45 protein-coding genes, 2 tRNA genes and 1 pseudogene (2 of these 48 cut by a window edge) are annotated in these 57,671 nt (G+C 46.9%); 35 read left to right on the forward strand and 13 right to left on the reverse strand.

Annotation, left to right across the window (positions count from 1 at the left end):
- Window positions 1-1,390 carry the 5' portion of a DUF4301 family protein gene (locus tag EII14_RS01170; protein WP_124930741.1) on the reverse strand. Its footprint begins 137 nt before the window's first position, so only the first 1,390 of its 1,527 coding nucleotides appear in the window; it begins with the start codon at window positions 1,388-1,390; its stop codon lies off the left edge, out of view.
- 77 nt (window positions 1,391-1,467) lie between these two features.
- The gene (locus EII14_RS01175; protein ID WP_124930742.1) at window positions 1,468-1,929 is read right to left on the reverse strand and encodes a YhcH/YjgK/YiaL family protein; all 462 of its coding nucleotides are present in this window, start codon (window positions 1,927-1,929) and stop codon (window positions 1,468-1,470) included.
- 242 nt (window positions 1,930-2,171) lie between these two features.
- Between EII14_RS01175 and EII14_RS01180 the strand changes: the two genes are divergently transcribed.
- The 20 genes from EII14_RS01180 to EII14_RS01275 all read left to right on the forward strand — a co-directional run bounded on the left by EII14_RS01180 (window position 2,172) and on the right by EII14_RS01275 (window position 28,900).
- On the forward strand, window positions 2,172-2,861 hold the full coding sequence (locus tag EII14_RS01180; RefSeq protein ID WP_124930743.1) for a DUF4827 domain-containing protein: 690 nt from the start codon (window positions 2,172-2,174) through the stop codon (window positions 2,859-2,861).
- Window positions 2,862-3,201: 340 nt separating this feature from the next.
- Window positions 3,202-3,810, forward strand: a complete 609-nt coding sequence (locus EII14_RS01185; RefSeq protein ID WP_124930744.1) for a thiamine phosphate synthase — start codon at window positions 3,202-3,204, stop codon at window positions 3,808-3,810.
- A gap of 68 nt (window positions 3,811-3,878) precedes the next feature.
- A complete protein-coding gene (locus tag EII14_RS01190; protein ID WP_124930745.1) occupies window positions 3,879-4,811 on the forward strand; it encodes a ribose-phosphate pyrophosphokinase in 933 nt (310 codons plus the stop codon).
- Between the two features lie 109 nt (window positions 4,812-4,920).
- Window positions 4,921-7,272 carry a transglycosylase domain-containing protein gene (locus EII14_RS01195; RefSeq protein WP_124930746.1) on the forward strand — a complete coding sequence of 784 codons (2,352 nt, stop codon included), beginning with the start codon at window positions 4,921-4,923 and terminating at the stop codon, window positions 7,270-7,272.
- 27 nt (window positions 7,273-7,299) lie between these two features.
- On the forward strand, window positions 7,300-8,052 hold the full coding sequence (gene kdsB, locus EII14_RS01200) for a 3-deoxy-manno-octulosonate cytidylyltransferase (RefSeq protein WP_124930747.1): 753 nt from the start codon (window positions 7,300-7,302) through the stop codon (window positions 8,050-8,052).
- A 111-nt stretch (window positions 8,053-8,163) separates the two neighbouring features.
- Window positions 8,164-9,288, forward strand: a complete 1,125-nt coding sequence (locus tag EII14_RS01205) for a phosphatidylinositol-4-phosphate 5-kinase (protein WP_124930748.1) — start codon at window positions 8,164-8,166, stop codon at window positions 9,286-9,288.
- A gap of 69 nt (window positions 9,289-9,357) precedes the next feature.
- Window positions 9,358-11,421 carry an alpha amylase C-terminal domain-containing protein gene (locus EII14_RS01210; protein ID WP_124930800.1) on the forward strand — a complete coding sequence of 688 codons (2,064 nt, stop codon included), beginning with the start codon at window positions 9,358-9,360 and terminating at the stop codon, window positions 11,419-11,421.
- Between the two features lie 671 nt (window positions 11,422-12,092).
- The gene (locus tag EII14_RS01215) at window positions 12,093-13,064 is read left to right on the forward strand and encodes a DUF6057 family protein (RefSeq protein ID WP_124930749.1); all 972 of its coding nucleotides are present in this window, start codon (window positions 12,093-12,095) and stop codon (window positions 13,062-13,064) included.
- An 81-nt stretch (window positions 13,065-13,145) separates the two neighbouring features.
- Window positions 13,146-13,661: a DUF5063 domain-containing protein gene (locus EII14_RS01220; RefSeq protein ID WP_124930750.1), complete on the forward strand. Its 516-nt coding sequence runs from the start codon at window positions 13,146-13,148 to the stop codon at window positions 13,659-13,661.
- A 14-nt stretch (window positions 13,662-13,675) separates the two neighbouring features.
- Window positions 13,676-14,431 carry a 3'-5' exonuclease gene (locus EII14_RS01225; protein ID WP_124930751.1) on the forward strand — a complete coding sequence of 252 codons (756 nt, stop codon included), beginning with the start codon at window positions 13,676-13,678 and terminating at the stop codon, window positions 14,429-14,431.
- A gap of 17 nt (window positions 14,432-14,448) precedes the next feature.
- Window positions 14,449-15,627 carry a class I SAM-dependent rRNA methyltransferase gene (locus EII14_RS01230; RefSeq protein WP_124930752.1) on the forward strand — a complete coding sequence of 393 codons (1,179 nt, stop codon included), beginning with the start codon at window positions 14,449-14,451 and terminating at the stop codon, window positions 15,625-15,627.
- Window positions 15,628-15,853: 226 nt separating this feature from the next.
- Window positions 15,854-18,436 (forward strand): DNA gyrase subunit A, encoded by a 2,583-nt coding sequence (gene gyrA / locus EII14_RS01235; protein ID WP_124930801.1) that lies wholly within the window; start codon window positions 15,854-15,856, stop codon window positions 18,434-18,436.
- A 27-nt stretch (window positions 18,437-18,463) separates the two neighbouring features.
- Entirely contained in the window at window positions 18,464-19,744 is a 1,281-nt protein-coding gene (locus EII14_RS01240) for a tetratricopeptide repeat protein (protein ID WP_124930753.1), read from the forward strand.
- A 680-nt stretch (window positions 19,745-20,424) separates the two neighbouring features.
- Window positions 20,425-21,615 (forward strand): M48 family metallopeptidase, encoded by a 1,191-nt coding sequence (locus tag EII14_RS01245; protein ID WP_124930754.1) that lies wholly within the window; start codon window positions 20,425-20,427, stop codon window positions 21,613-21,615.
- A gap of 7 nt (window positions 21,616-21,622) precedes the next feature.
- The gene (locus tag EII14_RS01250; RefSeq protein ID WP_124930755.1) at window positions 21,623-23,680 is read left to right on the forward strand and encodes a M3 family metallopeptidase; all 2,058 of its coding nucleotides are present in this window, start codon (window positions 21,623-21,625) and stop codon (window positions 23,678-23,680) included.
- Window positions 23,681-23,684: 4 nt separating this feature from the next.
- A complete protein-coding gene (locus tag EII14_RS01255; protein ID WP_199733843.1) occupies window positions 23,685-24,104 on the forward strand; it encodes a dCMP deaminase family protein in 420 nt (139 codons plus the stop codon).
- A gap of 7 nt (window positions 24,105-24,111) precedes the next feature.
- Window positions 24,112-25,776, forward strand: a complete 1,665-nt coding sequence (locus EII14_RS01260; RefSeq protein WP_124930757.1) for a S41 family peptidase — start codon at window positions 24,112-24,114, stop codon at window positions 25,774-25,776.
- Between the two features lie 2 nt (window positions 25,777-25,778).
- Complete coding sequence (locus tag EII14_RS01265; protein ID WP_124930758.1) at window positions 25,779-26,318, forward strand: 5-formyltetrahydrofolate cyclo-ligase; 540 nt, start codon at window positions 25,779-25,781, stop codon at window positions 26,316-26,318.
- 76 nt (window positions 26,319-26,394) lie between these two features.
- The gene (locus EII14_RS09575) at window positions 26,395-27,660 is read left to right on the forward strand and encodes a transglycosylase SLT domain-containing protein (protein ID WP_158608291.1); all 1,266 of its coding nucleotides are present in this window, start codon (window positions 26,395-26,397) and stop codon (window positions 27,658-27,660) included.
- 124 nt (window positions 27,661-27,784) lie between these two features.
- A complete protein-coding gene (locus EII14_RS01275; RefSeq protein WP_124930760.1) occupies window positions 27,785-28,900 on the forward strand; it encodes a glycosyltransferase family 1 protein in 1,116 nt (371 codons plus the stop codon).
- Between the two features lie 79 nt (window positions 28,901-28,979).
- Here EII14_RS01275 and EII14_RS01280 read toward each other — a convergent pair.
- The 4 genes from EII14_RS01280 to EII14_RS01295 all read right to left on the reverse strand — a co-directional run bounded on the left by EII14_RS01280 (window position 28,980) and on the right by EII14_RS01295 (window position 30,930).
- Window positions 28,980-29,053: transfer RNA gene (locus EII14_RS01280), tRNA-Asp, on the reverse strand.
- A gap of 41 nt (window positions 29,054-29,094) precedes the next feature.
- A tRNA-Asp gene (locus EII14_RS01285) sits at window positions 29,095-29,172 on the reverse strand.
- 53 nt (window positions 29,173-29,225) lie between these two features.
- A complete protein-coding gene (locus tag EII14_RS01290) occupies window positions 29,226-29,732 on the reverse strand; it encodes a GNAT family N-acetyltransferase (RefSeq protein WP_158608292.1) in 507 nt (168 codons plus the stop codon).
- 16 nt (window positions 29,733-29,748) lie between these two features.
- Window positions 29,749-30,930 (reverse strand): glycosyltransferase family 2 protein, encoded by a 1,182-nt coding sequence (locus tag EII14_RS01295; RefSeq protein ID WP_124930762.1) that lies wholly within the window; start codon window positions 30,928-30,930, stop codon window positions 29,749-29,751.
- A 65-nt stretch (window positions 30,931-30,995) separates the two neighbouring features.
- On the opposite strand from EII14_RS01295, the gene recR reads away from it, so the two are divergent.
- The 4 genes from recR to EII14_RS01315 are packed head-to-tail and all read left to right on the forward strand — an operon-like array spanning window position 30,996 to window position 33,839.
- Window positions 30,996-31,625 (forward strand): recombination mediator RecR, encoded by a 630-nt coding sequence (gene recR / locus EII14_RS01300; RefSeq protein ID WP_199733845.1) that lies wholly within the window; start codon window positions 30,996-30,998, stop codon window positions 31,623-31,625.
- An 18-nt stretch (window positions 31,626-31,643) separates the two neighbouring features.
- Window positions 31,644-32,069, forward strand: coding sequence for a hypothetical protein (locus tag EII14_RS01305; RefSeq protein WP_124930763.1), 426 nt, complete (start codon window positions 31,644-31,646; stop codon window positions 32,067-32,069).
- On the forward strand, window positions 32,066-32,671 hold the full coding sequence (yihA, locus tag EII14_RS01310; RefSeq protein WP_124930764.1) for a ribosome biogenesis GTP-binding protein YihA/YsxC: 606 nt from the start codon (window positions 32,066-32,068) through the stop codon (window positions 32,669-32,671). The genes EII14_RS01305 and yihA overlap by 4 nt, the downstream gene beginning before the upstream one ends.
- On the forward strand, window positions 32,655-33,839 hold the full coding sequence (locus tag EII14_RS01315) for a HAMP domain-containing sensor histidine kinase (protein WP_124930765.1): 1,185 nt from the start codon (window positions 32,655-32,657) through the stop codon (window positions 33,837-33,839). The genes yihA and EII14_RS01315 overlap by 17 nt, the downstream gene beginning before the upstream one ends.
- Here EII14_RS01315 and EII14_RS01320 read toward each other — a convergent pair.
- The 3 genes from EII14_RS01320 to EII14_RS01330 all read right to left on the reverse strand — a co-directional run bounded on the left by EII14_RS01320 (window position 33,830) and on the right by EII14_RS01330 (window position 39,016).
- A complete protein-coding gene (locus EII14_RS01320) occupies window positions 33,830-34,735 on the reverse strand; it encodes a glycosyltransferase family 2 protein (protein WP_124930766.1) in 906 nt (301 codons plus the stop codon). The two genes, EII14_RS01315 and EII14_RS01320, sit on opposite strands and share 10 nt — an antisense overlap.
- A 459-nt stretch (window positions 34,736-35,194) precedes the next feature.
- Entirely contained in the window at window positions 35,195-37,882 is a 2,688-nt protein-coding gene (locus EII14_RS01325; protein WP_124930767.1) for a valine--tRNA ligase, read from the reverse strand.
- A 144-nt stretch (window positions 37,883-38,026) separates the two neighbouring features.
- A complete protein-coding gene (locus tag EII14_RS01330; RefSeq protein WP_124930768.1) occupies window positions 38,027-39,016 on the reverse strand; it encodes a Gfo/Idh/MocA family protein in 990 nt (329 codons plus the stop codon).
- A gap of 58 nt (window positions 39,017-39,074) precedes the next feature.
- Here EII14_RS01330 and EII14_RS01335 point away from each other — a divergent pair, with 58 nt between their 5' ends.
- The 8 genes from EII14_RS01335 to EII14_RS01370 all read left to right on the forward strand — a co-directional run bounded on the left by EII14_RS01335 (window position 39,075) and on the right by EII14_RS01370 (window position 49,006).
- Window positions 39,075-39,683 (forward strand): hypothetical protein, encoded by a 609-nt coding sequence (locus EII14_RS01335; RefSeq protein WP_124930769.1) that lies wholly within the window; start codon window positions 39,075-39,077, stop codon window positions 39,681-39,683.
- Window positions 39,680-41,320 (forward strand): M6 family metalloprotease domain-containing protein, encoded by a 1,641-nt coding sequence (locus EII14_RS01340; protein ID WP_124930770.1) that lies wholly within the window; start codon window positions 39,680-39,682, stop codon window positions 41,318-41,320. Before EII14_RS01335 ends, EII14_RS01340 begins: the two co-directional genes overlap by 4 nt.
- A 302-nt stretch (window positions 41,321-41,622) precedes the next feature.
- Window positions 41,623-42,438: a polysaccharide biosynthesis/export family protein gene (locus tag EII14_RS01345; protein ID WP_124930771.1), complete on the forward strand. Its 816-nt coding sequence runs from the start codon at window positions 41,623-41,625 to the stop codon at window positions 42,436-42,438.
- 20 nt (window positions 42,439-42,458) lie between these two features.
- Complete coding sequence (locus EII14_RS01350; protein ID WP_124930772.1) at window positions 42,459-44,882, forward strand: GumC family protein; 2,424 nt, start codon at window positions 42,459-42,461, stop codon at window positions 44,880-44,882.
- 143 nt (window positions 44,883-45,025) lie between these two features.
- A complete protein-coding gene (ruvX, locus tag EII14_RS01355) occupies window positions 45,026-45,442 on the forward strand; it encodes a Holliday junction resolvase RuvX (RefSeq protein WP_124930803.1) in 417 nt (138 codons plus the stop codon).
- A gap of 26 nt (window positions 45,443-45,468) precedes the next feature.
- The gene (gene def, locus EII14_RS01360) at window positions 45,469-46,023 is read left to right on the forward strand and encodes a peptide deformylase (protein ID WP_124930773.1); all 555 of its coding nucleotides are present in this window, start codon (window positions 45,469-45,471) and stop codon (window positions 46,021-46,023) included.
- A gap of 180 nt (window positions 46,024-46,203) precedes the next feature.
- Window positions 46,204-48,033 carry a U32 family peptidase gene (locus EII14_RS01365; RefSeq protein WP_124930774.1) on the forward strand — a complete coding sequence of 610 codons (1,830 nt, stop codon included), beginning with the start codon at window positions 46,204-46,206 and terminating at the stop codon, window positions 48,031-48,033.
- A gap of 94 nt (window positions 48,034-48,127) precedes the next feature.
- Window positions 48,128-49,006: a zinc ribbon domain-containing protein gene (locus tag EII14_RS01370; protein ID WP_124930775.1), complete on the forward strand. Its 879-nt coding sequence runs from the start codon at window positions 48,128-48,130 to the stop codon at window positions 49,004-49,006.
- 1,051 nt (window positions 49,007-50,057) lie between these two features.
- On the opposite strand, the gene EII14_RS01375 is transcribed toward EII14_RS01370, so the two are convergent.
- From EII14_RS01375 to EII14_RS01390, 4 genes and pseudogenes are all read right to left on the reverse strand, one after another.
- Window positions 50,058-51,716, reverse strand: a complete 1,659-nt coding sequence (locus tag EII14_RS01375) for a Gfo/Idh/MocA family protein (protein WP_124930776.1) — start codon at window positions 51,714-51,716, stop codon at window positions 50,058-50,060.
- A 47-nt stretch (window positions 51,717-51,763) separates the two neighbouring features.
- Window positions 51,764-52,639 carry a hypothetical protein gene (locus EII14_RS01380; protein ID WP_124930777.1) on the reverse strand — a complete coding sequence of 292 codons (876 nt, stop codon included), beginning with the start codon at window positions 52,637-52,639 and terminating at the stop codon, window positions 51,764-51,766.
- 73 nt (window positions 52,640-52,712) lie between these two features.
- Window positions 52,713-53,741, reverse strand: a pseudogene (locus tag EII14_RS01385) (branched-chain amino acid aminotransferase); the annotation flags it as partial.
- A 173-nt stretch (window positions 53,742-53,914) separates the two neighbouring features.
- Complete coding sequence (locus EII14_RS01390) at window positions 53,915-54,832, reverse strand: ribonuclease Z (protein ID WP_124930779.1); 918 nt, start codon at window positions 54,830-54,832, stop codon at window positions 53,915-53,917.
- Between the two features lie 573 nt (window positions 54,833-55,405).
- On the opposite strand from EII14_RS01390, the gene EII14_RS01395 reads away from it, so the two are divergent.
- The 3 genes from EII14_RS01395 to lysA form a co-directional block, all read left to right on the forward strand.
- Window positions 55,406-56,089: a cell division ATP-binding protein FtsE gene (locus tag EII14_RS01395; RefSeq protein WP_124930780.1), complete on the forward strand. Its 684-nt coding sequence runs from the start codon at window positions 55,406-55,408 to the stop codon at window positions 56,087-56,089.
- 84 nt (window positions 56,090-56,173) lie between these two features.
- Entirely contained in the window at window positions 56,174-57,490 is a 1,317-nt protein-coding gene (locus EII14_RS01400) for an aspartate kinase (RefSeq protein WP_124930781.1), read from the forward strand.
- A 90-nt stretch (window positions 57,491-57,580) separates the two neighbouring features.
- Window positions 57,581-57,671: the start of a diaminopimelate decarboxylase gene (gene lysA, locus EII14_RS01405; protein ID WP_124930782.1), read on the forward strand. 1,067 nt of this gene lie beyond the right edge of the window; only the first 91 of its 1,158 coding nucleotides appear in the window; it begins with the start codon at window positions 57,581-57,583; its stop codon lies beyond the right edge, outside the window.

The raw sequence follows: 57,671 nt of genomic DNA on the forward strand, positions 1-57,671 counted from the left end.
CTTTTCCGTCTTTCGATTTATTGGAGATGAAGCCCGTGGCAGGATCGACATATTCGGGCAAGTCAAAACGCTCGCCCTCGAAGTTTTTCAAGCCGCAGACCAAATCGACGGGATTAAAATGCGTACCTTGTTCAAACATGGTCTTTTTTGCCGCATCGGCCATGTCGATCTGATTGCTTTCAAGAATTTGCAACGACACCGTTCCGTCGGGATTATAAGCAAGGAAAGGGCCGCCGCCGGGCTCGCCGACATTGCGCACCATGCCGCATACGCGCATCGGGCGATTGAGTTTGCAATAAAGGTAGTCCATCAGTTCCAAACCCTTCCAAGCTCTTGCCGCCATGCTTTTGCAATGGAGATCGGTTTCCAAGAAAGTCAGCATTTCCTGCAAACGTTCTTCGCTCACATTGCCGCCGTCCAACTCTTCGAGATAAGCAAAGGCACGTGCTTGCAGACTGACCAAGACGCCGGCAATCAACTTCTTGTAGGTCACGGTGTCGTCTTTCAAGCGATCGGGAACGACGTTGTCGATGTTTTTAATAAACACCACGTCGGCATCGATGTCGTTCAGGTTTTCGATGAGTGCCCCATGGCCTCCCGGACGAAAAAACAAACTTCCGTCGGCCTGACGAAAAGGAGTATTGTCGGCATTGACGGCAATGGTATCGGTCGAGGACTTCTGTTCGGAAAATGAAATGTCAAATTTTGCGCCGAGTTCCTTGCCGAAAGCCTCGGCTTTCGCTTCGGCCAATGTCTCGAAGAGGTTGCGATGTTCGGGAGAAACGGTGAAATGCACCGAAACTCGCCCTTCACCGTCTTTTGCATAGTGCGCCCCTTCGGCCAAATGTTCTTCAAAAGGAGTGCGAGCCTCGGTTTCATAACGATGAAACTTCAACAGCCCTTTGGGGAGTTTTCCGTAGTTCATGCCTTCTCCGCCCAGCAGTGCAGCGACAATCGCTTTCCCCTTTCCTTCGGTCATGAGCTGTGCCGATGTTTTTCCATGCAGGCATGTGAGCGTTTCGTCCAAATCCTTCAAAAAAGGCGCATCGGGAAGGTGCTCGAAAAATGTTTTTTCAAAATCAGTTGTCGGCATGTCGTAAGGAGCATCGAGAAACGAATATAAATCCTTGAACATACGGCTGGCCGCTCCGGAAGCAGGCACAAACTTCACGACTTTGTTTTCGGGATTGGCGGCATAAGCCTCCCAAATTTCGAGAAAGCCTCGGCGCAACTCTTCGTCGGGGGCAAAGATGCCCCCATTATCGATGCAAGCGGCCGCCTCCAATTCCAAAAAGGGAAAACCGGCAGCAAAGGCCGCCAGTTGGAGATTTACTTTTTCTTCGGAAATACCCTTGTTTTCAAGCAAGGCCTTATCTTCTGTTTTGATCATATTTAATGTTGAATGAGAGGTAAATGAAAATATGCGGTATGCGGCAGAGAAACATCGGCAGTTTTGCCATAAAGGCTTCACCGTTGCTCATCTGTCAGCACTTTGGCAATGAGTTTGCGGATGCGGCCGTCGCCAATGATCGGTGCATGGGCATCTTCGGGGAACATGATGTAGAAATCCCCCGGAAAAGCGACAAAATAACTTTGAGCCGCCTCCGTATAAAGCGCGTAGTCGTTGTCTTCGTCAAAAGGCAAATCGCTGTCGGCTTGCAAGCTCGAAATTGGCGACCAACCACATTCCTCCACTCCCGAAAGAGGGATATGCACATCTATATAACGCCGATGGACTTCGAGCTTCTGATCTTCGCGAGTTTTCATCTCGACATCGGCAACATTGATAAAAAGGCGTTCGCCGTCGAGAGTGATGCGCTCGGCGGGGGCATGGGTGAAATCGTGCGTACGCACATACTCAAACAAACGCGGGAAAAGCGGATGCAGAGTTTCGTAGCGCAAACTGTCGCTAAGACGGGCATGTATCATGTTTGACAATGAATAGAAAAAATAAAGACGCGACACAAAATGCCGACTAAACGGAAACAAAGGTAGACCTTTTTTTGAAAAACACGAAGAGCAAACCCAAAAACTCTCACTTCGACACTCTTTCCGATCGAATTTTATGCGGTTCATTGTTGAAGAAAGGCTTATTCTTATTAAAATCAATCTACATAACCCTCCGTTAAAGGATTTTTTCGTACTTTTGCTTCAAACTTAAACATCATCTTATGTTCAAAACTTTCTCCGTGGGTTTCGCCCTCTTTCTTGCCGCTATCGCAACCATCACTTCATGTTCCGACAACGACATGACTTATGCCGAACTGCGTGAAAAAGAGGTTAGGCAAATAGAAAACTTTCTGATTAAAGGTTGCACGGTTCGAGATGCCGACAATGCGTTCGACTTATTGAAAGTGGACGGTAATATAAAAGTCATCTCCGAAGAGCAGTTTTATGCCAATGATTCCACGACCGATGTGTCTAAAAACGAATACGTCCTGTTCCCCGGTTCGGGAGTCTATATGCAAATCCTTCGTAAAGGTACGGGCAAGCCGATTGAACATGGAGAAAACGCCATGGTCATTTGTCGTTTTACGGAATACAACATCGCCACCGACAGCATTTCCAAAACCAACCGCATCTTGGCTTATGAACAGTGGCCGGACATCATGAACGTCACAAACAACTTTGGCACCTATACGGCCTCTTTCCTGTCCGGTTTGATGAACAGCATTCACGGCTCTTCCGTTCCTTCGGGCTGGCTCATTCCCATGCCTTTCATAAAAGTCGGACGCCAAACCAACGACCATGAAGAAATAGCCAAGGTGCGCCTCATCGTCCCCAGCACCGAAGGACAAAAAGATGCCTATCGCAGGATTTACCCTTGTTTTTACGAAATCACTTTCCAAAGAGGACGCTGAAACATCTGTTGCAAGAACAACAAAATACTTTCCTTTTGTTCTTTGCGCACATAGCGGTTTCCACGGATCTTCCGCTGCCCCGTTCCCACCTTATTATGGAGTGTTGTGTTATGCTTAGTAACAATACGCATAACACAACACTCTTATTTGAATAAAGGGAGATCTGGCGCACAATGGACAGAAGTTCAGGTTTAAGTCTTTGCTTTCTCCTTTGTTTTGCTATTCGTCTTGTCACAACAATAGTTCACAAAAGAGAAAAGCTGCTTTTTTCTCGCATGAATGAGATATACTTCAATGATTTTCGCTACCTTTGCGACAACAAACAATCCTCAAAGCGGTAATGAAACTCATTTTAATGACTCGTCCGGAATTCTTTGTCGAAGAGCACCAAATCTTGACGGCGCTTTTCGACGAAGGCCTTGGCACGCTTCACCTCCGCAAACCCAACACGGAACCCGTTTTTTCAGAACGGCTGCTCAGTCTTATCCCCGACACCTATCGTAAGAACATCGTTGTTCACGACCACTTTTACCTCAAACAAGAATATGGACTGAAAGGCATCCACCTGAATCAACGAAATCCGGAGCTTCCGAACAACTACAAAGGACACATTTCTTGCTCTTGCCACAGCAAAGAGGAGCTTCAAAATTGTGCGCTGTTCAGCGACTATATGTTTTTATCTCCTATTTTCAATTCCATTGCTTTGGATGATTATAGCGATCGGTTTTCTCCAACAATGCTACAACAAATGCACAAACAGAAACTGATCAACAAAAAGGTCATGGCCATGGGAGGAATTGGTCTGAAAAACATTCCCTTGATCAAAGAGTTCGGATTTGGAGGAGTGGTTGTGCTGGGAGATATTTGGAATCACTTCAACATCCATACGAATAGTGATTACAAAAACTTGATCAATCATTTTCGGAAACTCCGAAAACTCATGGGGTGAAAAATCACGCTCTTGATACATTTATATTAGATTAAACTTTCTTCATCCATAACTTCCTTTCATTGATTATGAATAGTAATATCAAGATCTTCTCCGGTACGAAAACTCGCTACTTGGCCGAGAAAATTTGCGAAAATCTGGGTTGTCCTCTCGGAGATCTCACGATTACCTACTTTGCCGACGGTGAGTTTGAGGTTTGCTACGAGGAATCCATTCGCGGTTGTGATGTATTCTTGGTTCAAAGCACATTCCCCTCCACCGACAACCTCATGGAATTGCTCCTCATGGTAGATGCGGCCAAACGAGCTTCTGCCCGTACGGTCAATGCCGTTGTGCCATACTATGGCTGGGCGCGTCAAGACCGCAAGAGCAAACCGCGCGTGTCTATCGGCGCCAAACTTGTGGCCAACATGTTGAGCGTTGCCGGCGTTGATCGTATTATGACGATGGATCTGCACGCCGATCAAGAGCAAGGCTTCTTTGAAGTGCCGGTCGATCACCTTTTTGCTTCTACCATTCTGTTGCCCTACATTAAGAAGCTTAACCTTCAAAACCTCTGTATCGCAACTCCCGATGTGGGCGGCTCCAAACGCGCAAGTACATACGCAAAATATTTAGACTGCCCAATGGTGATTTGCAACAAGACACGCCAACGTGCCAATGAGGTGGCTTCGATGGAAGTCATCGGCGATGTGGAAGGAATGGACGTCGTGCTCATTGACGATATGGTGGACACGGCAGGAACCATCACCAAAGCTGCAGACCTTATTAAATCGAAAGGGGCACGCTCCGTGAGGGCAATGGCCACCCACTGCATCATGTCGGGGCCGGCAGACGAACGAGTGGCACAAAGTGCTCTTGAAGAAATTGTATTCACAGACTCCATACCCTATAAAGGTTCGTGCGAAAAAGTCAAGCAACTCAGCGTCGGAGAACTTTTTGCAGAAACCATTCGCAGAGTCCTCAACAATGAAAGTATCAGCAGTCAATATCTTCTTTAATTACGCTGTTTGAAACTCTATAATAGAATAGTGATCATACGGAAGAAGAATCTACCGTATGATCACTTATCACTTCTACTCAATCTTCTTTCTCTTTCGATTTTGCCTAATGCGTAGAAAATTCATCTTCTTTTTGTGGGGGCTTTTTATTTGTCTTATACTTTCCACCTCTCTCGCCTTTCTTGCAATAGAACGAGGTTGGATAGGCTATAAGCCGGATTTGGAAGACATACAAACTCCGATCAGCAAATTTGCTTCTCAAATCATCACCTCCGACGGCAAACAACTCGGAACGTGGTCGAGAAGCGAAAACAGAGTATTCGTATCGAAAGACAGTATCTCCAACCATGTTTTCGAAGCACTCATTGCCACAGAGGATGTTCGCTTTTTCAACCACTCCGGCATCGACGGAAAAGCTTTGGCACGCGCCATTCTCAAAAGAGGAGTATTCGGACAGAAAAACGCAGGAGGCGGCTCCACTATCACCCAACAATTAGCCAAACAACTGTATTCGAAAACGGCTTCGAGCACATTGCAACGAGTGTTGCAAAAGCCCATTGAATGGGTCATTGCAGTTGAGATCGAGCGATATTTCACGAAAGAGGAAATAATGACGCTGTATCTCAATTATTTCGATTTTCTGCACAATGCCGTGGGAATCAAAACCGCGGCCAATGTTTATTTTGGAAAAACTCCTCATGAGCTTACACTCAACGAGGCTGCCACATTGATCGGCATGTGCAAAAATCCGTCTTATTTCAACCCCATCAGAGAACCGGAAAGATGCAGATTGCGACGCAATGTGGTTTTGCGCCAAATGGTCAAAGCAGGATACCTGTCAGAAGACAGTTACTCCATGTTGCAGGATACTCCGCTAAGTCTGAACTTTCATCGAATTGATCATAAAGAAGGTTCCGGAGCCTATTTGAGGGAATATCTTCGGAAAATTCTTATGGCGGACAAACCCCAAAAAGAGAAGTACAAACCGTGGCAAATGCAAATGTTTTTCTCCGACTCCATAGCTTGGGAAAACGACCCTCTATACGGTTGGTGCAAGAAAAACAAAAAGAAAGACGGCACTCACTACGACATTTACACAGACGGCTTGAAGGTGCATACCACCATCGATTCGAGAATGCAGAAATATGCGGAAGAAGCTGTGTTCGGCCATGTGGCACTCACGCTTCAACCTCAATTCAATCTTAAAAAAAAGACTTCGCCCAATTTCCCTTATTCCAATAACCTTTCATCGCAAAAAATCAACGATATTCTTCAAAGATCCATCAGGCAAAGTGAGCGATTTCGCACGATGAAAAACGATGGTGCCGGCGAGGAGGAAATCAACCTTTCTTTCCGAACGCCGACGCCGATGACGGTCTATACCCACCACGGCGAGGTAGACACTTTGATGTCGCCTATCGACTCCATTCGTTATTATAAATCCTTCCTACGTGCCGGTTTGGTTTCTATCGACCCGATGAACGGCCATGTCAAAGCCTACGTCGGCGGATTGAATTATTCTCATTTCCAATACGACATGGCCATGGTGGGACGTCGGCAAATCGGTTCTACGATGAAGCCCTTTGTCTTTGCAATGGCCATGGAAGACAACTTCACCCCCGAAGAAACGGTATTGAATGCCCAACAAACCTATTATGTGGCAGGCAGACCGTGGACACCGCGAAACACCAATCATGCACGAGCCGGAGAAATGGTTTCCCTGAAATGGGCACTTTCACAATCCAGCAATTGGGCAACGGCCAATCTGATGAGCCAAATAGACCCTTCCGGCACTCGGCTCAATGCTCTTTTGCTCAATTTCGGCATCACCAATCCGGACATCCACCCTTCAATGTCCCTTTGTTTGGGACCGTGCGACATCACTGTGGCAGAAATGGCCTCGGCCTATACGGCTTTTGTCAATAAAGGTATTCGTTCGGCCCCGTTGCTCGTCACTCGCATTGAAGACAACGAAGGAAACATTGTTGCCGAATTTACGCCTCGCATGAACGAGGTGATCTCCGAGAAGAGCAGCTATAATATGATAGAAATGATGCGTGCCGTGATCGATCAAGGTACCGGACGAAGACTTCGCTATAAATTTAACATCACGGCTCCCATTGGCGGAAAAACGGGAACGACCAACAACAACTCCGACGGTTGGTTTGTAGGCTATACGCCCCGTTTGGTTACGGCCTGTTGGGTCGGAGGAGAGGATCGGGACATCCATTTCAACTCCACCGCCATGGGACAAGGAGCATCGACAGCTCTCCCCATTTGGGCTTATTACATGAATAAGATATTTAGAAACACCCTCTTGGGATACAAACAAGAGGAAGATTTCAATGTTCCGACAAAATTGTCATCAATCGCCGACAGCGAAATGCCGGAAGATTTGTCGGGAGACTCCTCGTCCAAAGATCCTGTTTCGATCACACCGGATGTTTCTATTTTCGATTAGCTTACCCAACCCTATTACGCTCCACTTATGAAATATGTAGCAATTATACCTGCTCGCTATGGTTCTACGCGTTTTCCCGGAAAACCGCTTGTACGGCTGAAAGGGCAACCGATTATCCAACATGTCTACGAGCGAGTTTCAAACATTATTCCCGACACTTATGTGGCAACCGATGATCATAGGATTGAGGAGGCCGTGTTGAAGTTTGGCGGAAAAGTCATCATGACATCTCCTGACCATAAAAGCGGAACGGATCGCTGTAACGAGGCGTTGAGTTTGATCGGCGAAGAATACGACATTGTCATCAACGTGCAGGGAGACGAACCTTTCATAGCTGCCTCACAAATAAAAAGTCTGCAAGCGTGCTTCGAAGATCCCGACACTGAAATCGCAACCCTTGTGAAGCCCTTCACCGAAGACATGGGAATAGAAGCATTGAAAAATCCCAACAGCCCCAAGGTCGTCATCGACAAAAATCGCTTTGCCCTCTATTTTTCCAGATCGGTCATTCCTTATTTAAGAGGTGTTGATGAAGAAAAATGGCTTTCATCTCATCAATATTATAAACATATAGGGCTCTACGCCTATCGTAAAGAAACGCTGCGTACAATAACCCACCTTCCTGTCGGTACGTTGGAAAAAAGTGAAAGTTTGGAACAACTCCGTTGGTTGGAGGCCGGCTATTCAATCCGTGTGGGGGTAACAGATATTGAAACGATTGGTATTGATACGCCGGAAGATCTTGTCAAAGCAGAGGCTTTTATCGACATTTTGTCTTAAATACGACCCTATCACTTTGAGTATTGCCAAAGTTAAACTATCTTTGCCAATAGCCTCTCTCTCTGACAACTTAAAACAGATATTACCACGACTTGTCTTTTCCTATCGAATATGTTCAAAAAACTCTGCTTCATTTCACTTCTGTTTCTTTTCTATTCGGTCTCTTCGGCATGGGCTCAAAAACTCACGGTCGGCTCATATACTTTTAAGGACGGCTCCGTTTACACCGGAGAACTCATAAGCAACAAACCCAATGGAAAAGGACGTACTCAATTTCCGAATGGCGACGTCTATGAGGGCGAATATACCAAAGGGAAACGTCACGGGCATGGTGTTTTCACCTTTTCCGACGGAGAGAAATACGAGGGTGAATGGTACAATGACCACCAACATGGCAAAGGAACGTTTTACTACATCAACAATAATCGCTACGAAGGATTATGGTATCGAGACCTTCGCGAGGGGAAAGGCACCATGTATTACTACAACGGAGATGTGTACATCGGTAATTGGAAAGATGACAAACGCAACGGAGAAGGGGTTTACACTTTCGTGAGCGGCGCCAATTACAAAGGGCATTGGGTCAATGACAAAAAACAAGGAAAAGGAATTTTTGACTGGAACGACGGAACAAGGTATGAAGGTTCTTGGCACAACAACCTCCGAAATGGCTTTGGCACCTACTATTATGCCGACGGAGATCTGTACGTAGGTGATTGGAAAGACGACAATCAGCACGGCCGGGGCATTTATAAATTTCAAAACGGAGATGTCTATGAGGGGCAGTATGTACACGGCGAACGCACGGGAGAAGGTGTTTGCAATTTTGCCAACGGCAACAAATATGTAGGCAGTTACAAAAATGGCGAACAAAGCGGTGTGGGCACATTTACATGGAAAGGAAAAGCAACTTATACCGGCCATTGGGCAGCCGACAAGCCCAACGGGCAGGGAGTTTATAAAACAAAGAAAGGCGACGACTACAACGGATCGTGGAAAAACGGAAAGATGGACGGCGAGGGCGTTTTACGTACGGCCGAAGGAGAACGCTATAAAGGTTCTTTCAGAAATGGCCTTAAACACGGAAAGTGTGTGGAAATCATGCCCGATGGCACACGTTTTGAAGGCAGTTATCATGACGGAGAACGCAATGGTGCTTTTACGGAATACGACAAGAACGGCAATAAAATCGCCACGGGAACTTACGAAAACGGACGACGTGTGCAAGCCTCTTAAAGGCGACGCCCATTCTTAAAACAGCCTTTTAATCTCAAAAACAACTCGATTTACAACCTGAGTATTATGATGAAAGTCTCCTCAAACAAAGAAGAGCCGCAAAATGCGATACAAGCAAAAAAAGTATCTCTTTTGAATATTGTCAAGAACGACAGCTGGCTCGAACCCTACAACGATGCAATACAAGGGCGTCATTATCATGCCGAACGCAAAATAGAGGAGCTTACGGAAGGCCGAAAGACTTTATCGGAATTTGCTTCGGGACATTTGTATTTCGGCCTGCATCGCGTCGGCAATCAATGGTTGTTTAGAGAATGGGCACCCAATGCCGTTAAAATCTTTTTGGTCGGAGATTTCAACGCATGGAAAGAAAGCTCTGACTACGAACTGCGTTGTATCGACAAATCCGGAGTATGGGAAATTGCCCTTTCGGCAGAAACCCTGAAACACGGAGATCTCTTTAAGCTGCGAATTTACTGGAAGGGGGGAAGCGGAGAACGAATACCTTCCTATGCCAAACGTGTGGTTCAAGACGACGTTACCAAAATCTTCTCCGCACAAGTATGGGAACCGCCAACCCCTTATGAATTTATCATAAAAAACTTTGTTCCCTCCCGCAATCCGCTGCTTATTTATGAGTGTCACATAGGAATGGGACAAGACGAGGAGAAGATAGGTTCTTATAACGAATTCCGAGAAAAGGTTCTTCCCCGAATTGTCGCAGACGGATACAACTGCCTGCAAATCATGGCCATTCAAGAACATCCCTACTACGGATCTTTCGGCTATCACGTTTCCAGCTTCTTTGCGGCTTCCAGTCGCTTCGGCACTCCCGAAGAACTTAAATTGCTGATCGATGAAGCACACCGCCAAGGTTTGGCCGTCATTATGGATCTCGTACACAGCCATGCCGTGAAAAACGAATTGGAGGGTTTGGGGAACTTCGCAGGCGATCCGTCGCAATATTTTTATTCCGGACAACGACGCGAACACCCCGCATGGGATTCCCTCTGCTTTGACTACGGAAAAAATGAGGTGTTGCATTTTCTCCTTTCCAACTGTAAGTTTTGGTTGGAAGAATATAAATTTGACGGTTTCCGTTTCGACGGTGTTACTTCCATGCTATATTACAGCCATGGACTCGGAGAAAGTTTCAATGGTTATGCCGATTATTTCAACGGTCATCAAGACGACAATGCCATCTGTTATTTGACGATTGCCAATGAGCTGATCCACCAAATCAACCCGAATGCAATTACCATTGCAGAAGAGGTGAGCGGTATGCCCGGCCTTGCAGCCCCATTCAAAGACGGCGGCTATGGTTTCGACTACCGTCTTGCCATGAACATTCCCGACTATTGGATTAAAATCATCAAAGAATTAAAAGACGAAGACTGGAAACCGTCCGGTATCTTTTGGGAATTGACCAACAGAAGAGCGGACGAACGCAATATCACCTATGCCGAAAGTCACGACCAAGCCCTTGTAGGAGATAAAACGCTGATCTTCCGTCTTATTGATTCCGACATGTATTGGCATTTCCGCAAAGGAGATGAAAACGACCGCGTAAACCGAGGAATAGCCCTCCATAAAATGATCCGCCTCGCCACGGCCTCTACGCTCAACGGCGGTTATCTGAATTTTATGGGAAATGAGTTCGGGCATCCGGAGTGGATCGATTTTCCCCGCGAAGGAAACGGGTGGAGTCATAAGTATGCACGTCGTCAGTGGAATCTTGTAGACAACCAAGAGCTCTGTTACCATTATCTCGGAGATTTCGACAGAGCGATGCTTCAAACTCTAAAATCCATTAAAGACATTCAAGCACTACCCGTTGTTGAAATTTGGCACAACGACGGCGACCAGATATTGGCATTTCAACGTGGCGATTTGCTTTTTGTCTTCAATTTTTCTCCGACAAACTCCTATACCGACTACGGATTTATGGTAAAGAAAGGAGCCTATCGCGTCGTATTAAACACCGACGACCCAAAGTTCGGAGGAAATGGCTTGACGGATGACACCATAACACATTTCACCAACTACGACTCTTTTCTCGACAAAGAGGAAAAAGGGTGGCTGCAATTATACATTCCCGCACGATCTGCCGTTGTCCTTGCCAAGAACCGATAGCGGCACGTTCTCAATCGCCTCGGACAAAATAAAGTTAGCCTGATCTCGCAATCGGCAACGGGTATTTTCGTCCGAAAACCAACAGTCATTCCCCCAATAAATGCCATAAGCACACCCCCTAATATAGAAAATGTCGAAAAACCTACACTATGCTTCGCATACATCTGAATTTCAACACGATGAAAGTGTAGACAGGCACTTGCCCATATACACTGAAAGAAGTTAAGTCTATGATGCACAGACCAAAAGGAATGTAGACGGCTTTTCCGAAAACCTACTTATCCTACATAGGCGATTTCGGGCATCTGCCCGCATTACCGATACCGATGTGTAGGTTGTGACAACGAATGTAGTTGAAATTCCACTTTGCATACACACGCAACAATCTGTATGTCTGCGCCTTGAAAGGGGGAGTGTAGGTAATGTAGGTAAAAAACAAAAAAGTAATGTAGGAGGTAGTATGGTGCTTTCTCTCGAAGATTTGCCCATTTTCCTCTTCGGTTTGTTGAAATCCACTTTAATGTGTCGAGCACATTTTAGCATGGAGGTAGAGCAAACGGAGTAACGAGTAGAAAAAACTATCTCTGAGGTAGTTTTTGCGGCCAGCCCGGTAGCAGTAGACGAATAGCAAGAATTGTTATCGACCGTCGCTAAAAGAACACATTGACCAAATGATTTCCATAAAGCCTTATCACCATCTCCGAAGAGTACGTTTTCTGACATTCGTGCTCTTCGGAGCATTTGTTTTTGGTTATTGTTCCGTTTTGAAAGGAGATTTTCTGTCGGCCATCTGGCTTACAATCAGCCCCTTCGATTATTGTCTTTCTCCCTTTGCAATAGGTTTTGCTATTCTCCTCCTCGCAACTCCTTTGCTTTGGTGGTTGTCCGGTCGTTTCACACGATTGTTTCAAAATCAATCTCTTTCGGTCTGTTTCTTTTCTTTGTTCTCCCTGTTTTTCGTCATTGGCATCATCACCAACGGCAACGAAGTCCGAACTTTGGAATATCGCATGGCACGATTATGCGCCGAAAGAAAATACGAAGAAGCGTTAAGAGTGGGAGAACGCTTTGAGCATCCGTCCTCAAATGTCGTGGCTCTCCGCACTTTGGCCTTGTCACGTTTGACCGATAAAGGTGCTTGGTTTCTTGCAGAACACTTTTTTGACTACCCTCTTCCCAACAACTTACAATCGCATTTTTTACAGATCGACTCCACCTCAAAAACAATATCACCTTTTTGGCCGTATTTTGAAAAGGAACAACAAACCTCTCACGGTCAAGTTTTTTCCGAAAAGCGCAATGTGGAGCTGATGAAGTATTTGATCGATCGGCAAATTCCCAAATTCATTCAAAGCCTCACATCCGCCTACATCAACACTACCCGCCCGGAAGAGCTTCCCAAGGCCTATCGTGAAGCCATTTATCTTTACACACGCATTACTCCTCAGACTTTCATCGACCACTACGATCCGGCCACCGCTGCCAATTACAGTGATTTCTTGGCGTTTCAGCGAAAAGTGAGATTGTCACACCCACCCTCCGTTCCTTTTTCTGCGGAGGCACAGCGAAATATGCTGCGAAACACCTATGGGCACACCTATTGGTACTACTATTTTTACGGATCTTATTCTCCCACATATTAACAATATCTTGACAAACCGAAAAATCGAGAAGCCACACATGCTCTTTTCGTTTTTCATGTTGCCATATTTTTCTTCTTCGCTATGAATAATATCTATCGTCATGACGTATTGGAATTCGTCACGATTGCCACCGAATTTTGTAAACAACTCGAACAATGCGCCGGAAGCGAACGTGCGGAATTTGCGACATTCATGCAGCGTCTTCTCCCCATGGTTTATCTTAAAGCCTGCCTTGTTGAAGAGGTTGAAGAAGGCTTTGGATTTGTTGATCCGGTCGTCACCGAAGCCGACTACGAATACATTCGCAGCAACATCGCGGCCGTCCTTCGCGACGCCAACGACTATTTGGACGTTTTTTGCGAAAACTTTCGTTACTCCGACGCTCCCGTGGTTTGCACCATCAGCGAGAGCTTGGCAGACGTCTATCAGGCACTCCGCAACATGGTAGAAGCTTTCCGTTCGGAAATCGACGAAGCCATGGAAATCGCGCTATATGAATGTTTGGAGGATTTCAAACTTCGCTGGGGCCAACAGCTGCTGGGTGCCTTACGGGCAATTCATGAACTTGTTGCTTCCGGACAAGCAGATGAACTATAAAATTGCAGATTTCCATGCAGCAGCTATTTATAAAAACCGATAAAAAGATCATCCCCACCCTACCCCGATACACTTTTGGCGGACGCATTATTGTGCTACAAAGTGAAAGCGAAGCTCAAAGTGCCGTAAGATTTCTCAGCAAATCCGCCATTCTCGGTGTAGACACCGAAACACGCCCTTCCTTTCGTCGCGGTTCTCACCATAAAATCGCCCTTTTGCAAATTGCATCGGCAAACATTTGCTTTCTCTTCCGATTGAACTTCATGGGGATTCCCGAATGCGTTGTGAAGCTATTGGAAAATCCGTCTATTCTGAAAATCGGCCTTTCTCTCAAAGACGACATTGCCCAATTACAGCAACGTTGCCCGTCATTCGCTCCCGCGGGATTTGTAGATTTACAACAGCTCGCCACCCAAATGGGCATTCAAGACCTCAGTTTGGCCAAGCTCTTTGCAAACTTCTTTCGTTTGCGCATTTCCAAAAGCGCACAACTGTCAAATTGGGAGGCCGATGTTCTCGACGAGAAGCAAAAGATCTATGCCGCAACAGACGCCGAAGCCTGCATTAAACTGTATCACACGATGACTCAACTCATGCAATCCGGCGAATATCAGCTACTGGACACGGCCGGCGAACAGGTTAAACCTTTATCTCCCCCGTCGGCAAATCGAAAAAAGCCCGAATCATCCGTTAAAGCAACCAAGAAGAGTGTGAAAAGAACTCCCTCTCAGGGCACCAAACGTTTGTCTTCCCATAACAAAAACACATAAAACCGTCTATTCCTCAAATGCATACCCTACAACTCCGCCGTGGAAAATCCGAAAGCCTCAAACGTTTTCACCCGTGGGTCTTTTCCGGTGCTCTTCAAACCACACCTCCCATAGAAGAAGGTGAGATCGTGCGCCTCATTGATTCGGAAGGAAACTTTATGGCAATAGGACATTACCAAATCGGTTCCATTGCCGTTCGCGTTCTCTCTTTTGAAGACGAGCCCGTTGATCGTCAATTTTGGGAGCGGCGTTTGCGGCAAGCCTTTTCCGTACGCACCTCGATTGGTTTGACCACCTCTCCCGATGTTCACGAAATTTACCGTCTTGTCCATGGAGAGGGCGATCTTCTCCCCGGACTCATCGTGGATGTTTTTGGCGAAACTGCCGTCGTACAAGCTCACTCTGTCGGCATGCACCATAATCGCGAAGACATCGCAGAAGCCCTGTTGTCTGTTTCCGAAGGAAAAATCAAGAACATCTATTACAAGAGCGAAACCACCCTGCCCTACAAAGCCAATTTGAAACAAGAGAATGGTTTCTTGCGCGGTTACACGGATATAAATGTAGCTCGCGAATACGGACTTGCTTTTCATATTGATTGGCTGCATGGTCAGAAAACCGGTTTCTTTGTCGATCAACGGGAAAATCGTCGTTTGCTTGAACAATACAGCCATGGGCGTTCCGTCCTCAACATGTTCTGCTACACAGGAGGTTTTTCCGTTTATGCACTGAGGGGCGGAGCCTCTTTGGTACACAGTGTCGACGCCTCCTCCAAAGCCATAGAACTCACACGTAAGAACGTCCGCCTCAACTTCCCCGACGACACACGCCATGAAGCCTTTACGGAAGATGCTTTCAAGTTTCTCGAATGCGCCGGCGGAAACTACGACCTCATCGTTCTCGACCCTCCGGCTTTTGCCAAACATCAGAGTGCCCTCCGCAATGCCATAAAAGGCTACACTCGTCTGAATGCCACGGCTTTCAAAAAAATTCGTCCCGGCGGCATTGTTTTCACTTTTTCATGCTCCCAAGCGGTAAATAAAGATCAGTTTCGCCTCGCCGTATTTACAGCCGCAGTGCAAAGCGGACGCCATGTGCGCATTCTTCATCAAATGCATCAACCGGCCGACCACCCTGTCAGCATTTATCATCCGGAGGGCGAATATCTCAAAGGGCTCGTTCTGCAAGTAGAATAAAGGCCGTGCGCCGCAATGGAAAGCCGCCCTACACCACCTCATCGGGCATGAAAAAGAGAACAGAGGGGCTAAAAACGCTCTTAAAAGAAGAGCGTATCGGAAAAAGATAAAAAAAAAGTGTGTGATCTACTGAAAAATAGCTATTTTTGCACTAATAATATAGCCGGAAATCAAGTGGGAGAAGCAACTCTCGTATGATTTCTTCGGCAAACCCTGCGCAACAATGATTCAAGAAACAGACAGAATTAAACAAGTAAACATAGAGGAGGAAATGAAAACCTCCTATATCGACTATTCCATGTCGGTTATCGTCAGTCGTGCTCTTCCCGATGTTCGAGATGGTTTCAAGCCCGTTCATCGCCGCATTCTCTATGGTATGATGGACATGGGCATCACCCATGACAAAGCCACGAAGAAATCGGCGGCCATAGTCGGTGAGGTGTTGGGTAAATACCATCCCCACGGCGACAGTTCCGTGTATGGCGCCTTGGTGCGCATGGCTCAACCTTGGGCAATGCGATACCCTCTTGTCATCGGTCAAGGAAACTTCGGATCGATGGACGGCGACGGTGCTGCGGCCATGCGTTATACGGAGGCCAAGATGAGCCTTGTCGGCGAAGCCATGATGCAAGACATCGACAAAGAAACGGTCGATATGAACCGCAACTACGACAACTCGCGCAATGAGCCGTCTGTCCTGCCCACGCGGATTCCGTCTTTCTTGGTCAATGGTGCCACGGGAATTGCCGTCGGAATGGCCACCAACGTTCCGACCCACAATCTCGGAGAAGTCATTGACGGCTGTGTCGCCTACATTGATAATCCCGACATCGACACCGAAGGCTTGATGAAGCACATCAAAGGGCCCGACTTCCCCACGGGTGCCTACATCATGGGCAATCAAGGCATCAAAAGTGCCTACGAAACCGGACGCGGACGTGTTATACTGCGTGCAAAAGCCGAAATCGAAGCCGGCAATCTTCACGATAAGATTGTCATCAGTGCCGTGCCCTATGGCACCAACACAGCCGACCTTTGCAAGTCGATAGCTGCCCTTTCGAACGAAAAGAAGATCGAAGGCATCACCAATGTCAATGACGAATCCGACCGTGAAGGAATGCGCATTGTGGTCGACGTGAAACGCGGACAAAACGCCAACGTCGTTCTCAATAAGCTCTACAAGATGACCGGCCTGCAAACCAGTTTTGCGGTCAATTGTATCGCCCTTATTCCCATTCCCGGCACTCATCCTGCCAAGATGCGTCCTCAGCTGCTTACGCTGAAAGAATGTATCCGCCATTTTGTGGAACATCGTCATGACGTTGTCATTCGTCGCACCAAATTCGACTTACGAAAAGCCCAAGAACGCCAACACATATTGAAAGGTCTGATCATTGCATCCGACAATATAGACGAGGTTGTGCGCATCATCAAAGCCAGCAAAACAACGCAAGACGCCATTGAGAGCTTGATCAAACGTTTCGAATTGGACGAAATCCAAGCCAATGCCATTGTCGAAATGCGCTTGCGTCAACTCACAGGCTTACAGCAAGAGAAACTTCACGAAGAATTTGACGAACTGCAACGCCGCATCGAATATCTGAACCAAATTCTCTCCGATAAGGAATTGTGCAAGAAAGTGATCAAAGACGAACTCATAGAAGTCAAGGAAGCCTACGGAGATGTGCGTAAAACGGAAATTCTTCCGGATATGACCAACTTCAATGCCGAAGATTTCTATCCGGACGACGAGGTGGTGATCACCGTGAGCCATTTGGGCTACATCAAGCGCACCCCGTTGGCCGAATTTAGGGCGCAAGGGCGCGGAGGAGTCGGATCGAAAGGCGGCACGACTCGCGACCAAGACTTTATCGAATACATCTATCAGGCGACCATGCACAACACCATGCTGTTCTTCACGGCCAAGGGACGTTGCTATTGGCTGAGAGTCTTTGAGATCGAAGAAGGAACACGCTTGTCGAAAGGCAGAGCCATTCAAAACATGCTCAACATCGATCCCGACGACCGCATCAACGCCTGCCTCCACATTCGTAAACTGAAAGACGAAGATTTCTGTAAGAATCACTTTGTTGTCTTTGCCACCAAACAAGGCGTTGTCAAGAAAACCTGCCTCACCGAATATTCTCGCCCCCGCACCAACGGCGTAAATGCCATTAACATCAATGAAGACGACCGTGTTGTCAGCGTAGTACTGACCAACGGAAGCGACGAGATCATCATGGCCAATCGAAATGGACGCGCCATTCACTTCAAGGAAGATGTGATCCGCACCATGGGACGAAACGCCACCGGAGTTCGCGGCATGCAACTCGACGGTGCCGACGACGAAATCGTGGGTATGGTGTGCATCAACGATCCGGAAAGAGAGTCTATTCTTGTGGTCAGCGAGCAAGGCTATGGCAAACGCAGCGACGTGAACGACTACCGCATCACCAACCGCGGAGGTAAGGGAGTTCGCACTTTGAACATCACCGAAAAGACCGGCAACGTCGTCGCAATCAAGAGTGTGACCGAAGAAGAGGATCTGATGATCATCAACAGAAGCGGCATAACGCTTCGTCTGAAAGTAGCCGACGTTCGACTGTGCGGACGTGCCACTCAGGGCGTGAAACTCATCGACCTCAAAAAACGCAACGATGCCATCAGCAGTGTTTGTCAAGTTCCCACGGAAGAAGAGGAAGAATACGACGAACAACTCCAAGGCGAAGAAACGGGCAACCTTCATCAGGAAGAAGAGAATGCCGCCGCTTTCACCTCGGAAGACGTAAACATCGAAACCAACGAGTAATCAATCCATTCAATATTCCATACCACTATGAAGAAATTTCTTGCTTTAACCTTTTTGGTGACTTGTTCCATCGCGGGATGGGCACAAAACAGCGTGATTTACAAAGCTCAGACTTTGCTCGAAAACAACAAGCCTTCCGAAGCTTTGGAGGTTTTGAAATCTTCGTTCGACAACCCTAAAACCACTAAGTTTGGCGAGATCTACAATAAGGCCGGATTGTGTGCAGCCCAGCTCTTCAATCCCGAATTGATGAAAGCCGCCCAAAACCTTCCTCTCGACACCACGAAGTTCGTTAACTATTTGGACGAAATGGTGGAATACTACACCAAGAGCTACCAAGCCGAACATACTCCCAATGCCAAAGGCAAGATGCCCAGAGCCAAGTTTGATGCGGACAACATCAAAATGATTTTGGGTTGCAACGACTACTTTTTCTATGCCGGTGTGTTTCTCAACAGCAATAACGACAAGGCCGGAGCATATAAATATTTTGGCAAACACATGGATCTGCCCAACAATCCCGCTCTTGCCGAGAAAAAAGACTCGCTCCTTCAAGCCAAAGCCGAGAGCTATGCCACAACGGCTTATTACATGACGATCCTTTCCTATGAACAAAAGAATTGGGAAAACGTCCTTAAAAACGCAGATCGCGGATTTGCAATAGAGAAACAAAAGCGAGATCTTTATGTGATGAAACTGCAAGCGATCATGGAAAGCACCAAAGATACGCTTGCCTATGTGAACTGCTTGAAAGAGGCCATTCACGACATTGACGACAATATTTCTTTCATGGAAACCCTCATCAGTGTCTACTACCAAAATAACGATGTAGCTGCTGCCGAGAAAACCGCAGCCGAACTCATTGAAAAAAGACCGAACAGCAAAAACGGTTGGTACATGAAAGGCTGCGTAGACTTGAACCTCAAAAAAGACTATCCGGCCGCCCGAACTGCTTTCGAAGAAGCTCTTAAATACGATCCCGACTTCATTGAAGCCAATGCCAATCTTGCCTATGCCTACATGAACGAGGTGGTGAACAAACGTCAAAAAGGCGAGTACAAATATGCAGGCGGAAGCACCTCAAAAGTGACCGGCCAAAAAGCCGTGGATCAATACAACAGAGAAATTAAAGAAATCAGAAGCTACTATGAGAAAGCACTTCCGCTCATGGAAAAAGTTCGCTCTCTCGCTCCCGATCGCTCCAAAATTTGGGCTCCGGCTTTGCAGCAGATCTATTTCAATCTGAACCGCAAGCAGGAAGCCAACCAAATGGATGAGATCATGAGTGCCAATGCTCGCCAATCGTAGTCCTCTTTCGCTCCAATAGGAAAATGCAGAGGCATGCTTAAAAAACTCAGGTTTGTTCTAAGCATGCCTCTTGCCCTTTCTCCGTATTTCTTTAATCTCCCTTGCTTTCATCCCCCTTTTGTGCCGAATGCAACCGCCCTTTCGGATAAAGAGAAGTCGAGCCGTGAAGCGTCGGCATCTGTTGTATGATTGCTCGAAACACACAGCGGGAAATCTACAACGGAAGGTATTTCTCCTATCTCCGAATGAGAACTTTCTATTTTCCCGGTGGGATATTCTATCTCTTTGATAAAATTATTACACCTCATGGATAAGATATTCTACCTCTGAGGTAAAACTTTCTTCCTCTGAGCTGAAATTTTCTACCTCTTAGGTAGATTTCACTACATCAGACCTAAAAGAACGCTTGAAACATCAAGTCCCTCCTCCCTCTTTCTTCGCTTGTGCACAGACGCCTTCCCGTCTTTTGCCGGCGAATGAATGTTTTGCAAAAAGACAACACCCACAACTAAACGAAAAAGGTAGCCGCATGACTTCAAGAGACTCCGCTTCACTGATGAGAAAGAGTCGTCGCTACCCGCCCTCAAACCACTAAACCTGCCCATATCGAACCAAGCAGAATGACCAAACAAAATCTGTTGCCGCTTTCAACGTTTATGCCTGTGATTTCACGTTTAATTTTGATTTTAGTCATACTGTGTGCCATGTGCAATTCTGCCCGTGGCCAAGCCCCTTTGAAACAGATAAAAGCTGCCCTGAAAGCCAATAAAGCCACGGAGGCCTTCAAATTGGTGGAGCAATACCGGAAAGACACGCTTTTTCATGACAAGGCACAACTGTTGATCTACGGATTTGAAGCGGCCGTGAAACTGAACGACGTGGAGAATGAAAGATTTTACTTGAAACAAAAGACCGACACCACGGCTTTTTTTTTCACACTATACAATGTTTTCGACTATGCTCTGCTCGCTGACAGCATCACCGCTCTTCCCGACTATTCCGAAAGAAAACATAAGCGACTCAGAAAGAAATTGGTGCAACAGCTCAATATTCTTTATCCCAACCTAAACGCCGCCACCCAGTTTTTCATGAGAAAAAGGCGTTGGGAGGAGGCGGCAAAATTTTCCCGCATGGCGATTGAAGCCGGACGATCGCCCATGTTTTCGGAGCAAACGGCCAATCTCCCCGCCCATCTCCTCCCTCAATATGCCGAGCGATACATGTTTTCAAATTTCGCACTCAAAAAATATAGCGAGGTAGACAGATACGCCGAAACAGCCTTGAAAGACAGTAACCAGCGAGAAACGATTTATGAGGCGATGGCACAGACTTATCAGGAATTGAACAAACAAACAGAATATGCCGCCTATCTCCAAAAAGGAATATCGGAATATCCTCGAAACATGTTCTTCTTCACACGTCTTGCCGATCTTTTAATCGCTCAAAAGCAAACCGATCGGCTACTTCGCGTCATCGACACGCTTCTGAACGCCGATGCTCAAAATGCCAAGCTCTACGAATATCAAGCCAAAGTTCATCTGTTGGAAGGTCGCGACTCGTTGTGCATCTTGTCGGCTAAAAAAATGCAGCAATACGACACGACTCGAACCTACGCCGATTACTACATCGGCAAGTCTTATTTCAATTTGGCTCAAAAGGTGGAAATTCCTCAATCGATCAATGCCACCGGCTACAAAGCGGCTTACGAGAAAAAACAGCACCTCTATCGCAAAGCGCGTCCCTATATCGAGTTTTACCGCAAGAACTATCCGGAAGATCAACATGTATGGAGCCCCATTCTCTATGAAATCTACTGGAAGCTAAACTTGGGCAAAGAATTCGAAGAAATCTTGAAATATACTCAGAAGTAATCTTATTATGAATCCTCTCTTACAATCAAACTTTACGACTCCTCACCAAACTTTTCCTTTTCCTCAAATCACCATTTCCCATGTCAAAGAGGCGATTTTGCACGGCATGGAATTGGAGAAAAAAGAGGTGGAATACATTGCACAATGTAGCGAGCCGCCGACGTTTGAGAACACAATCGTAGCCCTGACTCAAACCGGCTCTCTTCTTGATGACGCCACGACTTTGATGTACAACTGGCTGTCGGCCATAACAAGCGATGAGTTAGAGGAGTTGGCACAAGAGATGGCTCCCCTGCTCAGCATACACTCCTCAGAAATCATGATGAACGAGGTGTTGTTCAAACGCGTTAAAAGCGTCTACGAGCAAGAGCAAAAACATCCCACTCTCGAAGGAGAGGAAGCCATGCTTCTGAAAAAGACATACGACGGTTTTGAAAGATCCGGTGCAACGTTGCCGGCCGAAAAGAAAGAGCGTTTTTCGGCTATCAAAGTAGAACTGTCACAACTTGCTTTGCAATTCTCGCAAAACAACATCAAGGAAACCAACGACTTTATCCTGCACATCACAGAGGAGCAGGAACTCGCGGGATTGCCGGAAGGACAAATCGAACAGGCCAAATCGGCCGCCAAAGAGCGCGATATGGAGGGCTGGGTCATCACACTTCACGCCCCCTCTTACGTGCCTTTCTTGCAATATGCCGAAAACAGAGCACTGCGTGAGAAGCTCTATAAGGCTTACATGAGCAAATGTACACACGACAACACGTACAACAATTTCGAAGTTTGCCGCAAACTGGTCAATTTACGGATGGAGTTGGCACAACTCTTGGGCTACAAAAACTATGCGGAATACATTCTTCAAAACAGAATGGCCAAAGATGCCGGTCAAGTGCTGCAACTTTTGGAAGAACTCAAAGCGAATTATCTCCCGTTGGCACAAAAAGAGCTTCGCATCGTACAAGAATTTGCACAAGAGAAAGAGGGCAAGGACTTTGAGTTGCAAGCATGGGATTTTGCTCACTATGCCCATCTGCTCAAACTGAGGGACTACAACATTGACGCAGAAATGTTGCGCCCCTATTTTGAATTGTCAAAAGTGGTCGACGGTATTTTCGGTTTAGCTTCTCGGCTCTATGGCATTTCATTCCGCGAGAACGACCTAATCCCCGTCTATCACGACGAAGTAAAGGCGTATGACGTGTTAGACAAAGACGGCAGTTTCTTGGCTGTGCTCTACACCGACTTCTTTCCCCGAAGTTCCAAACAAAATGGAGCTTGGATGACGTCCTATCGGGAACAGTTTACGGATAAATGCGGCAAAGACCACCGCCCTCACGTGAGCATCACCATGAACTTCACCAAACCGACAGCCACCAAGCCGGCGTTGCTGACCTTTGACGAAGTCGAAACTTTCCTCCATGAGTTCGGACACGCTTTGCACGGCATTTTTTCGCAAACACGCTTCAAAAGTTTGAGTGGCACAAACGTATATTGGGATTTCGTGGAACTGCCGTCACAAATCATGGAAAACTTTGCTTATCAGCCGGATTTTTTACGTACCTTCGCTTATCACTACCAAACGGGAGAGGTGATTTCGGACGAATTGGTCGAAAGATTGCGCAAAGCAAAGAATTACAACGTCGCTTTTGCCTGCATCAGACAGGTCAGCTTCGGCCTTTTGGATATGGCTTACTACAATAGGACGGAACCTTTGCTCTCCGACATTAAAGCCTTCGAACAATCCGTATGGAAAGAAGTGCAACTTCTCCCGATGGTGGGCGAAGCCTGCATGTCCGTGCAATTCGGGCACATCATGAGCGGAGGATATGCCGCAGGCTATTATAGCTACAAATGGGCGGAAGTTCTAGATGCCGACGCTTTCGAAGCATTTGCCGAAAACGGTTGCTTCTCCATGGAAACAGCCGAAAAATTCAGACAGAAAATACTCTCGAAAGGGGGCACCATACATCCGCAGCAATTATATACGGATTTTCGAGGACGAGCAGCCACGATCACTGCCTTGCTCAAACGCGACGGTCTGATCAACGCAACAACACCCAATTAAATCTATGGACAAACAAGAGGCATTGGATTTACGCTATTTGAAAATGGCAAAAATCTGGGCGGAAAACTCATATTGCATTCGCAGACAAGTCGGAGCACTCATCGTGAAAAACAAAATGATCATCTCCGACGGATATAACGGCACTCCCTCCGGATTCGAGAACGTCTGCGAAGACCGTGAGGGCTTGACGCATCCCTACGTTTTGCACGCCGAAGCCAACGCCATTACCAAAATCGCCCGATCCGGCAACAACTCCGATGGCGCAACACTCTATGTCACGGACGAACCTTGCATCGAATGTTCCAAATTGATTATTCAAGCCGGAATAAAAAGAGTTGTTTATTCGCGCGAATACCGCCTGCACAATGGCTTAGACCTCTTGAAACGTGCCGGAATAGAAATTGTTTTTCTTCCCGAACCCTAATGTATATATGAAACACTTCAACTCGCGCCTACTTCCTTTTTATATTTCTATCGCAGTTGTTTTGGGAGTTCTTGTCGGCAGTTTCTATGGCCGACATTTCTCCGGAAGCCGTGTGAGTTTTATCAACACGTCCAGCAATAAACTCAGTGACTTATTGCATATCATCAACGAGAGATATGTAGATACGGTCAATATGGGAGATCTTGTGGAAAAGGCACTGCCTAAAATCTTGCAAGAGTTGGATCCTCATTCGACGTATGTCAGCGCAAAAGACGTGGAAGCCTCTATGCAAGATTTGAAGGGCAGCTTTTCCGGTGTCGGCATACAATTCACCATTTACGAAGACACGGTGAGGGTTGTGCGCGTCATTGAAGGCGGTCCCTCTGAGGGGGTCGGCCTCCGAGCCGGCGACCGTATCGTTAAAATAGACGGCAAACATTACGTGGGCAAGGAGGTGACGAACGACGAAACCATGAAACGGCTCAAAGGTGCTGCCAACAGTACCGTGACATTAGGCATTAAGCGCAACGAAGAAAAGGCCTTGATCAACATCAAGATCATGCGAGGAGATGTTCCGGTAAAAAGTATTGACACGGCCTACATGATAGATAACCAAACGGGGTATATACGCATCAATACTTGGGGTGACAACACCTACCCCGAATTTTTGGCAGGTTTGGCATCGCTCAACTCCAATGGTATGAGCCAACTCATCATTGATTTACGCGGTAATCTCGGAGGCTACCTGCAAGCAGCCGTTCAAGTAGCCAACGAGTTTCTGCCTCACAATCGGCTCATCGTATATCACGAAGGAAGAAGATTTCCTCGTGAAAATTACAAATGCGACGGCCGTGGAGCTTATCAATCGCTCCCGTTGGTTGTTTTGGTCGATGAAACCAGTGCATCTGCCAGTGAGATCTTTGCCGGTGCCATGCAAGACAACGATCGTGCCACCATCATCGGACGTCGCACCTTCGGAAAAGGTTTGGTGCAAGTACCCATTGAGTTTAGAGATGGCAGCATGCTTCGTCTCACGACCGCTCGTTATTACACTCCCTCAGGCAGATGTCTTCAAAAACCTTTCACTCCCGGCGAAGAGGAAGCCTATGAAGCAGATTTGTTGGAGCGTGCCGTGAGTGGAGAATACTTTAACCCGGACAGCATTAAGACCTCCGGCGAGCAATATAAGACAAGGCTCGGACGCATCGTGTATGGAGGAGGAGGCATCGTGCCCGATTATTTCGTGGCACGAGATACACTTGGTTTAACGACTTATTATAAAGATGTCTTCTTAGACGGTACGATGTATCGCTTTGCCTATTGGTATGTTGATCAAAACAGGGGCGAACTGCAAAAAAAGAAGTCAATAACCGCCATTGTCCAATATCTCAAAAAGAAAAACATCGTAGAGAAGTTTGCCGCTTATGCCGATCGGCACGGCAATAAACGCAGAAATCTACAAATCAAGACTTCTCATCAACTCTTGGAACGAAATCTGATCGGGCTAATCTTAAATGATCTCTTAAATGTGCAGGCTTCCGTCGAGTATACCAATACGACCGATCCTTTCATCATCAAATCAAGAGAAATCTTTGAGGGCGGAAAGTCTTTTCCCGCAAAGCCTACTTCCCGTCCTTCAACAGACAAGAAGAAGAGGCGTGTTGCAAAGTGAGAATGGAAACAAAAGAAGAACTCCGACAGCTTATTGGGCAACGCAAACAATCATATCTTTCCGAAACACGGAAGAAAACGGCAGCCGATCGTTTACTGAAAATACTGCGAAAACGAGACGATTTTTTGCAAGCCGAAACGATTTTGCTCTATGCCGCCTTGCCCGACGAAGTGCCCACACAGCACCTTTGGGAAGAGTGGCAAGACAAACGTCTGCTTCTCCCGACCATATCGGAAAAGCAGATGTTTGTAAGAGAACTGGATGTTTCCTTTTCTTTACAAGTCGGAAAATTCGGTATTTTCGAACCCGTCGGAAATAATTTCACCTCTCTTGAAAAGATTGATATTGCTCTTGTTCCGGGTATTGCTTTCGACAAACAATTCCATCGTTGCGGACGTGGCAAGGGCTATTATGATACTTTCTTTTCTCATCCGCAACTTGGCCGGCTCAAAAAAGTGGGTCTTTGCTTCGATTTCCAAATCGTGGAAAATGTTCCGATCGAAAGCCATGACCATATTCTTGACGACCTCATCATTGTCTGATCAGATTGCTTCTCTTTTTCCCTCTCCCTCTTCACAAGCAAGTCTTTATTCCCTTTTTAAATAAATGAGCGAACACATGATGAAAACCATCACGATGGCTTTGTTTCTATGCCTTTTGACTGCGTGCGGGAAAAAGGCAGAGCAACGCACACCCATGAGTTACGCTTTCGACAAAATGCCTACTTCCTCAAAAAGCGATTACGACTTAGAGGATATTAGAAAAAGCGGAGAATTGGTTGTCGCAACCATTTCCGGCCCTGAGACTTACTACGAACACCATGGTGTAAGTTTAGGTTTTCACTATGCGTTAATAGAAAACTTCGCAGAAAGCGAAGGCTTGAAGGTAAGAATAGAGATCGCTTCGGATACCATTTCGCTCCTAAATTTACTCAAAACGGGAGAAGCTGACATCGCGGCATTTCCTCTTACCCGACAAGCTGTTCAAGAAGAGGGTTTAACAGCGGTGACTTCTAATGAAAAAAGACAGAAAACATGGGCTATCAAGAATTCTTCAAAAGAGTTGGCCAAAGCCATTAAAGCCTGGTACAAAAAAGACAAAGAAATCGAAATCAGAAAACGAATCGCAGAGAGATCCAAGAAAAGCAGGAGGATTCGCAACAAACCGAGAGCCGTTTATCTTTCACGTTCGCGCGGCATTATCTCTATCTACGACGATCTTTTCAAACAAGCCTCTTCCATCACCGGATGGGACTGGAAACTCCTTGCAGCCCAATGCTATCAAGAAAGTGCTTTCGACCCCAATGCTACCTCATGGGCGGGCGCAGAAGGTTTGATGCAACTGATGCCCGGCACGGCACAAGAGTTGGGATTGACTCCTGCGGAAATCAACCATCCCGATAAAAATGTATTTGCAGCGGCACGATATATAAAAAAATTGAATGGTAGTTTTGCCGACATCAGAGACAATGGGGAGCGCATCAAGTTTATATTGGCAGCCTATAATGGCGGTGCTCTCCACATTAGGGATGCCATGGCCTTAGCGCGCAAATACGGGAAAAATGCTCACCTTTGGGATGACGTTGTCCAATTTGTATTGGGACTCCAAAATCCTCAATATTATAGAGATCCCATTGTGAAACGAGGCTATATGATCGGAAGCGAAACCGCCGATTATGTAGCGTCCGTTTTAGAACGTTGGCGTGGATATGGAGGAAACATCGCTTATCACCCCTCTTTTGCTACCGAAACGCCTCAGTCGAACGGACAAGTGTTGCCTCAAAAAAACATTCGTGCCATTCGCAAAAACAAATATTCATCGGGAGTTCGTATTCTGCATCCCGAAGATCCGGAACTTCATCAAATGAATATTTCCTCTCAATAACTTCCAAGACACAGGCAATGGCATCACACTTCGAATGAGGATAGAAAAGCGATTGTTATCTCAGCCTCTCGAACAACCGCCCACATTTCCTCTTCGCGATTAAAAGAGATAAAAAGAATGCTTCATGAAAATATTATTATTAGGAGATTATTCCAATGTTCATGCCACCTTGGGGAAAGGTTTACGAGAACTGGGGCATGAAGTCGTCGTTGCTTCCGATGGCGATGGTTGGAAGAACTATGTGCGGGATATTGATTTGAAAAGAGAGGATTTAGGAAAGTGGAACTCCATAAAATATCTGTTTCGGCTGTGGAAGTTATTTCGCAGTTTTCGCAACTACGACATTGTCCAACTGATCAACCCGGTTTTTTTACCCTTACGCGCCGAAAAACTTTTACCATTCTATCGTTATTTAAGACGGCACAACAAGCGCGTCTTTCTGGGTGCTTTCGGCATGGATCACTATTGGGTGAAAACAGGCCTTGATTGCCAAACCTTTCGATACAGCGATTTTAACATCGGCAATAAGCTACGTGAGCGTGAAGACGTTGAGATTTGGAAAAAAGACTGGTTGAACGGTGCCAAAGGAAATCTGAATCGCATCATGGCCAAAGATTGCGATGGCATCATAGCCGGCCTCTTTGAATATTACGCCAGTTACGTCGAGGAGTATGCCGAGAAACTGCGCTTCATCCCCTTCCCTATCGACGTCGATCAAGCACGATTGATTTCCGATTTTGGTAAAACATCCTTTCCTTCCGAAAGAAAAGTGCGCTTCTTTGTCGGAGTTCAAAAATCGAGAAGCAGCTATAAGGGAACGGACATCATGATGCGAGCACTGTTACGGCTGCAAAAAGAAATGCCCGAAGAAGTCGAAATAGTCAGAGTGGAAAATGTTCCCTTTGAGCAATACAAGTCATTGATGCTGTCATGCGATGTCCTTCTTGACCAACTGTATTCCTACACTCCCGCCATGAATGCCCTGCAAGCCATGGCGCAAGGTTTGATCGTAGTCGGCGGCGGTGAGCCGGAAAACTATGAAATCATAGCCGAAACACAAATCTTCCCCATCATCAACGTATTGCCCGACGAAGAAGACGTATATAAAAAGCTGCGTACGTTGGTGATCAATAAGGCTGACCTACCTCGCCTTTCGCAAGAAAGCAGACAATATGTACAAAAACATCATCATCACCTCTCTGTGGCAGAAAAATACATAAGCTTCTGGACTTCCCGTTAGTCTTTGATAAGAAAATCCTCAATAGAAAACCGCGTCAAAAGATGTTCTTTTGACGCGGTTTTCTATTGAGTTTTTTTTGCGGTGCGTACGGGACTCGAACCCGTGACCCCATGCGTGACAGGCATGTATTCTAACCAACTGAACTAACGCACCCGGTCTCATCTTTATTTTTAATCCTCGATGAGCAGGATTGTTGGCGGTGCGTACGGGGCTCGAACCCGTGACCCCATGCGTGACAGGCATGTATTCTAAACCGACTGAACTAACGCACCTTTGCTGTTTGCGGGTGCAAAGATAGGAAGTAGTTTCGAAATAAGCAAACACTTCATAACCTTTTTTGGTAAAGCACAGCGTTTTTGAAGCAACCGTCGTGCAAAAACCAATCTTGCAGAAGAGCCTGCCGCTCAAATCCCGATGACTGAAAGAGATGTTGCGAAGCCGTATTGTCCTCGGCGACATAAGCATAGAGCTGATGCAGCGATAGAGAGCGTTTGGCGTATTCGCAAAGAAGCAGCAAGGCTTGTTTTCCCAAACCTCGGTTTCTGAAAACCGGCAATACGGCTATACCGACTTCGGCACGGCGATGTTGCGGCGAGAACTCCGAAAGATCGACAAAGGCGACAGCTTTACGTTCATTTTCCACCGTCGTTTCGGCCAACAGCCGCATTTGCTTCAACGCATAGACGTCTTCTCGCAACGAGCGTTGAATGAATTGCTTCAAAACCCACCGCGAGAAGGGAGCTGTCGTAGCCGAAAACTGCCATTCGGACGGATCGTTTTCAAATGCATAGAGCAAGTCGAGATCAGAGGGTTCGAGAGCGCGTAGTTTCATGATCGTTTCCGATGATTTATGTGTAGATTTCATTACCCATAATGAGCACCCCCGTCGAGGCGAAATAAGTTCCGATGTGCGAACGATGATCAGAGTTTCTCATAACATCCAAAATTTGTTCGTAGCTGTGAGTTTCGGCCGAGAAAGCCACGATATTGGCATCGGAGTGCCGGGGAATGGTGGGTGAATAAGACAACTTGATGCCCCAGCTTTCCTGCTTTCCTGCGATGTCGGCATAGCTTTTCTCCGACCCGATGTAGAGCACGCTGATCGGGCGGCGATATTGTCCGGGCGAAAGATAACGGGCAAACGCTTGCAGTTGCTGGCGGATCAACGTGAAAAACGCCTGTGTGTATATGGCCACATGAACCGGAACGGAGAGTGCCAAAGAAGAAGCCGGAAAATGCTTTCGGAAGAAGATGAGCATCGCCTGATAAAACACGTGGACATAGCGGAAACTGTTTTTGTGCGTGCTTTCCCCTTTGTAGTGCAAAATAGGCGTGGGAACATATAAATTGCGAAAGCCCGATTTCAAGAAACGATAGGAAAGATCGATGTCTTCTCCATACATAAAGAAACTTTCATCGAAATCTCCGCAAGTTTCCAAAGCCTTTCGCGAGCAAAACATAAAAGCCCCGCTGACAATTTCTATCGGAGTGACTTTTTCATCGTCCAAATATCTCAAATAATACTTCCCGAAGCATTTGCTCTTCGGAAACAGTGTGGAAAGTCCGGTCATTTTGCAAAATGCCGTCCAAGGCGTCGGAAGACCGCGGCGACTTTCAAACGCGAAACGCCCATCGCTGCGCAACATCTTCACCCCGATCGCACCAAGACGTTCTTCTTTTTCTGCCTCGCGCAAGCAGTCGGCAAGTGTACGTTCGGTGATGATGGTGTCCGGATTGAGGAACAACACATATTTCCCCGTGCTCCGCCGAACGGCTTGATTGTTGGCACGTCCGAAACCGACATTGCGGCGATTGGCAATGATATATAATCGTATCAACGGATGCCGGCCGTCCATATAAGCGGCACAAGATGCTGCAATATACTCCGCGGAACCGTCGAAAGAATGATTGTCTACCACAAATATTTCGCACTCGACACCGGCACTTTCCGCCGATCGAAAAACACTGTCGAGGCACTGCCGCAGGTAGTGGCGGACATTATAGGATACGATGATTATGGATACTTGCATATCGTCTTAACGAAAAATCGGGTACAAAAGTATATATTTCTCGCAAGATTTTGTATTTTTGCCCAATGAAAATAGACCAATATCCCTCTAAACTCTTGGAACGGGCGGTGTCGGAAATGTCGAAGCTCCCCGGCATCGGCCGCAAAACTGCTTTACGCCTCGTGCTCCATTTGTTGCGGAAAGATGCAAAGGGCACCCACGCTTTGGCCGAGAGCCTGCTTCGTTTGCGCGACGAGGTGTTGTTTTGCAAATCCTGCCACAACATCAGCGACACCGAGATCTGCGAAATTTGCAGCCACCCTCATCGGGATCATTCGGTGATTTGTGTCGTAGAAAATGTTCAAAACGTATTGGCTGTTGAGAGTACGGGGCAATTCAAAGGACTTTATCACGTTTTGGGCGGAGTCATCAGCCCCATGGACGGTGTCGGCCCCGGCGACTTACAGATTTCTTCGCTCGTGGAAAGAGTAGCCGGCGGAACTGTCAAAGAAGTGATTTTCGCCCTCAATCCCACAATGGAGGGCGATACCACCAATTTTTATATTTCTCGGAAATTATCTCATCTTCCTTCGCCCGAAACTCCCGTCACGATGAGTGTATTGGCTCGCGGTGTGTGTGTGGGCGACGATTTGGAGTACACCGACGAGGTCACCCTCGGTCGTTCCATTATTGATCGCGTGATTTTGAAAAACTAATTTCCAACTTTTTTCGCCATGTTCCTATCCTCTTCTTCGCGGACGTTATTGTTTTATGGCCTGCCTTATGTTGTTTCCGGATTGCTCTATTTCTGTTTCAGCGAACATGACCTCGTCGGAAACTCCCCCGCCCTGCTCTACGGCATCAATCTTTCCTCCATTGTCCTGACGCTCGGCGGCTGCTACTTGGCACTGAGTCTTGAAAAAATACCGTTCGTTCGCAACAGGCTGTCGTGCCAACCGCCTTCCTCGCAACGCAGAGCGGTTCATTTTCTCACTTCCGCAAAGATCGGAATCTTTGCTTTTCTTCTGCCTTTCAACACACTGCTCTATTCTGTCGCGGCTTATTCCGACGCGCCCAAATATTGCGTGCTGATTTCGATCATCTTAGGCATTTTTGTCTTTCCCCGTTTGCATATCCCTTCTCAATCCGATGAATCATGATCATTAAATCCGCAGATTTCTTCATCTCTTCTTCTCGTGCCGACCAATGTCCGCAAGATCCGAAATGTCCCGAATATGCCTTCATCGGACGCAGCAACGTCGGCAAAAGCTCACTGATCAACATGCTCACCGGTCGCAAGGCTTTGGCCATGACCTCGGCCACTCCGGGAAAGACCATGCTGATCAACCACTTCTTGATCAACAAAGCATGGTTCTTGGTCGATCTTCCCGGCTACGGCTATGCCAAACGCGGCAAGAAGGATGTGGAAAAACTACGCAATCTCATCGAACACTATGTCCTCGACAGAAAACAGCTCACCTCTCTCTTTGTGCTTATCGACTCGCGCCTTCCGCCGCAACAGATCGACCTCGAATTTATCGAATGGTTGGGCGAAGAGGGCATACCCTTTGCCATCGTGTTTACAAAAGCCGACAAGAACAAACGCAATGATCTGAAAAAGAACATTGACGTCTTTCTCGACACCCTCAGACGGCAATGGGAAGAGCTTCCTCCGCATTTTGTGACCAGCAGCGAAAAGGGCGAGGGGAGAGAGGAGGTGCTGTCTTACATCGACTCCATAAATCATGAATTGGATCAATAGCATCCGCAAAGTGAAGGTGGCACTCGTGGCAGCAGCCGTCGTCATCGCCACCCTCTCCCTCATTGTGTCGCACAAGCTCATCAGCGATTTGCAAGCCGAGGAAATCTCCAAAATGGAAGTTTGGGCAGAAGCCATGCGTTCATTGATGAGCGCAGACGAAACGACGGATCTGAATCTCGTGTTGAAAGTCATCAACAGCAACCACAGCATTCCCGTCATCGTCACCGACGGCAAGGACAACGTCACTATCACCCGCAACCTGCAAATCGAAGCACCGACCACGGCCGACTCCTTGGCAGCCGTCGCCACGGCACTGGAACGCATGAAAGAGGGAGGGCACACCATGAAAATGCTGCTCACGGCCGACAACGAGGCCGGCATACGCGCAGGCGATTGCATCAACATTTACTACACCGAATCGTTGATGCTACGCCGTTTGGGCACCTATCCCTACGTTCAGTTGGGCGTTGTGTCGCTTTTCATCGCCGTGGCCGTGTTTGCCCTCCTTTCTTCCAAACGAGCAGAACAAAACAAAGTGTGGGTGGGGCTTTCCAAAGAAACGGCGCACCAACTGGGCACGCCGATTTCGTCGATCATGGCATGGGTAGAAGTGTTGAAAGAAACTTATCCCGAAGACGAGTTGCTCAAAGAAATGGAAACCGACGTGTTGCGTTTGGAAATGATTGCCGAGCGGTTTTCAAAAATCGGGAGTGCGCCCGAACTGCAAGCCGTCGCATTGTCGGGCATACTGGAAAACGTCATGACCTATATCGGTCGGCGCACTTCGGACAAGGTGAAAATACACCTCACCTGCGACACCGGACACGACGAAGCCCTCATCTCGCCGCCCTTGTTTGAATGGGTTGTCGAGGTGTTGTGCAAAAATGCCATCGACGCCATGTCGGGCGAAGGCAAGATCGAGATACGATGTTTTAGAGAGGGAGGAAAAATGATGGTCGATGTGGCAGACAGTGGCAAAGGCATTTCGCGCAAAGACCACCAAACGATCTTCAAACCCGGCTACACCACCAAAAAAAGGGGGTGGGGTTTGGGGTTGTCGTTGGCCAAAAGAATTGTAGAGGAATACCACCACGGAAAAATATACGTCAAAAACTCCGCCCCCAACATCGGCACTACGTTTCGCATCGAGCTGAATGCTCAATGCTGACGCACCACCCGATCGTAATACCCCAGTTTGTAGAGTTTGAACAAAAGGAGGGAAGGATGTCGGGAAAGCAGATTTTTTTTGAGCAGAGGAGCAAAGAGCGAAAAGAAAAGCGCAAAAATCCCTGCCCACCCATAAGTTTGCAATCGTCTGTGTGCCACGGACACATGAGCATGAAGCGTCATCGGCTCTCCCAGTTTGGCAAGAGTGCGGAGTGCCGTTTCGGAGTTGCCAAGAAAACTTTTATTACTATTGATACCCGTGTGCAAGAGCGGATTTTCGATGTGCAAAATCGAAAATCCGTTTTCGGTTATCGTCAGTCCGAGCAAGGCATCCTCATAGCCGTATTCGGTGCAGCGTTCGTCGAAGCGATGACATTCGATCACCTTTCGGGCGAACATGACGTTGAACGTCGAGAAGTGGGCGGCCGGTTGCTCGTTTCTATATTCCACCGTTCTTATTTTTTCGGCCGCCCATTCATATTTCAAACGCAGTTCGTGTCCGGTCGGTGCTTTGTCGGGCGTGCGTATGCTTCCGACCAACACGTCGGCCTGCTCGCGCCGTTGCCAATAGGTCTGGATAAAGTCGTCGGTGCAAACTTCGGCGTCGGCGTCGATGAGCAACAAAAAATCATAAGCCGCTTGGTCAAACAAACGATTGCACACGCGTGCACGCCCCACGTTTTCTTCGCCTCTCACATATCTGCACCCCGGCAAAAGCTCGATGAGTTCGTTTTTCTCGATGATGCTTTCGTCCGTTCCGGCATCATCGGCCACAATGATTTCATAAGAAAAAACTTCCGCTCCAAACTGCGCCTGCACCTCTTCGCATTGTTGCTGCAAATCCGTGACCAATCGAAGGCAGTTGAAGTTGTAGGTAGGTATGAGTATGGAAATCATGGTTCTGCAAAGGTTTATTCTTTATTTTTTCCGAAAATACGATCGGGTGGTTTCGAGTGTAGAGGGTGCGTTTCGCTTGTTTTCCACCAATCGGGTAGCCTGCGCATGCGGCAAAACAGAGGGCTTGGCATCGCGGGGTATGGCCGGCTATCTGCACTCGATAAAAGGAGGCGAAAAAAGGTAACGAGTAGAAAATTCTACTTGCCCAACCGGAATTTTCTAAGTGGCTTGTAGTTTTTTGCGCAAGCCTTTCGGACGCGGCCGTCAAAAAAGCAAGTCACATCGGGAGGCGCAAAACGAAGCCCCAAACAACCGAAACGATATTGCAAGGAGATAGAAAAAAATCCGACAAGCACATATCCTCTTCCCCGTCCGACGGAAAACGCGCCTGCTTTGCTCTGCATGAACAAGAGGCGGCATCAGAGAGGAGGTAAATGCTTGTCGGACGACAAAATCAAATCAGAGTTTGGCTTCGAGCACTGCGATTTTGGCCAAGGTATCAGCCTCTTTCTTGCGCTCCATGGCCACTACGGCTTCGGGAGCTCCGGCAAGGAAACGCTCGTTGGAAAGTTTGCCCTGAATGCTTTTCAAGAACTTACGCAAGTGTTCGAGTTCGGCGCGTGCCGCTTCTTTTTCGGCTTCCACATCGACCACGTCTCCCAAATAGAGGGCATATTGCTGCGTGCCCACAAGGAAAGTGGAATAGCCCGCACCGCCAACTTCCGCGGCAGTGAGCATTTCGCTGACGGCACCCATTTTGCGAACAAGGCTGTCGTAGGCGGCGATTTCGTTGGTGCCGACAATGGTGAGCGGCAAGGCTTCGCGCGGCGAAATGTTCTTTTGTGCACGTGCGGCACGCACTCCCGTCACCACACCTTTCACCCTTTCCATGTCGGCAATGAGTGCGGCGTCTTCGGGCAAAGGACTCGATATGTTTTGCGACGACACCATGATGCTTTCGCCATCTTTGCGCTCTTTGATGTGTTGCCAAAGTTCTTCGGAAATGAAGGGCATGAACGGATGCAGCAAATGCAGCAAATCGTTGAAAAATCCGATAGTGGCCTCATAGGTAGCCCGATCGACGGGCTGCTGATAGGCCGGTTTCACCATTTCGAGATACCACGACGAGAATTCGTCCCAAAACAAGCGATAGACTTCCATCAAGGCCTCCGAAAGACGATATTTGGAATAGAGGTCTGCCATTTCGGCCGCGCTCTTTCGCAGTTGTGCGCCAAACCACTGTGTGGCCAAGCGCGCCGTTTCGGGTTGCTTCAACTCGTCGCTCACCTGCCAGCCCTGCACGAGGCGGAAGGCATTCCAAATTTTGTTGCAGAAATTGCGACCTTGTTCGCAGAGAGCTTCGTCAAACAAAATGTCGTTTCCGGCCGGTGCAGCGAGCATCATGCCCATGCGCACACCGTCGGCTCCGTATTGGTCGATTAAATCGAGAGGGTCGGGAGAGTTTCCGAGGGATTTTGACATTTTCCGACCGAGCTTGTCGCGAACAATGCCGGTGAAATATACATTTTTGAAAGGCATTTTGCCTGTGTACTCGTAGCCGGCCATGATCATGCGTGCCACCCAGAAGAAAATGATGTCGGGAGCGGTCACCAAATCGCTTGTGGGATAATAGTAGGCCAGTTCTTCGCTGTCGGGGTTGTTGATGCCGTCAAACAGGGATAACGGCCAAAGCCACGAAGAAAACCATGTGTCAAGAGCGGCTTCGTCTTGGCGCAAATCGGACATTTCCAAGTCTGCACGCCCTGTTTTCTCTCGTGCAAGGCGCAAGGCTTCTTCGGGAGTGACAGCCACAACAAATTCCTCGACTTCGGCATCGGGGGCAGTGAGGTAATAGGCCGGAATACGGTGTCCCCACCAGAGCTGACGGCTGATGCACCAGTCTTGAATGTTGGAGAGCCAATTATTGTAAATATTCTTGTATTTCGACGGATAAAACTTCAACTCGTCGTTCATAACGGGCGGCAGGGCAAGATCGGCAAAGTGCTGCATGCTCAGATACCACTGCATGCACAGACGAGGCTCTACGGCGGTGTCGGCATTGCGTTCGGAATAGCCCACTTTGTTTTCGTAGTCTTCCACCTTTTCGAGCAAGCCCGCAGCTTCGAGATCGGCGGCAATCTGCTTGCGGACCTCCATGCGATCCATGCCCACATAGAGGCCGGCGGCTTCGGAGAGCGTGCCGTTGGCGTTGAAGATGTCGATGGTGTCGAGCCCGTGGGTTTTACCCAAAACATAGTCGTTGGGGTCGTGGGCGGGAGTGACTTTCAAACATCCCGTTCCAAACTCGATGTCCACATAGCGGTCTTCGATGACGGGAATGGCGCGATCGACAAGAGGAACGATCACTTTTTGTCCTTTCAGCCAGCCGTTTTTGGGATCCTTGGGATTGATGCACATGGCCGTGTCGCCCATAATGGTTTCGGGGCGCGTGGTGGCCACAACGGCATAACGTCCGCGTGCGTCTTGATGAATGACCTCTCCCTCTTCACCCGTTGCCTGTCCGTTGTCGTCGGCAACATAATATTTGAGATAGTAAAGTTTGCTCTTCTCCTCGCGATAAATCACCTCCTCGTTGGAAAGTGCCGTCTGTGCCTTCGGATCCCAGTTCACCATGCGCAGGCCACGATAAATCAAGCCTTTGTTGTAGAGATCAACAAAGACTTTCAACACGCTCTCCGAGCGGGTTTCGTCCATGGTGAAGGCCGTGCGATCCCAGTCGCACGACGCACCGAGGCGACGAAGCTGTTTGAGAATGATGCCTCCGTGTTCTTCCGTCCACTCCCAAGCATGTTTCAAAAACTCCTCACGCGTCAAGTCGTGCTTTTTGATGCCTTGCTGCGCGAGCTTATTCACGACTTTTGCCTCGGTGGCAATGGAGGCGTGGTCGGTGCCCGGCACCCAGCAGGCATTCTTGCCCTCCATTCTGGCGCGACGCACAAGAATGTCTTGTATGGTGTTGTTCAACATGTGTCCCATGTGCAAAACTCCCGTCACATTGGGAGGGGGGATCACAATCGTATAAGGCTCACGCCCATCGGGTTTTGAACTGAAAAGTTTGTGGTTCAGCCAGTAGTCATACCATTTGCCCTCCACTTCTTCGGGGGCGTATTTTGTTGCTAATTCCATAATCGAGATAACAATGCTTTGCGGAGAACGAGCTTGGCTCTCCGTTCGTAAAAACTCGTGCAAATTTACTCATTTCTCTGTAATACAGGGAACAGAAGCACGAAAAACAAACACTTTTGTTTGCTCTTGCTGCCTGTCTGAAAACTATATTTTGCCAAGAATGCGGTCGATAGCCCAATTCGTAGGCGTCGCGCTCACCGAGTCGCACCTGCAAATGCTCTTACCTTGCAGGTGGTCTACGATCTCGCGAAGGAGCGGAAACTGCACATGTTCGGGATTTTCCCCCCCGATATGTCGGCTGCCCTCTTCGTTTTGCAAATGGATCGGGGCATAGGTGAAGACCGAAAAAGAAATCTGTCCGCGCTCTCCGATCAGCAGTATTCTGTCTTCTTTCGCACTCTCGTGTGCCACAAAACACCATACGCCGGAAGCCGGCATGCCGTCGGCAAAACGAAACGAAGCACTCACGGTGTCTTCCGTGGAATAAAGGCCGCCGCGATTGGCCTTGAAGCCCTGCGCCTCAACAATGGGGCCGAACAGCTGTTGCAAAAAATCGAGCTGATGAGGAGCCAAATCATAGAAATAGCCGCCGCCGGCAATATCGGGTTGCAGCCGCCACGGCAAATCCGAGGAATTATAGTCCAAATCGCGAGGAGGAACGGCAAAACGTATTTGCGCCGTCAGCATTTTGCCGATCGCACCCGAATCGACCAACTCTTTCACTTTCATGAAATAGGGCAGATAGCGACGATAGTAGGCCACGAAACAAGGCTTGCGAACGGCGGCCGAAACACGATTGATGCGCAAACAGTCGTCGTAGTGCGTGGCCAACGGCTTCTCCACATAGACGGCCTTTCCGGCATTCAAAGCCATCAGGGCATAAGTGGCGTGTGTGGAGGGCGGCGTTGCAATGTAAACGGCATCGACATCGGGATCGGTCACCAAATTTTGTGCGTCGGTGTACCACCGAGGTATGCGATACCTGCCCGCGAAGCGTTTGGCACGCTCCTCCTTGCGGCTCATGACAGCCATGATCTTAGAATCGACAAGCGTCGAAAAAGCCGGCAAAAACTTCTTTTCCGTTGCTTCTCCGCAGCCAATGAAGCCCCATTTAATAATATTTTGAGTATCCATAATGCAAAGGTACAATATTTTGCCTAACTTTGCAGTTGAACCATTTGCTTTTTTATAAATGAAAGAGTTGAAAACCGCATTCGGAATTTTGCTTCGGCAAGATGTTTATTGGATAAAAAAACTTTGGCGAGATTATACGGCCATGGCGGCTGCGACAGCTCTTTTTCTGACCGGATTTATTGAATTATTGGTCGCATGGATTGTTCCTGTCTGCTTGTCGAAAAACGACGAAAATTCTTGGTTGGAAATCATCAAATCCACTCCTTTCGACATCGGAGCGGCAATATGGCTCGCCGTCGGAACTGCCGCTCTGATCTTCACTGCCGTCCGATCGCACCGAAAAACGCTGTCGGTTGTGGCCGAACTGTCGGCCGCAGAACCGATGTTTGGAAAAAATAAAAGCACTTGGTCGAACGCAAAAAAAACGGCCGTCATTACTTTCTCCCTCATCTTAGCGGGAATGGTAAGTATGGTGACCTTTTTACCCATAGTTGTCCTCACCTTGGGAAAAATCGCTTCGGCACAATCTGCTTTTGCCGGAGATTTTTCTCCTCAACCTTGGTGGATTTTTCTCTTTGAGGTGTTCTTTTCCATGGGAGCTGCTCTGCTGTTGGCTTATTTTTCCCTTTTTCTTCGCATCATTTTTACATTCAATAAAAAACCATGAACTTTTCTCGTTTATACTTTCTTTTCGCTGTTCTCTTTTGTACGCAACATGCTTTGGGCACATCGGCCGCCCCCTCCACCGACCGACAACAGCTTGACGAAACGACCGTTGCACCTCCCTTCCGCAAATCGCCGATCGGAAAAGAAGATGCCGGATGTTGCTCACAACGACATATTCCTTCGACTCGTGCACTCTCTGCTTCCACTGCAGATGGGTTGGGTAAGTTCGGACAACGATCGCTGGGCATACTCAACAGCATCGGCGAACACAGCATCCCGGTAATCATGGTCGAATTTCAAGACGTGGAATTTAAGAAAGAACATACAGAACTGAAAATAGACAGCCTTTTCAACCACCCCGGATTTAAACACCACCGCTCCGGAAGAGGCTGCGTTCGAGATTATTTCATACAACAAAGCTACGGCAATTTCGTTCCTAACTTTAAGATAGTAGGCAAATTCAAAGCCAAAAACAAACGAGAGTATTATGGAAAAAACTCGGGCAGCAGCAGCGGAATACATACCATAGATCTGTATAAGGAAATGATCACGACGGCAATTGCAAAAGGAGTCGATTTTCAACCTTTCGTCGAAAACAACCACGTTCCATTGGTCGTATTGCTCTATGCCGGAGCAGGAGAGCACAATTCATTCGAAACCGGTAGCGAGAATTACTTATGGGCACATTTTCGAGAATATTCGATTGAAGCCAATCAACTTCGTTTTGCCGGATACTTCATCGGAAATGAGCTGATGAATACTTATAAAAAGAACAATGGCACATTTGAAAAAGACAGTTTTGGCAATCCCATTGTCGAAAGTACTCATTTGGATGGAATCGGAGTGTTGTGTCACGAGTTGGGGCATGCGTTGGGACTACCCGATGCTTATAATACCAATACAGGAAAAGGATATTTGCAAACACCGGACTTTCATGACATCATGGATTATGGACAATATCGCGGAAACGGTTATCGCCCCGTTGGTTATTCAGCCTATCAGCGCAGCGTACTCGGATGGTTGGCCATTGAGGAACTCACAGACAAACCCGGACACAAGATTCTCGGAAAACTGCACGAAACCGGCGTTTCTCCTCATCCCAAGGCTTACATCATCAGAAACCCTGAAAACAGATTGGAATATTTCATCTTGGAAAATCGCCAGGAAAGCAATTGGTTCAGCTCTAATTTCGGCCATGGGCTGTTGATCTACCACGTGGACTACGACAACAACCGCTGGTACAACAACACGCCCAACAACGATCCCAACCATTTGCGCTACACGGTTATCCCGGCCGACGGAGAGTGGCAAAACAACAAGACTGCCACGGGAGTGGATATGTATAAAGGCGACTTCTTTCCCGGCTTATCTCAAAAAACGGACTTTACGAGTACGACAGTTCCCGCCATGAAGTGGTACACAGGAATGACCGAAAGGCCCATCTTCGGAATTAAAGAACAAGATGGATTGATCTCGTTTGCCTACATCGATCCGAACTTATCAAATATAGCTCACCTTACGAATACCGATGCGCAAAACAAGCAGACGATTTACACGCTTGACGGCCGCGTCGTTTCACCCCAAAATCTCCCCCCCGGCCTCTATATTAAAGGTGGCAGGAAGTTTCTCGTGAACTAACGGGTAACCACGACAAACCGTGACAGCTATCCCCTAAAAAGTAAAATCCAATTCTCACAACCACAAATATCATGTAGGTATTTATTTTATAAAATATCTCAATAGGAGAGCGCATACCGGAAAGTCAATCTCAAAAAGCTTCTATTTTCTATTGCGTTGATTAAGATTGTCATTTGCGGAAAATAAAACAAGGGTTATATAAAGAGTAAAAATAAAAATATTTTTATTGCCTTTGTCATTTCGTTTATTCAACTTATCTTTGCCTCCAAATATATGGAAACGATATAAGAAAAACATAATATATGACATTAAGATCTCTGTTCATTTTAGGATTTTCGATGATTTTGTTCGGTGCTTGTAAATCCTATCAGAAAGTTCCTTATTTTCAAGATCTTCATGCCAATTCGGAATTGGCAGAACTGACGATCAATAACGAGTATTTACATTTGCAAGCCGGAGACAAACTAAATATTGCCGTAAGCAGTTCTCTTACTCCGGAGCAAGCAGCACAATATAATCTTCCGATTCAAGCCGCTCGCATAGGGGCAACAGGGGTTTATTATGGAGCTCAAAGCAGTATGCCGTACTATATTGACTCTAAGGGGAATATAGACTTTCCGGGGGTTGGAAAAATCCGTGCGGCAGGATACACACGCGAAGAGTTGGCCGATCAGATCAAAAAAACACTGATCAATAACAAGTTGCTGAACGATGCCGTTGTGACGGTGGAAGTGATGAACATGTTCGTAAATGTTATTGGAGAGGTTAATCGTCCCGGAAGAGTTACCATAGACAAGGATCAGATCACCATATTGGAGGCATTGAGCCAATGTGGAGATCTTACGATTTTGGGAGAACGTCAAAATGTATTGGTACTTCGTCGCGAAGGAAATACCCAAAAGGCCTATCGTGTAGACTTATCGAATGCACAAAGTGTGTATTCCTCTCCCGTGTATCAGCTTAAACAAAACGATGTGGTATATGTTCAACCTAATATTACGAAACAAAGACAGAGCACTCCGTGGAGTAACTCATGGCAAAACCCTTCGATTTACTTATCCATGACCTCTGTTATGGTATCAGTAGCCGTTTTGATCAGTAATTTATTAAAGAAATAAGACGAGTTTAAGCTTGATATATGGTAGAAAATGAAGTGAATGCTCCGCAAAATGAGCAGACAACCGGAGTAGATATTCAAGACATTCTGTATCTTTGTCTTTCCAAGTGGTATTGGTTTCTTTTGTCATTGATATTGTCTTTGGCACTCGGAGTCTTGATTATTCTTCGTACCACTCCTGTTTATAATCGTTATACAACGATTATGATCAAAGAGAACACCAAAGGAGGAGGGCGGAGTGTCGAACAACAATTGTCCCAATTAGGACTCTTTGAAAATACCAGTGTCAGCAATGAGATTCTTTCTTTTCAATCTCCCGCGTTGATGGAAGATGTCGTGAAGCGATTGCATTTAGACATAGATTACAGTGTCGAAGGATTTTTTCATGACATAACGCTCTATGGCCGGACACTTCCCTTTCAAGTGCGCTTTTTGTCTTTAAATGAAGAACAAGGAGCACGCTTGTCCATCAACTATCAACAAGACGGAAGCTTTGAACTCACCGGCTTCGAGTCTGCGAATACGAAAAAGAAAGACAAAGAACTTCGTATAAAAGGACGATTCAAACAAGTTGTAAAAACACCTGTCGGCGATATATTAGTGACTCCCACTAAAAACTTTGAGTTGCTCAAAAAATCGATACAGGTTGTAAAATATCCTTTGTCTGATGTCGTGGATTATTTTGGACGTATCAACGTCGAATTAAAAGAAAAAGAATCGACGATGGTAGATATTTCCATCAATGACGTTTCAGTGGAACGCGCAGAGGATGTACTGAAAACTTTGATAGATGTATACAACCAAAATTGGGTTGAAGACAAAAATCAGGTTGCAGTAAACACCTCTAAGTTTATCAATGAGCGTTTGCGTGTCATTGAGAGTGATTTGGGAAATGTGGATAAGAATATTTCCTCTTATAAAAGCTCTAATTTATTACCGGATGTAGAGTCGGCCTCTAAGCTCTACATGCAGAAAACTTCTGCCAACGACGATAAGCTGATGGAGTTGAACAATCAGCTCTACATGACGCGTTATGTAAGCCAAATGCTTACAAATGAGAAGAATAAGTTTGATCTTTTGCCGGCCAACTCAGGCATCAATTCCTCTTCCGTTGAGGCGTTGATCGGTGACTACAATGGAAATATATTACAGCGTAATCGCCTCATCATGAACAGCTCGGAAAAAAGTCCGACGGTCATAGAGTTGGAAGCAAGAATATCCAAACAACGACAGGCCATAATCGCTTCTATTGATAACTTATTGCTTACGATTAAAACCCAAATTCGCAATCTTGAAGCACAAGAAAAAATGCTGACTTCAAAAATTGCGCAAAATCCCACTCAAACCTCTTATCTTACTTCTATCGGGCGCGAACAGGCCGTGAAAGAAGCCTTGTATATTTATCTTTTGCAAAAAAGAGAAGAGAATGAGCTTTCCATTGCCTATACAGCTTCTAATTTACGGGTAATCTCCCCTCCTATGGGGAAAAAGAAGCCTGTATCTCCCGTCAAAAGAAATATTCTCTTGATCGCCATAGTATTGGGATTGGCTCTTCCGTTTGCTTATTTCTACCTCAGAGAGATGCTTGACACCCGTGTTAGAGGAAGAAAGGATATAAAAGATCTTAGTTTGCCTTATATCGGAGAAATTCCTCATATCAATGGAAGTCGAGATCCCTTATTAAAACGTTTGCTGGCAAGATTGAAAAAGGAGAATGGAGCGACTCGAACAGATAACTTTGAACTTGTGGTGAAACCTCAATCTTTCAATGTCATCAATGAGGCGTTTCGAGTTTTGCGTACGAATTTCGAATTTTGTTCGAAACGATTTGGAAAAGGAACTGTTTCGATGATTGTTTCGGCCAACCCCGGATCCGGAAAAACCTTCTTGACCATGAATCTTGCTATGAGCTTGATCATCAAAGGGAAAAAGGTGATTATAATCGACTTGGATATGAGAAAGGCCGCTTCTTCGCAATTCATCGGACGTCCGAAAATGGGTATAGCAAACTACTTGAACGGACAGTGCGAATTGCCAGAAGTAATCAAACAATATCAAGATACGGATCTCGATATGATACCCGTCGGTACAATCCCTCCCAATCCGACAGAATTGTTGCACGACGAACGTTTGGGCTTGGCCATTGCCGAATTGCGAAAAGAGTACGACTATATTTTCTTAGATTGCCCTCCCGTAGAAATTGTGGCAGACGACTTGATTATCAGTACGCATGCCGACCAAACTCTTTTCGTGGTGAGAGCACACCTCTTGGAACGCTCCATGCTTCCCGAAATCGAGGATTTCTATCGTTCGGATCGTTATCCTCACATGTCGCTCATTCTCAATGGTACAGACGACGCATACCGAGGTTATGGTTATCATCGTCATGGATACCGTTACGGTTACCGTTATGGTTATGGGCATATTTCGGGAGAAAAGAAATGAGAAATGAAAACATTTCGTTTTTCATTATCCTGCTAAACATGACCTTTCTTTTCTGAGATATATTTATCGGAAGCCTGCATGAAAAAAAACTCATGCCGGCTTTTCCGCTTCACTCTTTACAACTAAAAATCTTCTTTTTCGCTATGCGCTTATTATCCATAGACTATGGAAAAAAAAGAACCGGAATTGCAGTGAGCGATCCTCTTCAACTTATTGCCAATGGCCTCACTACGATAGAAACCCATACTCTGCTCGCGTTTTTAGAAGATTATGTCAGAAAAGAACCTGTCGAGAAGTTTATCATCGGGCTTCCCATACAGCCGAATGGAGCACCTTCCGAGAATTATGCACGAGTCAAAAGTTTTGCCGGTCGTTTGACTGTTGCACTGCCCCATATTCCCATAGAGTTTTATGATGAGCGTTTTACTTCCGTTCTTGCACATAAGGCTATTCTTGACAGCGGAATAGGGAAACAGAAACGGCGGAACAAAGCTCTGGTAGATGAGGTTTCTGCGACGATTATTCTTCAAAATTATATGGAAAGTCGCAAATCTTTCTGATTTGCTCAATTCAAATATTTGCTACTATGATTTTACCTATTTACACCTACGGACAACCCGTTTTGCGAGAAGTCGCACAAGATATAGCTCCCGACTATCCGAATTTGGAAGTTCTCATAGAAAACATGTATGAAACGATGGAAAACAGCGATGGTGTCGGGCTTGCCGCTCCCCAAATCGGACTTCCCATTCGCGTACTTGTGGTTGGTTTGGATGCTCTTGCGGAAGACTACCCGGAATATAAAGATTTCAAAGAAGTGTACATCAATGCCCACATCGTGGAACGTGACGAAACCGAAACCGAATTATTGGAAGAGGGTTGCTTGTCCATTCCGGGTATATCTGAGTCTGTACGGCGTCCGAAGCGCGTTCGTGTTCGTTGGATGGATAAAAATTTCGAAGAGCACGACGAATGGCTTGACGGTTTTTTGGCAAGAGTGCTTCAACACGAGATCGATCATCTCGAAGGTAAACTTTTTACCGATCATATCTCTCCCCTTCGTAAGCAGCTGATCAAGAAAAAACTCTCCACTCTATTGAGCGGTCGTTTCTCTTGCCGCTATAAAGTCAAGACGAAGTAAAGTCATTGACTCGATCACGGGAAAACACCCAATGGTTGCTCTCACAAAACCGCGATGCTCCCTATTCGTCCATGCGGATAGGGAGCAAACGTATTATTGTTTTTGGAGATTCCCTCAATAAGAGCTAAACCTCATGCTCGTGTACCACCTCTTCCTTTTAGGATTTCTGACACTTATTGAATGAAGACCATCGAACTACTATGTCCGGCAAAAAATGCCGAAATCGGAATTGAAGCCATACGTTGCGGAGCCGACGCGGTTTATATCGGTGGCCCCTCTTTCGGAGCCCGCGCTTCGGCAGGAAACAGCATTGAGGAGATTGCTCGTTTGTGTTCGTATGCCCATCTTTTCGGCGCACGCGTCTACGTGACCTTGAACACCATACTTTATGACGACGAATTGGAACAAGTCGAAGCATTGATCCGTCGGCTTTACGATATAGAAGTAGACGCGATCATCATTCAAGATTTGGCCATTCTCAAACTCGACATTCCCCCCATAGCTCTCCATGCGTCCACGCAAATGGACAACTGTACCCCCGAAAAAGTACGCCTTCTCGAAGATTTCGGTTTTTCACAAATTGTGGTGGCACGCGAACTATCTCTTGATCAAATCAAAGAGGTAGTCAATAGCACCACTCTTCCGATCGAAGCTTTCATACACGGAGCTTTGTGTGTGAGTTACAGCGGGCGGTGTTATGTTTCCCAACACTGTTTCGGACGCTCGGCCAATCGCGGGCGGTGTGCGCAGTTTTGCCGATTATCTTTTGATCTCATAGACGCTAACGGAACATTGATCTCAACTCAGCACCACCTCTCACTTCGCGACATGAACCGCACAAACAGCCTTTATGAAATGCTGGAAGCCGGGGTGAGAAGTTTCAAGATCGAAGGCCGTTTGAAAGATCTCGCCTATGTCAAAAATGTAACGGCTCACTATCGGAAAAGTTTGGACAAGATCATACGGCAATATCCCGACAAATACCGGAGATCTTCATTCGGCAACTCTTCTCCGGATTTTTCACCTCATGTGGAAAAAACATTCAACAGAGGATTTACCGACTACTTCCTGCACGGCCGAAGTAAAGACACATGGGCGATGAACACCCCGAAATCGGTCGGTGCTGCCGTGGGACGTGTCACCAAAATCGGTCGGAAATCCTTCACCGTACAAAGTGCCGTTGCTTTCTCCAACGGCGACGGACTGTGTTATTTCGATTCCACGGGTAAACTTCAAGGGTTTCGTGTGAACCGTGTTGAAGGGAAAGAACTGTTTCCCCTGCAAATGCCGTCTTCTTTGCAGCCCGGCACACCTTTGTTTCGAAATGAAGACAAGTCTTTTGAGCAAATTTTATCTCGTCCGGTCGGAGAACGTGTATTATCCGTCAAACTATCGCTCACGGAGTCTAATGCTCCGGAAGGCTACGTGCTTACGGCACTCACCGAAAGCAACGTCACGCTGACACTTCTTTTCAAACAGCCCATTGACACGGCTCGAAGTCCTCAACAAGAACATATCGCCCAACAACTGTCACGAATGGGAGGAACGCCTTTCAAAGTAACAGAGGTGTCGTTTGATTTTGAGGATGAACGTTTTATACCCTCCTCCGTCTTGTCCGATTGGCGGCGGCGTCTTGTACGGGAATTAACGCAGGCTTGCATCAACGCTCATCAGCGCGATTATCGTCGGCCGATTTCAAAGCATTTGGATTTGTCCGGACAGCATTTTGATTTCACGGCAAATGTCGCCAATCGTTTGGCGGCAGATTTTCTGCGCGAACATGGTGCAACCGATGTAGCTCCGGCTTACGAAATCGCCCCTCCTCCCAAAGCCATTTTGATGACCTGCCGACATTGTTTGCGCTATGCTCACGGAGAATGTCCGAAAGAAACGAAGCGTCCGCCTCGTTGGAAGGAGCCACTGGCTTTGCGGTTGCCCGACGGCCGAACATTCCCTTTGACTTTTGATTGTTCCAAATGCGAAATGTATGTGCACCATGAAACGTTGTAGATTATATCTGCTATTTTTTCTCGGGACCTTGTTGATGATCTCATCGTGTCGTCAAGAGCGTCCCCATATCGTCGATCCGTGGTCGGCGACAACTTTGGATTCGGTTGCATTCAAACGAACACATCATTATTGGAAAAATTTTTATTTCCTCATTGTCGACAGTTTGCAACTCGAAAACACCTCGCCCGACGCATTCGGTTATTTATCAAACTCGGACAGCACACTTTTGACCCAAGGAGATGTCGTTGTCGTTCTCAATCTCATCAAGGGCTCTTCCGAATCGGAAGACGACATTTGGGCAATGGTCGCCAAAGACGAAGAAACTCTGGGCTGGGTAAAAGAGAGCGAACTGCGTCAATCGGCCATTCCCGACAACCCCATATCTCGTTTCATCCACACTTTTTCCAATCATCGTTTATCGTTGCTGTTTTTCATCGTCGGAAGTGCCTTCCTTTTGTGGGGCATACAAAGGTCGAGAAAAGACCACTCTTTCATCATTCATTTCAATGATGTCAAGAGCTTCTACCCCACTCTGCTCTGTGTCATTGTCAGCGGATCTGCCGTTCTTTACGGAGCATTTCAACAATTCCTGCCCGGCATGTGGGAGCATTTCTACTATCACCCTACGCTCAACCTTTTTGAGCCGAATCCCCTTTTGTTGCGCCTTTTTCTGATGAGCATTTGGCTGATTTTGATTGTGGGGATAGCCGTGCTTGACGATCTTCGAAAACAACTCCCTCTTGTCGCTTCCGTGTCTTATCTGAGTTCATTGTTGAGCATTTGCATGTTGCTCTATTTATTTTTCACTTGGAGCGTACATCTATACATCGGCTATCCTCTGCTGCTGTTTTACTGGGGATTTGCTTTTCGACAACACTTCCGCCACAACATAGCCTCCTATAAGTGTGGCAATTGTGGTGCGGCATTACGCGAAAAAGGAGAATGTCCCGATTGTAAAGCCTTCAACAACTAATGGAGATTTCTGCATTTCCTTCGGTTTCATTGTTTCTCTTCCTATATTTTTTATCTTGCTGCCAATAAAGTCTTTTCGTAAGTCGTGTCTATGCTCACGATTACCTTGACGCACTGTAAGATCGCAGCAAAACTCACCACCGAGAATTTAGAAGTTGTCTGTCGGCACATTAAAATTGCAAAGCTCCCATACCTGAGAAAAGATCTTTCAAACAATATTGAAAGGAAAAATCACCGAGAAGAGAAACAAGCAGGAAGTAGTGAGATTTAGGTCAGTGATAGAAAAATCTACTCGTTACTCCGTGTTCCCTACTTCTTGGGTAAAATTTGCTCCGACGCATTAAGATATATTCGGACGAACCGAAGAGGGAGTGAAACAATTCTTCGTAAGAAAAAAGGCAACTTCCAGCCTCTACAGGGAGTTTTTCTTCTTTTTATCTACATTGTCTACACTGACCGAATTAAACAGCAGATATTTAGACTGTTGCGAATGTAGACAACGCAGAAAACAAACTACATTCGTCGTTATAACCTACACTTTCTATCGGAAAATCGTGCAGATGCCCAAAATCGTTCATGTATGCAGTGTAGGTTTCGGGAAAATCTGTCTACATTCATTTCCCATCTGATTATCATCGACTTATCCTCTTTCAGTGTATATTGAAGAACCACTTGTATACACTTGCATTTCGTTGAAATTCAGCGACATGTAAATCGTAGTGTATGTTTTCGAGATTTTACGAAAAGAACATAGGGAGAGCCTACGTCATGAGCAATCCTACCCCCTTAAAACCACGTTTGATGTATATGCAAAGATGTGTTCGAGCACATCGGAATTTTATTTGACGAGGAAGGCTTGCTTTTTTGAAAAAGAAAGCCCGAAACGCCATTATACAAAGCTTCGGGAAAGCAGTTTATGTGGTTTTGAGGTTTATCGGACAGCAATATAACGAGTAGGACTCTGCTTAACCTTCAATCTTTCTCGTTAATACAAAAATCCGCGTCAAACCTATATTTTGGCGCGGACTCTTGTATTAAGAAAAATGAGGTTGTTATTTTTTATTGGAGGCAATAGCTTTTACAAATTTAGCCTTTGCTGCGTCATAAGCCTTCTTGGCCTTTGCTGCATTTTTGGATGTCTTTGCTTTTTTCGCCGCATCATACAAATCCCACAATTTAAACTTGGCAGTAGCGGCTATTTGCGCTTCGGTAGATGCTTTGGCGGTTGCTTCAACAGCAGCTTCATCGACGGTATTGTAAGCATGGCGATAGCCTTTCAGTTCATTCCAATGTCCGCGAGTGAAATCGGGGAAAGCCACAGATGCGCAGTTGTTATCCATAGAGAGTGCCCCCAATTCGGCAAGCGCACACCACTCCGCAAGGTCATACACGTCCATGTCCAAAGGAAGGCCGTTTTGAAGACAATAAATCAAACGAGCGTCCATCATGTAGTCCATACCGCCATGTCCCATCTCACGACCGATTTCTCCGTACTTTTTAATAATCGGGTGTTCGTATTTCTCTTCGAGCTTTTTAGCTTCCGATTTGGGGAGGAAACCATGGCTGCTGAAATCATCAATGGCAGGTGTCACACCGCTTTCCACGAGTTGCTTTTTGTCGAGGGCATACTCCGGCGTGGGATATTTGGTGGCATAACCTTTTGTTCCGGTCAATTTGAAGAGTCGGTTGTAAGGCTGGGGATTCATCACATTGTGTTGAATTTCCACTACCTTTCCTCCGGCAGTTCTCATGAGCGTAGTGGTTTGATCTCCGTTGCGGAAGTCGTCGCAAGGTTTTCCCGTGATTTTCTCCACCAACGCCTTGCCGTGTACAGATTTGGTGTCCATCGCCGTGAGCACGGTGAAACGATCTCCGCGGTGGATATCAAGACATTGTGCCACAGGGCCAAGGCCATGGGTGGCATAAACATCACCACGATTTTCTTTGTTGAATTTCAGACGCCAACCCAATTTGTCTGCGTCTTTTCCGTCAGGATTGACCCAATAGCTCTTCCAAAAAGGATCGAGGGCATGAATATAAGCACCTTCCGCACGAATGACCTCTCCAAATACTCCGGACTGTGCCATGTTGAGCGCACGAAGTTCGTAGTAGTCATAACAGCAGTTTTCGAGGATCATGCAATGTTTACGGGTCTTTTCGGAAAGGTTCACCAATTGCCAGCACTCATCCAAGTTCATGGCCGAAGGCACTTCAATTGCGGCATGCTTTCCTTTTTCCATGGCATATTTGGCCACAACGAAGTGGTGATCCCAATCCGTAGCAATGTAAACAAGATCGATGTCGGGGCGAGCGCACAATTCTTTGTATCCCTCTGCGCCAGAATAAATATCTGCCGGAGCAAGTCCTTTTTTGCGAAGAGAAGTTTGACACTTTTCCGCACGGGCAGCCTCGTAGTCGCACAATGCGACAATCTGCACACCGGGAATGTGGGCAAAACGATTAACGGCAGAGGGGCCGCGCATACCAAGTCCGACAAATCCCACACGAACCGTCTTCATCTTGGGAGCGGTGAGTCCGATAACGTGAGTTTGTCCGGGTTCTCGTTCGGGAGTTTTGGTTACGATCGTACCTTTATTCCAAGTCCAATTGGCCGAATCGGAATAATGCGACTGCGAGGACGATTGCGCCACGGCCATTCCTGCAAAAAGCAGCGATGCAAGGGCACCTACAAAAAGGCTTTTGATTTTCATAAAATAATATGATTTAGAAGAATAGAATGAGTTGTAAAAAGAAGTCGCTATTTATCCATATTGACAGCTCCGGTTCCGATCATCTGTCCATCGCAGAAGACATGTGCCGTGTAGCGACCGGGTGAGAGGAAGTCGTTGGCAACAGACACCACGAGGCTTACACGTTGTTCCTCTCCGGTGTATTCTATCAATTTCGAGGCCGAACTTTCGAGCGTTTTGTTTTCGTAACCGAAACTGCCCGACACGCCGATCACCGTCCCATTCGGATTCATGAGGCGAACATACACCATGCGTTCTCCCGTGGCGGCCGTCACATTTCGATTGATGACAAAATTGATGCCGAAACGCACCACATCTTTTACTTTCTTGGCCGGTTTGGAGTTTTTCTTAATGGGAGAAATGGCTATGCCCGAAGCATTCAGTTGGGAAGCAATGGCCACTTTGTCGGACAACTGCGCACGCTCCATGTCGAGATTATTGATGACCGAGTTGGCATTGTCGAGCATATTTCGTGCTTCATCTCGTTCGCTCGTAAGCCGTCCGTTTTCGCGAGTAAGCGAATCCACTTGTATGATATATGTTCGCAAAACAGCGCGCACGGCTTCCAATTCTTTTTTAAGACGTCGAATTTCGGCGGCATCACTCCGTTTCACACTGCGCAACTCTTCGAGCAATTGCTTGGTTCGTTCTTGCTCTTGGGTGAGTTTAATCAGTAGCGAGTCGTCTTTAACGCCTTTTTTAAGTTCATCATATTGCAAAGCAAACTGCTCATACTGATTTTCCATTTCTCGACGATCCATTTCGGCAAGTTGGCGCAGTTCTTCCAACTCCTTCTCCTGCTGTTTCATTTTTTCGTTTTGACAACCGGCCCAAAGCATGGAAGTCCCCAAAAAGGGAAGCACAAAAAAGAGTTTTTTGTTCATAAAGTCAGTGTAAGGTTACGAGTGAAAAGCACAAATATCCATGATTGCAACATCCTTGTCATCGGGTTTGAATTCATTCGATGACAGTGATCCAGCCATGAATGTCGGGGTCAATACCATATTGGATATTGCGGAGTTTTGTGTAGAGTTTTTCGGAAACAGGCCCCGGTTTTCCGTCTTTGGAAAACTCATAACTGAGATTTTTTTCCGGATCATCGATGCGCCCGATAGGACTGATCACGGCAGCCGTTCCGCAAGCCCCCGCTTCTTCAAACGTGGCCAACTCCTCTTCGGGAATGGGGCGCACCTCAACTTTATATCCCAAATCGAGAGCAATCTGCTGTAAACTTTTGTTGGTAATGGAGGGCAGAATAGAGCTCGATTTCGGCGTGATATAAGTATTATCTCTGATGCCGAAAAAATTGGCTGCTCCACACTCGTCGATATATTTCTTTTCTTTGGCGTCGAGATAGAACTCACAAGAATAGCCATTGTCATGCGCCCACTTGTTGGCACGCAAACTGGCGGCATAGTTTCCGCCCACTTTATAGGTTCCCGTTCCATGAGGAGCGGCACGGTCAAATTCGCGGGTGATGACATAGTTGGTCGTGGCAAAACCTCCTTTGAAATAAGGGCCTACGGGAGTGACGAAGATGACAAACAAATACTCCTCGGCCGGCCTCACTCCCACTTGTGCTCCCGTTCCGATGAGGAGCGGACGGAGGTAAAGGGCGGCACCGCTTTCATACGGCGGAACGAAACGTTCGTTGAGTTTCACCACACGTCGCACCATTTCGATAAAAAGTTCGGTGGGCACTTCGGGCATCAAGATGCCGCGACAGGTGCTTTGCAAACGTGCCGCATTCTCTTCCAAACGAAAAGCACGGATCTTTCCGTCGGGACACCGAAAGGCCTTTTGCCCCTCGAAAGCCTCCTGGCCATAGTGCAGGCAGGTTGCGGCCATGTGAATATCGATTGTTTCAGAGGAGGAAACTTCTACTTCTCCCCAAGCTCCATTTCGGTAGTAGCAACGCACGTTGTAGTCCGTGGGAATGTAGCCGAAAGCAAGGTTCGACCAGTCTATTTCTTTCATTTCTTGAAGGGTTTTGGCTTTCTGTTTTTACCAAGAAAAAACGGCAACGAAAAGACTTTTGTTTCTCGTCTGACGCCGAATCTTCGTTTTTGTTAAGTTACGATTGCAAAGATAGTTAATTCTACTGCAAAAAGCACTATTGTGGTTCGTCTTTTTTCTTCCCCATCATCCTTTTGTCGGCATCACAACGATATTTTCAATCCCTCTTTGGCCAATATCGTATCGGCAAACACGGATTTCGCCTCTTCGAGCAACTGATGTTCATCTTCGTATCTGGCCGAAAAATGCCCGATGATCAAACGTTTTACCTCTGCATTCTTCGCTACGGTGGCGGCTTGTCTTGCCGTGGAATGATAGGTTTCTTTGGCGCGCTTCAAGGCGTCGTCGGCGAAGGTGGATTCGTGAAACAACAAATCCACGCCCTTCACGATTTCCGACAACTGCGGACGATAAACGGTGTCGGAGCAATAGGCGTAACTGCGTCCCGTATCTGCTGCCGTCACCAACTCTTCATGCCTCCAAATCCTTCCTTCGGCATCTGTCCAACCGGCTCCCTGCTTGATCGCGTTGATGGCGTAAAAAGGAATACCGAGAAAATCAATCATGTCGCGGCGAATGTGGGGCAACGGACTTTTTTCACGAAATAGAAATCCGCAACAAGGCACTCGATGTTTCAACGGAATGGTGCTCACCGTCAAGCTGCGGTCTTCATAGACGATTGCCTCTTCTTTGGAGTTGATGGCATGAAAAACGATGTCATAACCGATAGATCGACAGAAGTAAGAAATCCACGGCCGCATCAACTTCTCTAAATCTTCTCCCGGACTGTAAATGTGAAGTTTCGATGTTCGTCCCAGCAGATCAAACGTGCTCAACATACCGATCAGTCCAAAGCAATGATCGCCGTGCAAATGTGAAATAAAGATATGATTAAGTCGGGAAAATTTTAGTTTCTGACGCCTAAGTTGCAGTTGCGTTCCCTCTGCACAGTCTATCATAAAGAGCTTTTCGCGAATGTTCAACACTTGCGAAGTGGGATAGTGTCTGCCCGTTGGCAATGCGCTGCCGCATCCTAAAATATAAAGATCGAATTTTTCCATAAATCAGTCTTTTTGCCGGGCGATGTCGAGCCGGTACACTCGCTCCCACCGAAGGGCAATGATGTTTTAGATTGATAGAGCAAAACTACGAAAAAAACATCGCTCGATCTACATGCCGAGTAGAAAATTCTACAAGCCTTCCGGAAAATTTTAGATAACGAGTAGTTTTTCCCGGCTCCTTTGTAGTTTTCCGGTCGTGTCATGCCACTCTTTTTCGCCCTCAGCTTTTCTCTCTAATATGCCTTGTCGTTTTCTCTTTGTCGCCTTTTTCCACAGACTCTTTTGAGGTTTTTCTTCTTCGTGTCCACGTACACTTTCTTTCCTCTGCACTATTTTCTCCCGCCGGTCACGATTTTCACAAGAAGCCTCCGGTGCAACGCTCTCATTTCCTCCGTGATTTCCTCGCAGTGAATTTGTAAACCTTTTCCTTGTGAAATTCCATGAAAAGCAGTAATTTTGCAGCATTGACACACGTCGCAGTCTTCCTTGTCCATCATGATAAGTTGCTCACTTTTGTTTCGCGAAAAACCGCGATGTGTCAAGTCCGAACTCCCTAACATTCAAAAGACAATCATGCTCATCGACATAAAAGGTATCGACATCTGCATCAACGACCGCAAGATTTTGGGAAATGTTCATTTCCGAGTAGACAAAAATGAATTTATCTACATCATCGGTCGCGTAGGCAGCGGAAAAAGCTCTCTTCTGAAAACGCTATATGCCGAACTTGATTTTGAAGGCGGAGAGGCGCGCGTACTCGACACCGATTTGTCGAAACTGCGCACAAAACACATCCCCGAACTGCGTCGCCAACTGGGCATCATTTTCCAAGATTTTACGCTCCTCCAACACCGCACGATTTCACAAAACCTCGACTTCGTGCTGAAAGCCACCGGTTGGAAACAACGCTCGGAACGCGAACAACGCATCAAGGAAGTGTTGGAACAAGTCGAGATGTCTGCCTATCAGCACCACTATCCTCATGAACTGTCGGGAGGTGAGCAGCAACGCATTGCCATTGCCAGAGCCTTGCTCAACAAGCCACAGATCATTTTGGCCGATGAGCCCACCGGCAACCTCGACAACGAAACCGGCGAACGCATCGTCAGACTGTTGCGCTCACTCACCGAATCGGGCACTGCCGTTGTCATGGTCACCCACAACCGCCAATATCTCTCTCGTTTTCCCGGCATCGTATATCATTGTGCCAACGGAGAAATTCATGAGGTCAAAGACCAAACCTTTGTCAAGGCATGAGCCATACTCTCCCGAAAAACACAGTGCATCGGCACTTAACAGCCCTCCCGTTCAAACATTGATACAAACAAAAAGAACACCGATATGAAAATTTACAAGTTTGGCGGCACTTCCGTAGGCACGCCTGAGAGAATGAAGGAAGTCTGTCAGCTCATCACCGAAGACGGAGAAAAAAAGATCATCGTACTTTCTGCCATGAGCGGAACCACCAACAGTCTCGTGGAAATTGCCGATTATTTCCGCAAAGGAAACCCGGAAGGAGCCGGAAGCGTGGTCAACGCCTTGCGACGCACTTATCACGAGCATCTCCCCGCCCTCTACTCCGATGAGCGCATATTGGAAAAAACGCGCAAACTGCTCGATGAGATTTTCCTTCAACTCAATGATTTTCGAGGCAGAGAATTTTCCGATGCCGACGAGAAAGTTATTCTCTCCAAGGGCGAAATCATGAGCACCAACATGGTGACCAACTATTTGAAAGAAATCGGTGTAAAAACCTACCTGCTCCCCGCCCTCGAATATATGAAGCTCGACCGCAACGGCGAACCGGACGTGGCCTATATTCGCGAAAAGCTCGACGAACAACTCAAAGCCAATCCCGACTATGACATCTACATTACACAAGGGTTTATTTGTATGAACGCCGACGGACAGGTCGACAATCTCCAACGTGGAGGTTCCGACTACACGGCATCGCTCATCGGAGCCTCCATACGTGCCGACGAAATCCAGATTTGGACAGACATCGACGGCATGCACAACAACGACCCTCGCTTCGTGGAAGGCACCTCTCCCGTGCGCCAACTCAATTTTGAAGAAGCAGCCGAATTGGCCTACTTCGGTGCCAAAATCCTCCACCCCACCTGTGTTCAGCCGGCTCGCTATGCCGGTGTGCCCGTTCGGCTCAAAAACACGCTCGACCCCAAAGCCCCCGGCACGCTCATCAACAACGATCAGCAAGAAGGCGTCATCAAAGCCGTGGCGGCCAAAGACAACATCACGGCCATTAAGATCGTCAGCTCCCGCATGCTCTTGGCCAGCGGTTTCATGTGCAAGGTTTTCAACGTGTTCGACAAATACAAAACCAGCATCGACATGATTACCACCAGCGAGGTCGGCGTTTCGCTCAGCATTGACAACACGAGCCGATTGGCCGCCATCGTCGATGAACTGAAAGAAGTTGGCACCGTTGTTGTGGACGAAGGTATGTGCATCATTTGCGTGGTGGGCGATCTCCGTTGGAGCAACGAAGGTTTCGAAAGTCTTGCCGCAAACGCTCTCCGCGACATTCCCGTCCGAATGATCAGCTACGGCGGCTCCGACCACAACATTTCGTTCCTCATCAAAATGGAACACAAAAAAGCAGCCCTAAAAGCTTTGCAAGAGAAACTCTTTGCCTGACCTCTCCGAGGTTCAAGTTCATTTAAGGATGCCGATGTACGAGTCTGTCGCACATTGGCATCCCTCTCTAAACACAGACACCGACACGCAATGAACCCTAAACTATTCGAAGGAAAAGAAACCCCATTCTATTACTACGACCTCTCGCTACTGCGACGTACCCTCACGGCCATCAAGAGTG

Source organism: Alloprevotella sp. OH1205_COT-284, from assembly GCF_003859795.1.
Lineage (GTDB): Bacteria > Bacteroidota > Bacteroidia > Bacteroidales > Bacteroidaceae > Alloprevotella.

Excerpts from the sequence above, each read along its gene's own strand:
- EII14_RS01175 (WP_124930742.1), bottom strand. The coding sequence starts at position 1,929 with ATGATACATGCCCGTCTTAGCGACAGTTTGCGCTACGAAACTCTGCAT.
- EII14_RS01180 (WP_124930743.1), top strand. The coding sequence starts at position 2,172 with ATGTTCAAAACTTTCTCCGTGGGTTTCGCCCTCTTTCTTGCCGCTATC.
- EII14_RS01185 (WP_124930744.1), top strand. The coding sequence starts at position 3,202 with ATGAAACTCATTTTAATGACTCGTCCGGAATTCTTTGTCGAAGAGCAC.
- EII14_RS01190 (WP_124930745.1), top strand. The coding sequence starts at position 3,879 with ATGAATAGTAATATCAAGATCTTCTCCGGTACGAAAACTCGCTACTTG.
- EII14_RS01195 (WP_124930746.1), top strand. The coding sequence starts at position 4,921 with ATGCGTAGAAAATTCATCTTCTTTTTGTGGGGGCTTTTTATTTGTCTT.
- kdsB (WP_124930747.1), top strand. The coding sequence starts at position 7,300 with ATGAAATATGTAGCAATTATACCTGCTCGCTATGGTTCTACGCGTTTT.
- EII14_RS01205 (WP_124930748.1), top strand. The coding sequence starts at position 8,164 with ATGTTCAAAAAACTCTGCTTCATTTCACTTCTGTTTCTTTTCTATTCG.
- EII14_RS01210 (WP_124930800.1), top strand. The coding sequence starts at position 9,358 with ATGAAAGTCTCCTCAAACAAAGAAGAGCCGCAAAATGCGATACAAGCA.
- EII14_RS01215 (WP_124930749.1), top strand. The coding sequence starts at position 12,093 with ATGATTTCCATAAAGCCTTATCACCATCTCCGAAGAGTACGTTTTCTG.
- EII14_RS01220 (WP_124930750.1), top strand. The coding sequence starts at position 13,146 with ATGAATAATATCTATCGTCATGACGTATTGGAATTCGTCACGATTGCC.
- EII14_RS01225 (WP_124930751.1), top strand. The coding sequence starts at position 13,676 with ATGCAGCAGCTATTTATAAAAACCGATAAAAAGATCATCCCCACCCTA.
- EII14_RS01230 (WP_124930752.1), top strand. The coding sequence starts at position 14,449 with ATGCATACCCTACAACTCCGCCGTGGAAAATCCGAAAGCCTCAAACGT.
- EII14_RS01240 (WP_124930753.1), top strand. The coding sequence starts at position 18,464 with ATGAAGAAATTTCTTGCTTTAACCTTTTTGGTGACTTGTTCCATCGCG.
- EII14_RS01250 (WP_124930755.1), top strand. The coding sequence starts at position 21,623 with ATGAATCCTCTCTTACAATCAAACTTTACGACTCCTCACCAAACTTTT.
- EII14_RS01255 (WP_199733843.1), top strand. The coding sequence starts at position 23,685 with ATGGACAAACAAGAGGCATTGGATTTACGCTATTTGAAAATGGCAAAA.
- EII14_RS01260 (WP_124930757.1), top strand. The coding sequence starts at position 24,112 with ATGAAACACTTCAACTCGCGCCTACTTCCTTTTTATATTTCTATCGCA.
- EII14_RS01265 (WP_124930758.1), top strand. The coding sequence starts at position 25,779 with ATGGAAACAAAAGAAGAACTCCGACAGCTTATTGGGCAACGCAAACAA.
- EII14_RS09575 (WP_158608291.1), top strand. The coding sequence starts at position 26,395 with ATGATGAAAACCATCACGATGGCTTTGTTTCTATGCCTTTTGACTGCG.
- EII14_RS01275 (WP_124930760.1), top strand. The coding sequence starts at position 27,785 with ATGAAAATATTATTATTAGGAGATTATTCCAATGTTCATGCCACCTTG.
- EII14_RS01290 (WP_158608292.1), bottom strand. The coding sequence starts at position 29,732 with ATGAAACTACGCGCTCTCGAACCCTCTGATCTCGACTTGCTCTATGCA.
- EII14_RS01295 (WP_124930762.1), bottom strand. The coding sequence starts at position 30,930 with ATGCAAGTATCCATAATCATCGTATCCTATAATGTCCGCCACTACCTG.
- recR (WP_199733845.1), top strand. The coding sequence starts at position 30,996 with ATGAAAATAGACCAATATCCCTCTAAACTCTTGGAACGGGCGGTGTCG.
- EII14_RS01305 (WP_124930763.1), top strand. The coding sequence starts at position 31,644 with ATGTTCCTATCCTCTTCTTCGCGGACGTTATTGTTTTATGGCCTGCCT.
- yihA (WP_124930764.1), top strand. The coding sequence starts at position 32,066 with ATGATCATTAAATCCGCAGATTTCTTCATCTCTTCTTCTCGTGCCGAC.
- EII14_RS01315 (WP_124930765.1), top strand. The coding sequence starts at position 32,655 with ATGAATTGGATCAATAGCATCCGCAAAGTGAAGGTGGCACTCGTGGCA.
- EII14_RS01320 (WP_124930766.1), bottom strand. The coding sequence starts at position 34,735 with ATGATTTCCATACTCATACCTACCTACAACTTCAACTGCCTTCGATTG.
- EII14_RS01325 (WP_124930767.1), bottom strand. The coding sequence starts at position 37,882 with ATGGAATTAGCAACAAAATACGCCCCCGAAGAAGTGGAGGGCAAATGG.
- EII14_RS01330 (WP_124930768.1), bottom strand. The coding sequence starts at position 39,016 with ATGGATACTCAAAATATTATTAAATGGGGCTTCATTGGCTGCGGAGAA.
- EII14_RS01335 (WP_124930769.1), top strand. The coding sequence starts at position 39,075 with ATGAAAGAGTTGAAAACCGCATTCGGAATTTTGCTTCGGCAAGATGTT.
- EII14_RS01340 (WP_124930770.1), top strand. The coding sequence starts at position 39,680 with ATGAACTTTTCTCGTTTATACTTTCTTTTCGCTGTTCTCTTTTGTACG.
- EII14_RS01345 (WP_124930771.1), top strand. The coding sequence starts at position 41,623 with ATGACATTAAGATCTCTGTTCATTTTAGGATTTTCGATGATTTTGTTC.
- EII14_RS01350 (WP_124930772.1), top strand. The coding sequence starts at position 42,459 with ATGGTAGAAAATGAAGTGAATGCTCCGCAAAATGAGCAGACAACCGGA.
- ruvX (WP_124930803.1), top strand. The coding sequence starts at position 45,026 with ATGCGCTTATTATCCATAGACTATGGAAAAAAAAGAACCGGAATTGCA.
- def (WP_124930773.1), top strand. The coding sequence starts at position 45,469 with ATGATTTTACCTATTTACACCTACGGACAACCCGTTTTGCGAGAAGTC.
- EII14_RS01365 (WP_124930774.1), top strand. The coding sequence starts at position 46,204 with ATGAAGACCATCGAACTACTATGTCCGGCAAAAAATGCCGAAATCGGA.
- EII14_RS01375 (WP_124930776.1), bottom strand. The coding sequence starts at position 51,716 with ATGAAAATCAAAAGCCTTTTTGTAGGTGCCCTTGCATCGCTGCTTTTT.
- EII14_RS01380 (WP_124930777.1), bottom strand. The coding sequence starts at position 52,639 with ATGAACAAAAAACTCTTTTTTGTGCTTCCCTTTTTGGGGACTTCCATG.
- EII14_RS01390 (WP_124930779.1), bottom strand. The coding sequence starts at position 54,832 with ATGGAAAAATTCGATCTTTATATTTTAGGATGCGGCAGCGCATTGCCA.
- EII14_RS01395 (WP_124930780.1), top strand. The coding sequence starts at position 55,406 with ATGCTCATCGACATAAAAGGTATCGACATCTGCATCAACGACCGCAAG.
- EII14_RS01400 (WP_124930781.1), top strand. The coding sequence starts at position 56,174 with ATGAAAATTTACAAGTTTGGCGGCACTTCCGTAGGCACGCCTGAGAGA.